We start from the raw sequence: 56,852 nt of genomic DNA, 5'->3' as shown, positions 1-56,852 counted from the left end.
TTGTTATCCCGCCACCGACATATGTCTTCGATTTGGCTTCCACGATGAAGTCTTTGAGCTGCTCGATGCTGGCCATGAGAACACCTTGTTTGTTCCCTGGCAGCATGCCGCGACATTCCGTCGATGTAAAGAACAAAAAGGGAACAAATAGCTCGATTAGATGCCGCAGGCGTGCTGGCCGCGGTCGTCGTTCCAGTCATCGAGAAGCACAAGCTCGCCTTTGGCGCTGACGGGCTTGTCGTTCGATTTGCCCTTGCCCGTCAGCACATTCAGGTTGCAGTGCGAGGTATTGTCGAGATTGAGCGTGTCATAGGACGAGTAGGTGTAGCCGCCGACGACAAAGTCGAAATTGCGATAGGCGATCGTCAGCTTCTGTTCCCAACGGTCACGCCCGACCGAATCGTTGTGGGTGGTAATCACCAGCGAACCATTCGGAAGCGCCGTGACGGACGGTGCCTGGCCGGCCATGCCGTATTGCCCCCAGACCTTGTTCGGAACGGCCGACTTGAGCGCCAGCGGGCCGTCTTCGCCGGCGAGATAGATATAGACGGCATTGTTCTCGTCTGTCCCGTCATCGGGCTTCACCAGCAGCGCCAGATCGCCAGCACCATTCTTGTCCCAGTCGCCTGTCGCGGCCGGGACAATGCGGCCGGGATCAATCGCCTCGGCGGCAAGGGCGAGGGAAGGAAGCAGAAAAACGAGAGGCAGGGTCAGGCGTGCAGTCATGTCGTTGTGCTCCGTGTGGTTGGTCCAGTCATAGGCGCGATGGACGGAGCGCTCAAGGTTTCGGTTAATTACCTCAAACGCTCTTTGTTGATGCGGTTAACCATGCGCGGTGGAAAGCGGGCGGTGTGCTCAACAGCGATTGACGAGAGAACAAAAAAAGAACAAAGTGGATACATAACGGAAAAGGAGCCATGTTATGACTGATTTTGTTCGTGACCTCGCCGCCTTCACATCGATGGGCCTGTTTGTCGCCAGCGTTGCCTTCATCGCTCTCGGACTTTGATCCCTGGGCATACTCAAGATGCTGCGCGACCCCGATGCGGGGTCGCTCGATATTATCCCGGCACAGCACCCCCGACACCAGCACCGTTGAAAAGAACGCCGGCCCACGATGCAAAACTGGACATGGCGGGTGATAAACGGGATATCCTGACACCCTGACAGGAATCAGGATGTAGAGATGGCGGATCACGGCAGCGGGGAACGGAACGATCAGACGACTGCGGATCCGCAGTTCGTGCATTTGCGTGTTCACTCGGCTTTTTCGCTGCTCGAAGGCGCACTGCCTTTGAAGAAGGTGATCGGCAAGGCTGTGGCCGATGCTCAGCCGGCGATCGGTATCGCCGACACCAACAATCTTTTCGCAGCCCTTGAATTTTCCCAGAAGGCGGCCGAGGACGGCCTGCAGCCGCTGACCGGCTGTCAGTTGTCGATCGACATGGAAGACGACGGTGACGGCGAACGTCGCAGCCATGCCCAGCAGCTCGCCAAGCTGCCGGCCATCGTCCTGATCGCCGCGACGGACGACGGCTACACACGACTGGTCGATCTGGTAAGCCGCGCCTATCTCGGCGGCGAAGGCAGCCAGGTCACGAGGATCACGCGGTCGTGGCTCGTGGAGGCCGGCACCGACGGGCTGATCGCCCTTTCGGGCGCAGGCGGCGGCCCGATCGACATGGCGGTGAAATCCGGCTCGACGGCCTTGGCCGAGGCACGCCTGGAAGCCCTAAAGGATCTCTTCGGCGATCGGCTCTATATCGAGCTGCAACGGCACGGAAACTTTGACCGCCGACATGAAAGCCGGATGATCGATCTGGCGTACAAGTTCGATGTGCCTCTGGTTGCGACCAACGAGGCGTTCTTTCCCTCGCCATCCGACTATGACGCGCACGACGCGCTGATGGCGGTCGCTCACAACGCCATGGTTTCCGACGACAGTCGGTTCCGGTTGACGCCGGATCATTATCTCAAGAGCCGGAAGGAAATGGCGGCACTTTTTGCCGACCTGCCCGAGGCGCTCGAAAATACCATCGAGATCGCGCGGCGCTGCTCGTTCATGCTGAAGACGCGCGGGCCGATCCTGCCACGCTTCACCGGCGCCTCGGACGATCCGGAGGAGGCCGAGCGTGCCGAGTCCAGCGAGTTGCGCCGGCAGGCGGAAGAGGGGCTCGACGATCGGTTGCGCAAGCTCGGCATGGCGCCCGGCTATACAGAGGAAGAGTACCGCGAGCGGTTGGCGTTCGAACTCAGCGTCATCGAGCGCATGAAGTTCCCCGGCTACTTCCTGATCGTTGCCGACTTCATCAAATGGGCCAAGCAGCAGGACATCCCCGTCGGCCCGGGACGCGGTTCGGGCGCGGGCTCGCTCGTCGCCTATGCGCTGACGATCACCGATGTCGACCCGATGCGGTTCTCACTGCTGTTCGAACGCTTCCTCAATCCGGAACGCGTATCGATGCCCGACTTCGACATCGACTTCTGTCAGGACCGGCGCGAAGAAGTCATTCGCTACGTCCAGGCGAAATACGGCCGCGAGCAGGTGGCCCAGATCATCACCTTCGGTTCGCTTCAGGCGCGCGCGGCGCTGCGCGACGTCGGCCGCGTGCTCGAGATGCCCTATGGCCAGGTCGACAAGATCTGCAAGCTCGTGCCCAACAATCCGGCCAACCCGACGCCGCTGTCAAAGGCGATCGAGGAAGAACCGCGCCTGCAGGAAGAGGCGGAAAAGGAACCCGTCGTCGCCCGTCTTCTCGACATCGCGCAGAAGATCGAGGGTCTCTATCGCCATGCCTCGACCCACGCAGCCGGTATCGTGATCGGCGACCGGCCGCTGTCAAAGCTCGTGCCGATGTATCGCGATCCGCGTTCCGATATGCCGGTGACGCAGTTCAACATGAAATGGGTCGAGCAGGCCGGCCTGGTAAAATTCGACTTCCTCGGCCTGAAAACGCTGACCGTGCTGAAGGTCGCCGTCGACTTCGTCAAGCTGCGCGGCATCGAGGTCGATCTCGCCAGCATTCCGCTCGACGACGAGAAGACCTACGAGATGCTGTCGCGCGGCGAGACGGTCGGCGTGTTCCAGGTGGAAAGTGCCGGCATGCGCAAGGCGCTGATCGGTATGCGGCCAGACTGCATCGAGGACATTATTGCGCTGGTGGCGCTTTATCGTCCGGGCCCGATGGAGAATATCCCGGTCTACAACGCCCGCAAGCACGGCGAAGAAGAGATCGAATCGATCCATCCGAAGATCGACCATCTGCTCAAGGAAACGCAGGGCGTTATCGTCTACCAGGAGCAGGTGATGCAGATCGCCCAGGTCCTGTCGGGCTATTCGCTCGGCGAAGCCGACCTTCTGCGTCGCGCCATGGGCAAGAAGATCAAGGAGGAAATGGACAAGCAGCGCGCCCGTTTCGTCGACGGCGCGGTCAAGAACGAGGTATCGAAGCCGCAGGCCGATCTGATCTTCGATCTTCTCGCCAAGTTCGCCAACTACGGCTTCAACAAGTCGCACGCTGCCGCCTACGCCATCGTCTCCTATCAGACGGCCTATATGAAGGCGCACTATCCGGTCGAGTTCCTGGCGGCGTCGATGACGCTCGATATGGCCAACACGGAGAAGGTCAACGACTTCCGTCAGGATGCCGGGCGCCTCGGCATCCAGGTGATTGCGCCGTCGGTCCAGTCCTCCTTCCGGCATTTCCAGACCGGCGACAAGCGCATCTACTACTCATTGGCCGCCATCAAGGGTGTCGGCGAATCGGCAGTCGAGCATATCGTTGCCGTTCGCGGCGACCGCGAGTTTGCGAGCCTTGAGGATTTCTGCCTGAGGATCGACCCGAAGCTGCTCAACCGGCGTGTGTTCGAAAGCCTGATCGCGGCCGGCGCCTTCGATTGCTTCGGTTACGACCGTGCCGAGCTGGTCGGCGGTCTCGATCGCATCCTCGGCTTTGCCCAGCGCGCGCAGGAAAACAAGACGAGCGGACAGAGCGATATGTTCGGTGCGGGGGCCGCGACCGGACCGGAACGGATCTCGCTTCCCACCTACACGCCGTGGCTCGCCTCAGAAAAGCTGCACCGCGAGTTTCAGGTGCTGGGCTTCTATCTCTCGGCCCATCCGCTCGACACCTACAACCCGCTGCTCGCCAAGATGCGCGTCCAGACCTTCGGCGATTTCGCCGGAGCGGTGAAGAAGGGCGCAACGGCGGGACGTCTCGCCGGCACCGTTACCTCCAGACAGGAGCGCAAGACCCGAACCGGCAACAAGATGGGCATCATCGCTTTCTCGGATTCGTCCGGTCAGTTCGAGGCCGTGCTGTTTTCGGAAATGCTGCACCAGTATCGCGACCTGCTTGAGCCCGGCAAATCGCTGGTGATGACGGTTCAGGCGGAGGAGCGGCCGGAAGGCATCGGCCTTCGCATCCAGACCCTGCGCTCGCTCGAGGAAGAATCGCTGCAGATGCAGAAGGCGCTGCGCGTTTATGTGCGCGATTCAGGACCACTGAAGTCGATCGCCGCCCATTTGAATGCGAGGGGCGAGGGTCTCGTTTCCTTCATCGTCATCAAGGATAACGGCCAGCGCGAGATCGAGGTCGAACTCAACGAGAAGTTCAGGATTTCGCCGGAGATTGCCGCAGCACTTCGCTCGGCTCCGGGTGTGGTCGACGTTGAACTCGTCTGACCGCGCTGCATGATTGCTTGAGCCGGCGGCGTATAAAGATACGGAACGTCAGGCGCGGCTGCAGCGCAGCTTTTGAGTATCGGATCGACTGCGCAGGGCATCAGCCCCGCGGGGATGCGCGGGTGATTGTGATGAAATCGGTCCCGTCGCCGGTTTCGAGCCCGCTCTCCATGTCCGAAATCGACAGCGACGAACCGTCTGCAAGCAGGCCGCCGATCCGTTCGCGGACGTCGTCGGAGACCGTCAGGCGCCCGAGCGTGCGCTGGACGGCATTGAAGGCTGATGCGTCGGCGTCGGCGGCGATCCCGAGGCGCTTCTTCACCGATGACGGCAGATGGTTTTCGAGCGGTACGCCGTACCACTTGCCTTCGCTCTTTCCCTCGTCAATCTCTTGAAATTGCAGGAAATGCGTGCCGAGCGCCTGCTCCGGCTTGTCGATCGTGACGCCTGCCTCGAAAATCGGCTTGAAACCCTGGCGGACAAGGATCACCCCGTTGGGGGGAACGTCGCGGCCCGCTTTCCTGAAGATCGCCTCAGTCAGCTCCGGCGTCAGCTTGCCATCGACGGTCGATCCCTCGGCAGTCTGGAACGCGTTGATGGCGGCGGTCGTGTCCGGGCCGATGTGGCCGTCCGGCACGCCGGCGACATAGCCGAGTTGGTTCAGCGCCGACTGGACTGCACGCTTGATATCGCGCTCGCCGCGTCGGGTGATCAGCATGCGGATCGGCTCGCGGTCTTCTGCTTTGATGACTGAGTTGGCGGTCGATGCCTCGGTCATCGCCACTTCGACCGGCATGGTCTCGGTCTGGCTGATCGCCGGGCGGAGGGGCACATCCGACAGCGGTGCGGGGTTCTCGCCGGGCGCCGGGTTGCGCTGGAAGAGCACGGCGCTCGACACTTCGGTGGGGCTGACCTGCCGATCGGTTATCAGGACATGCACGCCGCGCGACGTCATCTTGAAGAGGCTGGCGGCAAACTTGCTCGGCAGGCGCACGCAACCGTGCGAAGCCGGATAGGCCGGCACGTGATTGGAGCCATGCAGCGCAATGCCTGACCAGGTCAGTCGCTGCATGAAGGGCATCGGCGCATTCGAATAGATGTTGGATTTGTGGTGACGGCGTTTTTCAAGGATCGAGAAGATGCCCGTCGGTGTGGAATGGCCGGCCTTGCCGGTAGAGACTGCCGACGTTGCGATCACCGCGTCGCCGTCATAGACGACGAGGGATTGCTGGTTCTTCGAAACGATGATCTGCAGCGGTGCGTTGCTGCCGGCAAAGCCGACCGCAGGCGAAAACAAGAAGACGACGACGCTGGCCGTGAGAGCGAAACGCAATACCATACACTCATCCCAACACGTAAACTGGCCGACAAGCTTACGCTGAAATCTTTAAAGAATTTGTCCCGATCGACCTACAGCGCCGCGCGTCTTATTAGACGCGCAAAGGTCGCTGTAGCACTTTGAATTGCTGCATGTTTTTATCCTTGCAGGATACGTCAAGCCGCCGCCGATAACGCACTAGTGATCGCGCTTGCGGCTGCCAAAGGTGTAGCCGGTTTCGACGCTGGCCTTGCCGAACTTGTCGCGCAGCTTGTTGATGGCGTCCTCGGCGGCGGCACGACGGGTTGCGGCTGGATCGACCAGATCGGGGGGATCTGCGAGATCGGGGCTGGAAAGATCGCTGACTCCGATGCCGATCAGCCGGTACTTCGTGCCGTCAACTTCCTTCTCCAGAAGCTGCAGCCCGGTGCGGAAGATACGGTCTGCGAGCCGCGTCGGACTGTCGAGGCGGCGGTTGCGAGTCCTGGTCTTGAAGTCGGCAGTCTTCAGCTTCAAAACGACGGTCTGGCCGGCGAGTTCGGATTTACGCAGGCGGTGGGCGACCTGTTCGCTCAGCCGACGCAGATGCGTGACGAGATCGTCGTAGCGGGCGAGATCGTCGTTGAATGTCGTCTCTGACGATACGCTTTTCGCCTCGCCGTCGATCTCGACCGTTCTTTCGTCGAGGCCGCGCGACAGGCGGTAGAGCCTCTGGCCCATGGTGCCGTAGCGGCGCATGAGGTCGGCTTCCTCCATCGTCTGAAGCTGACCGATCGTGCGAATGCCATCGCGCTCCAGCGTGGCGGCGAACGCCTTGCCGACGCCCCAGATCAAGGTCACCGGCCTTTCTCTCAGGAATTCGAGCGCCTCGGCCTGGCCGATTACCGAGAAGCCGCGAGGCTTCTGCAGATCGGAGGCAACCTTGGCGAGGAACTTGCAGTAGGAAAGGCCGACGGAGACGGTAATGCCGATCTCCTGTTCGACACGGCGGGCAAAGCGGGCGAGGGTGCGCGCGGGGGGATCGTGGTGCAGCCGTTGGGTGCCGCTGAGCTCCAGGAAGGCCTCATCGATGGAGAGCGGCTGCACCAGCGGTGTCAGCTCCTGCATCAACGTGCGGACCTCGCGGCCGACGCGAACGTATTTTTCCATCTCGGGCTTGATCACGACCGCCTGCGGGCAGGCCTCAAGCGCCTTAAACATCGGCATTGCCGAGCGCACGCCGTGAATGCGGGCGATGTAACAAGCCGTCGAGACGACGCCGCGCTTGCCGCCGCCGATAATCACTGGCTTGTCGGCAAGCTCCGGATTGTCCCGCTTCTCGACGGAGGCGTAAAACGCATCACAGTCGATATGGGCTAGAGTCAGGTCGTAGAGCTCGGCATGACGCAACAGACGGGGGCTGCCGCAGGCAAGGCAGCGTCGCGCCGTCGCGGTCTGTTCCCTGAGGCAGTCACGGCAGAAGCCTGGAGTTTGAGAACCACTGTCGAGCATATCTGGAACAAATGTTGAACATTGGGACTTTACGCTCTACGCTAACGAGTCTCAAGGGAGGCCGCGTTGGAAATTGCCTTGCATGTCAGGTTGCCGACGCCAAGCCGCTGGTCGGATTTTGCGCGTCGTCTTGCAGGTCTCGATCTGCTGGTCCGGGTGCCGCTATCGCTGGAAATGCGCGCGAATGGCATTCGCAGCGTCGACCCAGTCGCTAGCAATGTGAACGCAGTCCGCCGGTTGAGGCGCGAGCGCCCGAAACTCGGCGTTCGCCATCAGATTGATCAGCAGGCAGGATGGCGCGTGCTCCTGCACCGATTGCAGGTTGCGCGCGATATCGTCGATGAAAACAACGGGAAGCGCCCGTCCGGCATGCAGGCGCTGAACGATCGGCCCTTTGGGTTCCTCGGATGCGAGCAGTGGATAGGGAAGATCGAGCCGGTCGAGCAGAGCACGACGCGCGGCCGCATGGCGCGGTGGCATGGCCGTCAGGAAGACGATGTCAGCCTGCTTGGACAATTCACGGAGAGTCTCGACAACGCCGGCAGTCGGCGTCTGCCAGCGATCCTGCGTGGCGTAGAAGGCATCGAGCATGTCCTTGACGTCAGCCTCGCTCGCTGCCCGCTCCGTTGCGCGATGGATGATGTTGCCGGTCAGCCGGAAGGAGCGCGGCAAGAGGACGTGGTCGCGGCTTTCGAGAAAGGACCGGAATGGATCCAGGAATTCGAGCACGACTTCATCGATGTCGCTGATAACAAGCGGGCGGTTGCTAAGGCGGATTTCATCTTCGAAGACGGTGTTGCTCAAGCTCAGCTGTCCTGCAGATCGGCGGCGCCGGAAAGCTTCTCATGCGCACGCACGACATCCTGCGGGGCTGTCCCTGTTGCATCGCAGAAAGCGATCAACGTTGGTTCGTGGTCCATAAGAAAGGCGATGAGCCCACCCATGCAGCCCGGCTCGCCGATCGCGTTGCGCAGGGAGGACGGGTCCGTGCCGGTCAGCGCCAGAAATCGGGACAGCAGGTCCGGCTCGCCGGCAAGCCAGGAGAGAATGTCGATGGCGATTTCGTCGGCGCTCTTCAATGTCTTGGCCTCCTACTGTTTTTACGCCCGGAATTACCTATTTTTCAACCAAATAGGTTTATCGGTGAACTTGAGGAAATGGGTCGAGTCGTTGGTTCTGCAACTTAGATGTCTTGAGAAGACTTGCAAGAAGACGACGGACAGCAAGGGATCGACATGCCCAAACAGGTAATGATTGTTGAGGATAACGAGCTGAACATGAAGCTCTTCCGAGACCTGATTGAGGCTTCCGGCTACGCGACGATCCAGACGCGCAACGGTATGGAGGCGCTCGAGCTGGCGCGGAAGTATCGCCCCGATCTGATTTTGATGGACATTCAGCTGCCGGAGGTCTCCGGGCTCGAAGTCACGAAGTGGTTGAAGGAAGACGATGAGTTGCACGTCATCCCGGTGATCGCCGTGACTGCCTTCGCCATGAAGGGCGACGAGGAACGTATCCGTCAGGGCGGATGCGAAGCCTATGTTTCAAAACCGATTTCTGTGCCAAAGTTTATTGAGACGATCAAGACCTACCTTGGCGATGCCTAACTGGCGGGAAAATTGATATGACTGCGCGCATTCTTGTTGTCGATGACGTGCCTGCCAACGTTAAGCTTCTCGAAGCGCGTCTGCTCGCTGAGTATTTCGATGTGCTGACGGCGGGTGATGGCCATACGGCGCTGACGCTCTGCGAGACGACACCGGTCGACCTGGTGCTTCTCGACATCATGATGCCCGGCATCGACGGCTTCGAGGTCTGCGAACGTCTGAAGGCCAATGCACGCACAGCACATATTCCCGTCGTCATGGTGACGGCACTCGACCAGCCGTCCGATCGGGTTCGCGGGTTAAAGGCCGGCGCCGACGATTTCTTGACGAAGCCGGTCAACGATCTTCAGTTGATGTCGCGGGTGAAGAGCCTCGTCCGCCTGAAGAACGTCAGCGACGAATTGCGGCTGCGGGCCCAGACGGCGCAGACTATCGGCCTGCAGGAACTGGCCCGTCAGGACCGTCCGGACGAGCCGGGCAATATCCTCCTGGTCGACGGCCGCGGCTCCTCTCAGGAGCGGCTGCAGCGCACGCTCAAGCCGATTGCCGATGTCTCTGTTATCTCCGACCCGCAGGCGGCGCTGTTCGAGGCGGCCGAGAACAATTTCGACCTCGTCATCGTCAACGCCAACTTCGACGATTACGATCCCTTGCGATTGTGCTCGCAGTTGCGATCGCTGGAGCGCACACGTTTCATTCCGATCCTGCTGATCACGGAGCAGGGCAATGACGAGATGATCGTGCGTGCGCTCGATCTCGGTATTACCGACTACATCATCCGGCCGGTTGATCCCAATGAGCTTGTTGCCCGCTCGTTGACCCAGATCAGGCGCAAGCATTGCAACGACATGCTGAGAAAGAGCGTGCAGCAGACGATCGAGCTGGCGGTCACCGATGGCCTGACAGGGCTGCACAACCGCCGCTATCTCGACAATCATCTGAAGCTGCTGCTCGATCGTGCGGGAGCACGCGGTCGCCCGTTGTCGATCTGCATGACCGACATCGATCGGTTCAAGCAGGTCAACGACACCTATGGTCACGATGTTGGTGATGAGGTGTTGCGCGAATTTGCCAACCGCATCCGCTCCACCGTCCGCGGCGCCGATCTGGCCTGCCGCTTTGGCGGCGAAGAGTTCGTCGTGGTCATGCCCGACACACCGCCGGAGATGGCGGCCGCCGTTGCCGAGCGGTTGCGGCATATCATCGAGAGTCAGCCATTCTCGATACCGCATGCGGACGGCGCGCTGGTCATCACCGCGTCCATGGGCATTGCCGGCCTGAAACTGGAAGGCGACACGACAGAAGCTTTGCTGAAGCGCGCAGATATGGCGCTCTACCAGGCGAAGAACGAGGGTCGCAACAGAGTGGTGGCGGCTGCAGCCTGACGGAAAGAACCGAGCCTGTCACCACCTGCTGGTGGCTTGATGAAATTCCGGATCCCTCTTGCGATATGCCTTTAAAGTTGTATTCTCCGCCGCAACGATGCTACCGAGGGGTTTGGTAGCGGCGGCGCGCAAGCATTTACATGTGCCGATGTGATACGGAATTAACCATGCGCCGAGCGACACCGCTTCGCGCATTAAGAATTCATTGATTTTTTTCTATTTTCAGGTGATGCTGATAAATGCGGGGGCATAGCTTCCATCAGCTTCGGTTACCCCATGATGCTCAGGTCCGCCGCATCTCCTGGGTCGTGGGGTCGGTCGGTTGGCTTTTGACACCTGCGGAATCCTCGTGCCGCGGTCAGTAGCCAGCCGACCCCCATTCAAAGCGCTGTTCCGGAAGGGACAGCGCTTTTTGATTCTTGCCTGTGCGCACACGCAGGCGGGACGGCCTCCGAACAGTCGGCGGCCGCTTCTTGGCGCACCAACGGAAAGGGGCGCCAAACCTTGCGGTTGGCGCCCCTTGATCCCACGAAACGTCAGATCTTACTTGATCTTGGTTTCCTTGAACTCGACGTGCTTTCTGGCGACCGGATCATACTTGGTCTTGGTCATCTTGTCCGTCATCGTACGGCTGTTCTTGGTCGTGACGTAGAAGAAACCCGTGTCGGCTGTCGACAGCAACTTGATCTTGATGGTGGTGGCTTTTGCCATGGTCGTCCTGCCTTTATGAAATTGAAAGCCGTGGACAACCGGTTGCGGGCCACGGGCAAGGTTGGCGCGAAACTACAAATCGCGGCCGAAAAGTCAAGACCGTTTTGGATTCAAAACGATCCTTACAACCGAAAGCGCGACGTAAAGGCCGAAAAACCCGGCAATCGCCCAGGCAAAACCGTTGTTGCCAGCCACATCCATCGATGCGCCGATCACCTGCGGCCCGGCCACCGTGCCGACCGCATAGGAGAAAACGAACGCCGCATTGGCCGCGGCAAGGTCGGAGCCCTGCAGGCGCGAGCCGAGATGGCTGAGGCCGACCGTGTAGAGACCAGAGACGCAGCCCCCCCAGAACAACAGAATGATCGCCATCAGGAACCAGCTTTCCACCAGCATCGGCAGACAGAGGGCGCCAATGAGGCCGATAACGGTCATGGCCGTCAGCAATGTGCGCTTATCCTTGATCTGGTCTGACAGCATGCCGAGCGGAATCTGGAAGATGAAATTGCCGATGCCCATCACGGTCAGCAGCAGCGCCGCCTGTGATTCGGTGAACCCCGATCGTGTCCCGTAGACCGTAAAGAGCGACAACCCGCCCGATTCGACCGCGCCGAAGATGAAGACGGCGGCGGTCGCGGTCGGCACCAGGAAGATGTAGCGCATGAAATGGCGGTCGGGCTTTTCGTCGATGACAGGGCTCTCGTCCCGCGCGAGGAAGATTGGCACGGCCGCGAGCAGAATGACACCGGCGCCGACCACGAAGGGCAAGACACCCTCGCTGCCGAGGATCGAGAAGAGCAGCGGCCCGCTCAGGAAGCCGAGGGATAGAACCGTGCCGTAGATGCCGAGGACGAAGCCCCGTTTCGCTGGCGGGGCGGTGGCGTTGATCCAGAATTCGGAGAGGATGAAGAGTACGGTAATGGCGCCATGGAAGACGACCCGCAGCGGAAACCAGAGCCAGAAGTTGGTAATGTAGTAAAAGCCGAAGGCGCTGATTGCGGCGAGCAGGACGGCCCAGAGCATCGTCGGCGCAACACCGTGGCGATGGGCGAATTTGGTCGTGAAGGAAGCCGCGACCATGGAGGCCACGCCGGCCATCGCCGAATTGAGACCAATCAGCGTCGACGAGATGCCGCGGTTCTCCATGATGCTCGAAAGCAGCGGTAGGCCGAGGCCGATGGCGATGCCGACGGCGCTGATGGCGGAGACCGCCGCGATCAGCGACGGCCAGTGAATTTCCTCAACCGGTGCTGGGCACCCGGGCGTCGGCTGTGACATGCGACGGTGGTCCTTAGAGAAGCGTGCGGATGAGCCGCCCACGGCGCGCGAAATAGAAGGGCACGGAGCGCTCATAGGGTAGCGTCGGGTCCGTGTTAAGGCCGCTTCTCAAATCCGAAAGGATGATTGCGGTTATCTCCGGTATCCGGAGCGAGGGGAGGTCGTTGACATCGATCCACTGCAAATCCTGGAGCTCCCGGCTTTCCAGAACCCGTGATGTATCGACTTCGGCTTCGTCCGCGAAGATCGCGAAGAAGCGTGTATCGAACCGCCTCGAGTGTCCCGGAGGAGTAATGGCCCGAGCCATATAGCGCAAGTTTGCGAGATCTGGAAGAAAGGGCAGTGGCGCTTCCGCCTTTGCATGCGGCGTGCCCAAGGGAACACCGGCTTCCTCGTAGAGTTCTCGGAGCGCCGCCAGCGCCAGTGCTCTTGCACGAGAGTCGCTTACGGGTGCCCCCCGGACGCTTTTCAGCGCCTGCAGGACGGCGGGGTTGAGATCACTGGAGAACGCGAGGCGATGGTCGGTCGGGTCTCGGCGCCCGCCGGGAAAGACATAGAGATCGGGCATGAAGACATGCGCACTGCTGCGCCGGCCCATCAGCACGCGTACGCCGTCGCCGGAGCGGTCGAGCAGCATGATCGACGCTGCGTCACGCGGCCTTGCGCGCCGCTCAGGCGTGTCGGGGGCCAAGGTGACGCTTTCGCGTCCTGACGTCATGCGGAGGGATCTCGCACAGGCAGGACGTCCTCGGGCGTGTCCTCCTGTCCACCGAAGCCGTGCATCCTCAGCGCCCATTGCAGGCCGATGACAGCGCCCTTGATCGGCTGCAGCAGCGCAAGCGAACTGATCAGCGTAATCGGCGTCCAGATGGCAAGGTGCTGCCACGTCGTCAGCGGCAGGATCAAGTCGGTCATCATGTAGCCGCCAAGCACCAGATGGCCGACGATGGTGACGACGATATAGGGTGGAAAGTCGTCGGCGCGCTGGTGGTCCATACGCTCGCCGCAGGCCGCGCAGGCATCGACGGCTTTGACATAGCTGCGGAAGAGCTTGCCGCTGCCACAGGCCGGGCACGTGCCGAAAAAGCCGCGACGCATGGATCGACCGACGGGACGTTCATCGGCTGCATGACCACCGAGGTGAAGCGTTTCCTTGTCCGTTGCCATCATCTGCATTCTCTCCTTGTCGAAGCCGCCGGCCACATGTCGTGGCCTAAAGCGCATCGCGATCTTTCAGATCCGCTTGCTGCGCTTTAAGCTCTTGTTTTTGCGCATGCCGTCATCGCAAAAGCGATGAACACTTTTGCGCGACATGCTCTAGCGCTTTCCGCGCGGCGGTCGTGTACCCGGCGTCTTGCGCGGGCTCGAGCGATCACGACGCCCCGATTTGTGGAAGGAGCGCGTGGCGGTCGGCATTTTCCGTCCTTCGCTGATCATCTCGAAGCGAAGCGCGCCGGCAAGCGGTACGGCTTCGACCAATTTGACCTGCACCTGATCGCCGAGACGAAAGCCGAGACCGGTCTTTTCGCCGGAAAGGGCCTGATGCGCTTCATCATAGATGAAGTAGTCTCGTCCGAGCGTAGATATAGGTACGAACCCGTTGGCGCCATAGGCCGGCAGGGTGACAAAAAGTCCCGCCTTGGTGACGCCGGCAACACGGCCTTCGAATTCCTCGCCGATGCGGCCGTTCAGATGATGGGCGATCAGCCGGTCGACAGTATCGCGCTCGGCGGCCATGGCCCGGCGCTCGAAGGTCGAGATCTCAGCGGCGATATCGTCGAGCACCGCCTCTTCCTGCGGCGTGAGACCGCCTTCGCCAAGACCGAGCGAGGCGACCAGCGCTCGGTGCACGATCAGATCGGCGTAGCGCCGGATCGGCGAAGTGAAATGCGCATATTTCAACAGGTTGAGGCCGAAATGGCCGATGTTCTCAGGGCTGTAGATCGCCTGGCTCTGGGAGCGCAGCACCATCTCGTTGACCATGGTTTCGAACGGCTTGCCTTCGGCCTTGGACAGGATGCCGTTGAAGTGGTTCGAGCGCATGTTGCCGCCCTTGACCAGCGCGATGTCGAGCGTGGCCAGGAACTCGCGCAGGCTCTCCTGCTTGGCCAGCGACGGCTGGTCGTGCACCCGGTAGATCAGCACCTGGCGCTTCTGCTCGAGCGTCTCGGCGGCGGCGACGTTCGCCTGGATCATCATTTCTTCGATCAGCTTGTGCGCGTCGAGGCGGTCCGGCACGAAGACGCGATCGACGGTGCCGTCGGGCTTCAAGATGATCTTGCGCTCGGGCATGTTCAACTCGAGCGGCTGGCGGCGGTCACGACCGCGCGTGAGCGTGCGATAGGCCTCCCACAGCGGCTTCAGGATCGTGTCGAGGATCGGGCCGGTCTTGTCGTCGGGATTGCCGTCAATGGCGGCCTGGGCCTGCTGGTAGGAAAGCTTGGCCGCGCTCTTCATCATGATGCGATGGAAGGTGTGGCCCGCCTTGCGGCCCTCCTTGGAAAAGCGCATGCGCACGGCGAGCGCCGGCCGGTCGACGCCTTCCTTGAGCGAGCAGAGGTCGTTGGAGATCCGCTCCGGCAGCATCGGAACGACTCGGTCCGGGAAATAGACCGAGTTGCCGCGCTTCAACGCTTCGAGGTCAAGTGCCGATTTCGGCCGGACGTACCAGGAGACGTCGGCAATCGCGACGGTGACGATGACGCCGCCCGGATTGTCCTCCGACGGGTCCGGCTCCGCGTGAACAGCATCGTCGTGGTCCTTCGCATCGGCCGGGTCGATGGTGATCAGCGGCAGCGAGCGCCAGTCTTCCCGATGCGCCATGGTGGCCGGGCCGGCGTCTTCCGCTTCGTTCAGAGCGCGTTCCGGAAAGACGTGCGGGATGCCGTGGGCATAGATGGCGATCATCGAGATCGCCTTTTCCGAAGCGACCGAACCGACGACGTTTTGAACCTGAGCGCGCGGCAGGCCGTAGCGGCCAAGGCGCGTCAGTTGGACTTCGATGAGATCGCCGTCCTTGGCGTCGCCGACGAAGTCCGGATCAACAAGGATTTCCTCGCCGCGCTTTTCGATCGGCATCAGGCGCCCGCCGCCACCCGGCGTGGCGCGGAAGACGCCGAGGACGGCGTCCCGGCGCTTATCGAGCACCTTGATGATGCGTGCGGTATAGGCTGGGCCGCCACGGTCCTTGGCCGGGAAGATCTTTGCAAGCACGCGGTCGCCGAGGCCGCCGACCGGCGTCTTACCCTTGTCCTTGCCGACAGTCGACTGCTTGATCAGCACTGCCGGTGCGACGCCATCGTCATCCAGCCATTCGGCCGGGCGGCCGATCAGTTCGCCGTCAACGTCGCGCATGGTGATATCGAGCACGGTAACCGGGGGAAGGGCGCCCGGACGCACGAGCGACTTGCGCTTCTTCTCGACCAGCCCGTCTGCTTCCAACGAACGCAGCAGCGCCTTGAGTTCGACGCGCGTGTCGCCCTTGAGACCGAATGCTTTGGCAATTTCTCGCTTGGAGGCGCGTTCCGGATTCTCGGCGATGAAGCGCATCAGCACATCGCGCGGGGGAACCGCACCGTGGATGATCGAGGTTTTCTCCGACGCCGGCGCGGCCTTTGCCGCGCGGCCCTCTTTCCTGCCGGAGCCTTTTCCGGATCTTTCGGTCGGGTCGCGCGGTATTCTGGTCAAGGTCAGTCCTTCTTGGCCTTCGCGGCCGTCTTTGGTTTTGCCTTGGCAGGCGCCTTGGCCTTGGTCGTCTTCTTGGTGGCGCCGTCTGTCGCAGCCTTGGAAGACTTCGTCGTCTTTGCCTTCGTCGCCTTGCCCTTGCCGGTGCCGCTCTTGGCTGCACGCTCGGCAATGAGGGCGAGCGCCTCTTCGACCGTTACCGATTGCGGATCCTTGCCTTGCGGCAAGGTCGCGTTGATCTTGCCCCAGTTGACATAGGGCCCGTAGCGGCCGTCGCGGACGGTGATTGCGCCGCCTTCCGTATGGTCGCCCAGTTCCTTCAGCGCGACCGCGGCGCCACGGCCACGACCGGCACCGGCCTTGGATTGCTTGTCGGCAATCACGGAAACGGCGCGGTTCAGACCGATCGAGAAGACGTCTTCGATCGATTCGAGGTTCGCATAGGTGCCGTCATGCAGCACGAAGGGTCCGTAGCGGCCAAGACCCGACGAGATCATCTTGCCGGTTTCGGGGTGCGCGCCGATATCGCGCGGCAGCGAGAGCAGGGCGACGGCCTTCTCATGGTCGATGGAGGATGGCGTCCAGCCCTTGGGCAGGCTCGAACGCTTGGCTTCCTTGCCGTCGCCGCGCTGGACATAGGGACCGAAACGGCCGCTGCGCAGCGTGATTTCCTCGCCGGTGTGCGGATCCTTGCCGAGCGCCTGCGGCTCGTTCGAGACCGAAGCCTCGGCATCGCTGTTGCCGTCGGACGAAAGCTGGCGGGTGAAGTTGCACTCGGGGTAGTTCGAGCAGCCGACGAAGGCGCCGTACTTGCCGAGTTTCAGCGACAGCTTGCCGGTGCCGCAAACCTGGCAGATGCGCGGATCGCTGCCGTCTTCGCGCTTGGGGAACACCAGCGGTGCCAGTTCCTCGTTCAGCGCGTCGAGCACGTTGGTTACGCGCAGTTCCTTGGTTTCCTCGATCTGCGCGAAGAAATCCTTCCAGAAGTCGCGAAGAACGTCCTTCCAGTTGACCTCGCCAGCCGAGACCTGGTCGAGCTTTTCTTCGAGCGACGCCGTGAAGTCGTACCCGACGTAGCGCGTGAAGAAGCTTTCGAGAAACGCCGTGACGAGCCGTCCCTTGGCCTGGGGCACGAGCTTGCGCTTGTCGTTGGTGATGTAGTCGCGGTCGAGCAGCGTCGTTACCGTCGCGGCATAGGTCGATGGACGGCCGATGCCGAGCTCTTCCATCTTCTTGATCAGCGTTGCTTCCGAGTAGCGCGGCGGCGGCTCGGTGAAATGCTGCGAAGCATTGATCTTCTGCTTTGCCAGGCTTTCGCGCGCGTTGATCTCCGGCAGGCGACCATCTTCGTCGCCGTCATCGGTCTGCTCGCCGTCTTCCTTGGCGTCCGTATAGGCGGCGATGAAGCCGTCGAAACGAATGACCGAACCGGTGGCGCGCAGGCCAGCCTTGTTGCCACCGTTATCGGCGGTAATCTCGGCGGTCGTACGTTCGATCTCGGCAGACGCCATCTGGCTGGCGATGCCGCGCTTCCAGACAAGATCGTAAAGCTTCAGCATATCGCCGTCGAGGAAGCGGCGGACCTGGTCGGGCGTCCGGTTGAAGTCGGTCGGGCGAATGGCCTCGTGCGCTTCCTGGGCGTTTTTCGCCTTGGTAGAGTAGAGGCGTGGCTTTTCCGGCAGGTAGCGGTTGCCGAACTGGCTGCCGATCGCCTCACGTGCGGCCTCGATCGATTCGGGCGCCATCTGCACACCGTCGGTACGCATGTAGGTGATCAGACCGACGGTTTCGCCGCCGATATCAACACCTTCATAGAGCTTCTGCGCAACCTGCATGGTGCGGGAGGCGGAGAAGCCGAGCTTCGATGACGCAGCCTGCTGTAGCGTCGAAGTGGTGAATGGCGGCGAGGGGTTCCGCTTGACCGGCTTTGCCTCGATGCTGTCGACGACATAGGTTGCGCCATCGAGCAGGGTCTTTAGCCGGTTGGCTTCCTCGCCGTTGCCGACCGCACGTGGAGCCAGTCGCTTTCCGTCCGCCGAAACGAGCCGTGCCTCGAACTCGTCACCGCGCGGCGTCTTCAAGAGCGCCGACAGGTTCCAGTATTCTTCGGAGATGAACCGTTCGATTTCCGCTTCGCGATCGCAGACCAGCCGCAGCGTGACGGACTGAACGCGGCCGGCAGAGCGGGCGCCGGGGAGCTTACGCCAAAGTACCGGCGACAGGTTGAAGCCGACGAGATAGTCGAGTGCACGGCGCGCCAGATACGCATCAACAAGCGGAATATCGAGGTCACGCGGATGGGCGATCGCGTCAAGCACGGCCTTCTTGGTGATGGCGTTGAAGGCCACACGCTTGACCGGCTTGTCACCCAACACCTTTTTCTTCCTGAGAAGATCGAGCACATGCCAGGAGATCGCTTCGCCTTCGCGATCCGGGTCGGTCGCGAGGATGAGGCCGTCCGCTGCCTTCACGGCATCGGCAATATCCTTCATGCGTTTGGCCGACGCGGCGTCGACCTCCCAGGACATCTCAAAATCTTCGTCAGGACGAACCGAGCCGTCCTTGGCAGGCAGATCCCGCACATGGCCGAACGAGGCAAGAACCTTGTAGCCTGGGCCGAGGTACTTGTTGATCGTCTTTGCCTTCGAAGGCGATTCCACCACTACAACATTCATCGTCATTTTTCTGAGACAACCGGGTTTGGTCCTGCGTCAGCGCGGTTTGCACTGAGCATCGCCGAATATCGATGCCCCGAAATGGACAGGGATTCGAGCGGGGTCAAGGGGTTTCATTCAAAATAGCGACAGGGCTGCGTTATGCAGCCATTGCGAGAATAGATAATTATATCTCTTTCCGATTGAGTCGCTCGTGTTTTCTTCGTATCTGCGAATGTGCTTTTGTGTTGCCGGTTGCCGACTGGATCGTGCGCAAACAAGAAGTTTTATTGCTCCGCATTGAGCGACACCAGTCCGCCAGCATGGCGGCTGAGGCGTCCGGCAAGGTCAAGCTCGAGCAGCACGAGGTAGACTTCCGCTGCAGGCTGTCCAGTGTGGCGGATGACATCGTCGATTTCGGCCGGTGTCGGGCCGAGCGCGTCGATGATCGTTGCCCGGTCGCCGTCAGCGAGCGGCACCGGCTGTCTCGACGGGGCTGCATGGCCGGGCTCTTCGGCCCCTGCCGCCAAGGGCAGCCTGTATTGGCTGAGAGGCGCAAGGGCGTCGAGAACATCGTCCGACGTCGTCGTGACGATCGCGCCCTGTTTGAGCAGACCATTGGTTCCGTGGCAGCGTGGGTCGAGCGGCGAGCCGGGAACGGCAAATACCAGTCGGCCGAAATCGGCGGCGTAGCGGGCCGTGATCAGTGAGCCCGAGCGGTTGGCTGCCTCGACGATCGCCACGCCGAGACTGATGCCGGCGATCAGACGGTTGCGCCTCGGGAAATCGCGAGCCCGCGGCTCCCAGCCGAACGGCATTTCGCTCACGGCCAGGCCCTGGCCTGACATGATATCGTTGAGCAGCCCGACATTTTCCGGTGGATAGGGTCGGTCGATACCGCCCGCAAGCACCGCGATCGTTCCGCTTTCCAGGCTTGCTCGATGGGCGGCGGTGTCGATGCCGCGCGCCAGCCCTGACGTGATCACATAACCGGCACGACCGGCATCGCGCGCGATCATCGCTGCGAACTTGGCACGCTGACCGAGGCGTTGCGCGAGCCGACGATGCCGAGAGACGATCGTGCCGCGGCGTCGAGGTTGCCTTTGACCGCCAGAAGCGGTGGAGCGCCATCGATCTGGCGAAGGGCGAAAGGATAATTTGGTTCGCCGATACCGACGAAGGTCGCGCCGAAGCGGTGCGCTATTTCGAGCTCCCGTTCCGCTTCGGCGATAGTGGCGACGCGGAACGTCCGCGCCCCGGCGCCGCGCCGCGATAGTTCGGGCAAGGCGTCAAGTGCGGCGTCAGCCGTGCCGAAGTGATTGATGAGATCGCGGAACGATACGGGGCCGACATTATCGCTGCGGATCAGCCGCAGCCAGGAAATCTTCTGTCGTTCGGTCAGTGCAACTCCGGTTCGCTTTGCACTGACGTTCAACATTATCCCTTGTCTCCGATCCTGCTTTCGGTGCCCGCGATGAGCCGCTGGATATTGGCGCGATGTTTCACCCATGTAATCAGGGTCATGACCGCAAACAGCAGGGCGACTTTCTCGTGTCCTGTCAGGTAGAGTACAACCGGAATGACTGCAGTTGCAACCAGCGCCGATAGCGAAGAGTAACGGCTAATTTTCGCCATCGCCAGCCAGATCGCCGCAAAGACGAGAACCATCCAGGGCACGAGGCCCAGCAGCACGCCGATATAGGTAGCGACGCCCTTGCCGCCCTTGAAGCCGAGCCAGACCGGGTAGAGATGGCCGAGGAAGGCGGCAAGACCTGCGGCGATACCGGCTTCGACACCCCAAAGCGATGCGATAGCGGCTGCCGCCGTGCCTTTCAGGGCGTCAAGCAGCAGGGTTGCCGCGGCAAGCTTCTTGTTGCCGGTTCGCAGGACATTGGTGGCGCCGATATTGCCCGAGCCGATCTTGCGAACGTCACCGAGGCCGGCCATGCGGGTCAGGATCAGCCCGAAGGGGATCGAGCCGAGCAGATAGCCGAAGGCAAGGCTCAAGGCTGTCGAAGGCAGTCCAAGCTGCCAGGAAAAAAGATCCACCGATTCCTCCCGCGCGACTGCTGTCGCTTATGCCGAATGCACAAGCTTGCCGGCAACATAGGTTTGCACAACCCGTCCGGTAAAGCGCGCATTTTCGAATGGCGTGTTCTTCGATCGTGAAACGATCGCTTCCTTGTAGAGGACCCAAGGCTCTTCGAGATCGATGACGGTGATGTCGGCCTTGGCACCCGGCTTCAGCGAGCCGGCATCAAGCCCGAAGATCGCCGCCGGACGCGTCGACATCGCGTCGATGAGGCGCATCAGCGGAACCTGGCCGCTGTTATGCAGGCGAAGCGCTGCGGCTAGCATCGTCTCGAGCCCGATCGCGCCATTTTCCGCGTCGGAGAAGGGCAGGCGCTTGGTGTCGACATCCTGCGGATCATGCGAGGAAACGATGATGTCGATGGTGCCGTTGGCAAGAGCTTCCGCCATCGCGACGCGGTCGTCCTCGCGGCGCAGCGGCGGCGAGAGCTTGAAGAAGGTCCGGTATTCACCGATGTCGTTCTCGTTGAGCGTCAGATGGTTGATAGAGATGCCGCAGGTGACGTTGGCGCCGCGGTTGCGGGCGGTCAGAACGGCTTCGGCGGATTCGGGAACCGAGATGTTGGCGGCGTGGTAGGCGGCCTTGGTGAGGCCGGCGATACGCAGGTCGCGCTCGAGCGGGATGATTTCCGCCTCGCGCGGCACACCGGCAAGACCGAGCCAGCTGGCAAGCAGGCCCTCGTTCATCACGCCGTTGGCGCCGAGATACTTGTCGCGCGTTTCGAGCGCGATCACCGCGCCGAACTCGCGGGCATAGGTCATGGCGCGGCGCAGCATCAGCGTATCGTGAATCGCCTTGCGTCCGTTGGTGAAGCAGACCGCACCTGCCTCCCGCAGCAGACCGAACTCGGTCATCTCTTCGCCGGCGAGACCCTTGGTCATCGCGGCCGCCGGATAGACATTGACGAGCGCCTTGTCGCGGGCCGTCTTCTGCATGAATTCGACAAGCGCGATGTCGTCGATGACAGGATCCGTGTCCGGCATCGAAATGAAGGAGGTCACACCGCCGACGGCTGCTGCGCGCGAAGCCGATTCGATCGTTTCGCGGTGCTCGGCGCCCGGCTCGCCGACGAAGACGCGCGCGTCGACGAGGCCCGGAACGGCCGTTAGTCCGTCGCAATCCTTGACGAAGGCGCCAACAGGCGTTCCCTGATTGAGGGCATCCTTGCCTGCGGCCAGGATACGGCCATCATCACCGACGATGATCGTGCCGGTTTCGTCGAGGTTGCGGGACGGATCGACGATGCGAAGGTTCCTAAGAACGAGCGGTCTGGTCATACGCGCGGCCCCTGGTTCTGCGAAAGAAGAAGCGTTTCCATCACCGCCATGCGCACGGCGACACCCATTTCAACCTGCTGCTCGATTACGCTCTGCGGCCCATCGGCGATTTCGGACGCGATCTCGACGCCGCGGTTCATTGGGCCCGGGTGCATGACGAGCGCGTCGTCCTTGGCTGCCTTGAGCTTTTCGGCATCGAGGCCGTAGTAGTGGAAATATTCGCGCACCGAAGGCACGAAGGAGCCGGCCATGCGCTCGCGCTGCAGGCGCAGCATCATCACCACATCTGCATCCTTCAGTCCCTCGGCCATCGAGTGGTAGACCTCAACGCCCATGTCGGCGATCCCAGAGGGAAGCAGCGTTGCCGGTGCGACGACCCGCACCCTCGCGCCCATCTGGTTGAGCAGAAGGATGTTGGAGCGGGCGACACGCGAATGCAGCACGTCGCCGCAGATCGCCACGATGATGCGCGAGAGCTTGCCCTTGATGCGGCGGATCGTCAGTGCATCGAGCAGGGCCTGGGTCGGATGTTCGTGCTGGCCATCGCCGGCATTGACCACGGAGCAGGAAACCTTGTGGGCCAGAAGTGCGGCCGCACCCGCGGACGAATGGCGCACGACCAGCACGTCGGGGTGCATGGCGTTGAGCGTCATCGCCGTATCGATCAGCGTTTCGCCCTTTTTCACCGACGAGTTGCCGACCGACATGTTCATCACGTCGGCGCCGAGCCGTTTGCCCGCTAGCTCGAAGGAGGATTGCGTCCTGGTGGACGCTTCAAAGAAGAGATTGATCTGCGTCATCCCTCGAAGGGTGGACGTCTTCTTCTCTCTCTGACGGGAGATCTTGACGGCTTCATCGGCACGATCGAGCAGGTAGGTGATATCCTGCTCCGTAAGACCTTTGATGCCGAGCAGGTGGCGATGCGGGAAAGTGGTCATGGGCCGCCCTTGCGCTCTGGAATGTGGCTCGCTCTATAAGACGTGACCCCCGGCACGGCAAGCGTTGCGCGGGCCCTTCCGCAGAAAACTTGGGTGCGGCATCCTATCTTTCCCTGGCCCCGTTTCGTGGTCGGCAAAGTTGCGCTAGAACCGGCCCATGAATCAGATGAACCGGACCGAACAGAAACTCGCCGAGCTGAACCAGCCCAAGCCCTGGTCCGGCATCAATGCCTATCGTTCCGATCCGCTGGTCGTGGACATCACGTCGGGCATGCCGAAGGCCCTGCGCGACGAGTTCGGTACGCTCGGGCGCTACGTGACCTCGCCGGAGGCGCAGGAACTCGCGCGCATGGCGAACGAAGGCGTACCGAAGCTGAAGACGCATGGCCCACGCGGCGAGCGCCTCGATGTCGTCGAGTTCCATCCGGCCTGGCATGCGCTGATGCGACGCTCCATGACCTCGGGCCTGCACGCATCCGCCTGGGAGAACCTGCCTGACGAGCGCAATCAGTCGCACAAGACGCGGGCGATCCGTTTCTACCTGACGGCCCAGCTGGAATGCGGCCATCTTTGCCCGCTGACGATGACAAGTGCATCGCTTGCCGCGATCACCGCCTCGCCCGCCGTGCAGAAGGAATGGGCGCCGAAGATCCTGTCGCGCAAATACGATTCGTCCAACAAGCCGTGGATGCAGAAGTCTGCCGTTACCGTCGGCATGGGCATGACGGAAAAGCAGGGCGGCACCGATGTGCGCGCCAACACTTCGACCGCAGAGCGTGTCGGCGAGGGTATCTACCGCCTGAACGGCCACAAGTGGTTCATGTCGGCGCCGATGAGCGACGCCTTCGTCATGCTGGCGCAGACCCGCGACGGGCTCGGCTGCTTCCTTGTACCGAGGCTGCTTGAAGACGGGAGCGCCAACGGCCTGCGCTTCCAACGCCTGAAGGACAAGCTCGGCAACCGCTCCAACGCATCCTCCGAAGTCGAGTTTTCCGACACATTCGGTTTCGTGCTCGGCGCGCCCGATGCCGGTATCCGCACTATTCTCGACATGGTGACGCTGACGCGTCTCGATTGCGCGCTGGCGTCCGCCGGCATCATGCGGGCATCGCTCGCCGAGGCCGTCCACCACACGCGTGGCCGCAAGGTTTTCGGCAAGCCGCTCGTCGGCCAGCCGATGATGACCCGGGTCCTCGCCGATATGGCGCTCGACGTCGCCGCCGCCAGTGCCCTGTCGTTCCGCCTCGCCGATGCCTTCGACAAGGCGCACGGCAGTGCCGAAGAGGCGGCCTATGCGCGCATCATGACGCCGGTCGCAAAATACTGGTGCTGCAAGATCGCCCCGGCGCTGATCTATGAAGCGATGGAATGCCTCGGTGGCAACGGCTACGTCGAAGAGCGGGCGCTGGCGCGGCATTATCGCGAGGCGCCGGTCAACGCGATCTGGGAAGGCTCGGGCAACGTCATGGCGCTGGATGTGCTTCGCGTTCTGCTTAAGCGCAAGGATCTCTTCGAACAGCTGTTTGCCGTGCTGAGCCGCGATCTCGGGCCTGCCGGTCGCAAGACGATCGACGTGCTGCGTGCGGCGATGTCGCTCTGCGAGCGCGACGAAGGGGCCGCCCGCATGCTGGTCGAGCAACTGGCTCTGGCAGCGGCGGCTGCCGAACTCTATCGGCTCGGGGCCGGCCGCATCGCCGACGCCTTCCTCGAATCGCGCCTTGCCGCCGGCTGGCGGTCCACCTACGGCATGCTCGATTCGCGCTTCGATTCGGCCTACATCCTCGACCTGCTCTATCCGGCCGCCACATAGGCGGTCACCGACAGCACCAGCGGGATCGTGAAGAAGGAGACGACGGTCTGAACCGTCGCCACCGCCGCGTAGAGCTCTGCGTCGCCGCCCATCTGTTTGGCGAGCAGATAGCCGTTCATCGCGGTCGGAACGGCAGCGCCGAGCGCAATGACGCACAACGCATCGCCGCGGATGCCGAGCAGGAAGCTGGCACCCACCATGAACACCGGCATCATGATCAGCTTCAGGAAGACTGCCAACATCGCCGATCCACTCGGCTTCAGTGCGTCCGACACCCGCAATCCGGCACCGACCATAACGAGCCCGAGGCTGAGCGAGGCGCTTGCCAGCATGTCGATGGTCGTCATCACCGGCCCGTAGACAGTTATGCCCATCCGGTTGAACACGATGCCCAGCACCGATGCGACGATTAACGGATTGGTAGCGATCTTGGCAAAGAAACGCCGGAAATCCCGGTTGCCGCCCCCGAACCAAACCAGCACGCCGACGTTGTAGAGATTGATCGGGATGATCACGAGGGTCATCACCAGCGCCGTCAGCGTCAGCCCGATCGGTCCATAGAGTTTCTGTGCGATCGCCAGTGCCATGAAGCCGTTCCACCGCGTCGCCGTCTGGAAGACCGAGGTGAAGGAGGCGCCCGAAACCTCTCTGTTTCGAAACAGCGGCCAGAGGAAGAGGACAAAGATCGACATCAGGCTGACACTGCCGATCGTGGCGATCGCCGTGGCGTCCGCCTTCATGCCGGAAAAATCGGCCTGGGCCAGCGTGGAGAACAAGAGGGCGGGGAAGAGAATGTAATAGCCGAACTGTTCGAGGCCCAGCCAAAGGTTCTGATCGACCAGCGTCGTGCGTTTCAGCCATGCGCCGAGCAGCACCAGAAGGAAGATGGGAAGGATACTTTCAAAGACGATGATCATGACGGGGCCTGAGCGGGAGAGGAGCCCACCGTTACTGCATAATCCCTCGAGCCGGAATCAATTTAAGACGAAATCGCGCCGTGCGTTTCAAGCTTTGCAGCGCCTTGGCGGGTCGGGCTGGCTGCAGTCGGACAGGAGCCTGTGAAAATTAACCTTAACAAGTGGTTTACATTGCGTGACCGCCGGCGAGCGTGGACAGTGGTTGGGTAACGCAAAGAGATCCGGAAGGGAGCGGTTCCGTGAGAACTGGTCTTTTGATCATCATGATGATGTTTTTCGCCGGACTGGCGCTCGATATCGTGGTTCCCGCAATGGTTCTGCTTGCCTTGGTACTGGCAGACCGCGCGATCTATCCATTGTTCTATCGACGCATATCGGAAAGGGGGGCCGCATGAAGTGGTTTCTGATCCTGTGGGCATGCCCCGTCATGTTTTTGGCCGCCTGGTACGGCCTTTCCTACTACGACATGAGCTTCGGATTCTTCATGCTGACGCGCCAGACCCATGACCTGGTCTTCCAGGTCTACGGCAACGTGCTCGGCATTCCGCCGGAAAGCATTCCGCCGCTCGTCGCCCGCGCCATCATTGTCGACAGCTTCATCGTTTTCGGCATCATCGCCTTCCGCAAGCGTCGTGAGCTTGCAGTCTGGTATCGCCGCTGCTTTGGTGCAGTGGCCGCTCAGTCGGCCGAAGCGCCGTCCCTGGCAAGGGACGCCAGCCTGTCGAGCGCCCCTTGAAGAATGAAGGATGCGGCAGCCGAGTCGATGCGCTCGGCCCGCTTCTTGCGTGATACGTCCATTTCAATCAGCACCCGTTCGGCCGCGACGGTCGAAAGCCGCTCATCCCAGTAGACGAAGGGCAGGGGCGTCTTCTCGACCATGTTTCGCACGAAAGCGCGGGTCGCCTGACACCGGGGCCCTTCGCTGCCGTCCATGTTGACCGGCAGGCCGATGATAAGGGCCGCAACCCGTTCCTTCTCGGCCACTGCCAGAAGCGTCACCGCATCGATGCCGAATTTGACCCGCCGGATCACCTCGCGCGGCGTTGCGATCCGGCGTCCAAGGTCGGACACCGAGATGCCGATCGTCTTGGTGCCGAGATCGAGGCCGGCGATGGCCTGGTTGGGCTGAAGCTGGCTCGCGAGCTCTTCGATGGTCAGAATTGTCATTTGATTTGCCGATTCGATCTTTGCAGGTGTTCGATCCGTTCCATATAGCTGGTCCAAGGCGCAAATCATCTGGGAGAATGTCATGAAGATCAAATGGCTCGGCCATTCCGCTTTCCACATCGAAACGGCAACGTCGAAGATCCTGATCGATCCCTTCTTCACCGGCAACCCGGCCTTCCTCGACAGCGAGCGCAAGGAGGTGACGACCGGGCTCACCCATATTCTGCTGACGCACGGTCATGGCGATCATGTCGGCGACACCGTCGCAATCGCCAAGGAAACGGGAGCCGTGGTCGTTGCGAACTTCGATCTCTGCATGTGGCTTGGGCGCCAGGGCGTTTCGGCGATGGAGCCGGGCAACACCGGCGGCACCATTCATCTCGCCGGCTTTTCCGCCACTTTCGTCAATGCGCTGCATTCTTCGGCACAGATTACCGAAGACGGCGTTTCGCATTCGCTCGGCAGTGCTAACGGCCTCGTTCTGCATTTCGAGGATGAACCGACGCTCTACCATATGGGCGACACGGACATCTTTTCGGACATGGCTCTGGTAGAGGAATTGCACCAGCCGGAGATCGGCCTCGTTCCAATCGGCGACCGGTTCACCATGGGAGGCGCCGTGGCCGCACTTGCCTGCCAGCGCTATTTCAAGTTCTCGACCGCCATTCCCTGCCACTACGGATCCTTCCCGATCATCGATCAGACGCCGGAAAACTTCGTCGTCGGCATGGACAGCGCCTCGACCAAAGTGGCAACACCGGCCGTCGGTGGCGTAGTGACCGTCTGACGGCGAAGGCCGTCAGCACCGCGGCAGGCGAGCGATCGGGCGATTCCCCCGTTGCGCGCCTCGCCGCGCACCATTATAGCGGGGGAAAGTTCCAGATACCGGAGACGACCATGTCCGTAGACCTTGCCACCGTGAAGCGCGTCGCGCGCCTCGCCCGCATCGCCGTCAGTGAAGATGAAGCCACGCGAATGGTGGGCGAAATCAACGGCATCCTTGGTTTCGTCGAGCAACTCTCCGAAGTGAATGTCGATGGCGTAGAACCGATGACGTCGGTGACGCCGATGGACATGAAGAAGCGCCTTGACGTCGTGTCCGATGGCAGCAAGGCCGACGATATCGTTGCCAATGCTCCCAATACCGATCGCAACTTTTTCCTCGTCCCGAAGGTCGTCGAATAATCCGACCACCTGCCGCCCCGGCGTCCCTGATTGCGAAAGTCCGATTTCATCATGACCGAACTCACCAGCCTTACGATCGCCGAAGCCCGCACCAAGCTTGTCGCCAAGGAAATCACCGCCGTTGAACTGACCGACGCCTATATCGCGGCGATCGATTCCGCCAATGAAGCGATCAATGCCTATATCGCCGTCACGCCGGACAAGGCGCGCGAAATGGCCAAGGCATCGGACGCGCGCATCGCGGCCGGCAAGGCCGGCGCGCTCGAAGGCATTCCGCTGGGCATCAAGGATCTGTTCGGTACCGAAGGCGTGCACACGCAGGCCTGCAGCCACATTCTCGATGGTTTCGCCCCGCGCTACGAATCGACCGTGACCCAGAACCTCTGGAACGACGGCGCCGTGATGCTCGGCAAGCTCAACATGGACGAGTTCGCCATGGGCTCCTCCAACGAAACCTCTTACTACGGTGCCGTGAAGAACCCCTGGCGCGCCAAGGGCTCCAACCTCGATCTGGTCCCGGGCGGCTCGTCGGGCGGCTCGGCCGCTGCCGTCGCCGCGCATCTGTGCGCCGGTGCGACCGCAACCGATACCGGTGGCTCCATCCGTCAGCCGGCCGCCTTCACCGGCACCGTCGGCATCAAGCCGACCTATGGCCGCTGCTCGCGCTGGGGCGTCGTCGCCTTTGCGTCGTCGCTCGATCAGGCCGGCCCGATTGCCCGTGACGTGCGCGACGCCGCGATCCTTCTGAAGTCGATGGCAAGCGTCGACGCCAAGGACACGACCTCCGTCGATCTGCCGGTGCCGAACTACGAAGCTTCGATCGGACAGTCGATCAAGGGCATGAAGATCGGTATTCCGCGCGAATACCGGGTAGACGGCATGCCGGAAGAGATCGAAGCCCTGTGGCAGCAGGGTATCGCCTGGCTTAAGGATGCCGGTGCCGAGATCGTCGACATCACGCTTCCGCACACCAAATACGCGCTGCCGGCTTACTACATCGTCGCTCCGGCCGAAGCGTCTTCGAATCTTGCCCGCTACGATGGCGTCCGCTACGGCCTGCGCGTCGACGGCAAGGACATCGTCGACATGTACGAGAAGACCCGCGCAGCCGGCTTCGGCCAGGAGGTCAAGCGCCGCATCATGATCGGCACCTATGTGCTTTCTGCCGGCTATTACGACGCCTACTACCTGCGCGCCCAGAAGGTTCGCACGTTGATCAAGCGCGACTTTGAACTCGCTTTCCATGCGGGCGTCGACGCGATCCTGACGCCGGCGACACCGTCCTCCGCGTTCGGCATCGCCGACGAGGATCTCGCATCGGATCCGGTCAAGATGTACCTCAACGACATCTTTACGGTGACGGTCAACATGGCCGGCCTGCCGGGCATCGCCGTTCCCGGCGGCGTCGATCACAAGGGCCTGCCGCTTGGTCTGCAACTGATCGGCAAGCCGTTCGAGGAAGAGACCCTCTTCAAGACCGCCCATGTGATCGAGCAGGCAGCCGGTCGTTTCGCGCCCACCAAGTGGTGGTAAAACGCTAACGGCGCAGCACCGCAAGCGTGCTGCGCCGCGATCGCCGCGACTGGTGTGTCAGCCAGCGTCCTTGACGCGTCACACATGACGCGCGACGCTTCAGTGACGCGGAGAGGGGGGCCGCGCCATGCCCGTGATCCGTCATGCTCGAGAGGATGAGGTTGGTGCTCTCACGGCCGTAGGCCTTCGCGCCTGGGAAGGGGCGATTGTCGGCCTTGCCGATGTCGGTCGGATGAGGCGCCTGGCGGAGAACGCCTTTGGCGATTTTCTTGCCAATCATTGGCTCTCCGTTTCGCTGATCGAAGTTGATGGCCGGCCGCGTGGCTGGGCCGCTCGCGAGAACTTCGACGAGATGATCTCCGATCTGTGGATCGAGCCGGAAGCCCAGAGGCGGGGGCTCGGCGGTCGTCTGCTCGCCGACATTGAGCTTCGCATCTCAAACGACGGCTTCGACGCAGCGAAAACCAAGACGCACGCCAAGAACACAGCAGCCATCGGCTTCTTCCGCAAACACGGCTACGGGGTCACCTGGCTGTCGACCTCCTATGCGCCCAAGCTTGATCGCGATGTCGAGTACATCGGGCTGGGCAAGCCGCTTGCTGTTACCGATCTCGGCCTTTACGGCCGCTAGGTGATAAGAGATACGATCCCTAATCGCGGCATACCGTAAGGGCTGGAGAAAATGCCGGGCGATACCCGGCATCCTCATGGTTTCGCCGATCAGCGATTGTTGAGTTCCGACCGGACCAGGCGCAAGCCCCGCTCGGTGATGCGATAGGGTTTGCCGGCCGATGACGAGATCGCTTTCTTGCGCTTCAGCTTGCGGAAGAGTTCGAGGTCGAAGCCCGGATAGACCCATCCGTCGCGCGTGAAGCATCTGATGTCGATGATCGTCTTGTCGTCGCGGGTAATTTCGATACGGCCGCCTTGGGCCAAATGATGAAGAATGCGCTGCTCAGCGCGTGAGATATCCATATCTGAATGTTCCGGAATAGCGTTCGTGAGAACGCAGAAAAACGTTCCGCAAATCTTGGGAAAAGCGGGGTTACGTTTCCGGCCCGTGCGCGCAATCTATGAGAAAGCGGGCAGGGGCCCTTACCGGGACTCAGACGATGTGAACATCAAAACTCCATTCGAACGAACGCTTCCTAGAAGAGACCGACGAAAGCGTCAATATATCCGCTCGCAAAGATTGCGCAGGCAACCGCCACAATCATCTGGAACAGGACGATCAGAATGAGATGTGTTCGAAACGGCTCCTTGCGTGTCTTGTGCCTGAAGACCTGGCGACCGGCCATCGCACCGATGCTGCCGCCGAAAAATGCCGATTGCAGCAACGTCCGCTCGCTGATGCGGCGCCAGCCTGATCGCGCCGCGTGCTTGTCGTACCAGAATTGGCAGAAGCTCGTGATGTTGATCGCGACAAGGAAACACAGGAGACTGGCAGCGGTGAGGGCCATGTCCACCTTTTGCCATAGCGACCGCTAAGCGGCGGTTAAACCGTGCGCCACGTCATCGCGGGGCGGCTGATCGCGCCTAACAACTTGCACCATTGCGGCAATTGCTCTACCGAGAAACCAAGAATTCAGGCTTCAAAGAAGAGCATGATATGAGCATTGTCGACGTCCGCACTCCCGATTCCAAACGCTTCATCCCTGGCGCCACTGGCGACTGGGAGGTTATCATCGGCATGGAGGTCCATGCCCAGGTGCTTTCCAATTCGAAGCTGTTCTCGGGTGCATCGACCGAATTCGGCAAGCCGGCCAACGCCAACGTGTCGCTTGTCGATGCGGCCATGCCTGGCATGCTGCCCGTCATCAACGAGGAATGCGTCAGGCAGGCGGTCCGCACCGGCCTCGGTCTCAAGGCCGTGATCAACAACCGCTCGATCTTCGACCGCAAAAACTACTTCTATCCCGACCTGCCGCAGGGCTATCAGATCTCGCAGTTCAAGGATCCGATCGTCGGCGAAGGCAAGATCATCATTTCCGTCGGGCCTGATCGCCAGGGCCAGTTCGAAGACGTCGAGATCGGCATCGAGCGCCTGCATCTCGAGCAGGATGCCGGCAAGTCGATGCACGACCAGCATCCGTCGATGTCCTATGTCGACCTCAACCGCTCCGGCGTGGCGCTGATGGAAATCGTCTCAAAGCCCGACATGCGGTCGTCCGACGAGGCCAAGGCCTACATGACCAAGCTGCGTTCGATCGTGCGATACCTCGGCACCTGTGACGGCAACATGGACGAAGGTTCGATGCGCGCCGACGTCAACGTTTCGGTCCGTCGCCCCGGCGAAGGTTTTGGCACGCGCTGCGAAATCAAGAACGTCAACTCCATCCGCTTCATCGGTCAGGCGATCGAATATGAAGCGCGCCGTCAGATCGGAATTCTGGAAGACGGCGGCTCTATCGACCAGGAAACGCGCCTGTTCGACCCGAACAAGGGCGAGACACGCTCCATGCGGTCCAAGGAAGACGCGCACGACTATCGCTACTTCCCGGACCCGGACCTGCTGCCGCTCGAATTCGACCAGGCCTTCGTCGATGCGCTGAAAGCCGACCTGCCGGAACTGCCTGACGACAAGAAGGAACGCTTTGTCAGCGCCATGGGCCTGTCGGTCTATGACGCCTCGGTGCTCGTTTCCGAAAAGTCGATTGCCGACTATTTCGAGGCTGTGGCCGAAGGCCGTGACGGCAAGATCGCTGCAAACTGGGTCATCAACGACTTGCTCGGCGCCTTGAACAAAGCCGGCAAAGCTATTGAAGAGACTCCGGTTTCCCCTGCCCAGCTCGGCGGCATCATCGATCTCATCAAGGCGGAGACGATTTCCGGCAAGATCGCCAAGGACCTCTTCGAAATCGTCTGGAACGAAGGCGGAAATCCTGCCGAGATCGTTGAAGCGCGTGGCATGAAGCAGGTAACAGACACCGGCGCCATCGAGAAGGCGGTCGACGAGATCATCGCCGCCAACCCGGACCAGGTTGCCAAGGTGCAGGCAAAGCCTTCGCTCGCTGGCTGGTTCGTCGGCCAGGTGATGAAGTCGACCGGCGGCAAGGCTAATCCGCAGGCCGTTCAGGCACTGGTCAAGGCCAAGCTCGGCATCGAGGAATAAACGATGTTCTTCGTCCGCACGGCGAGCGAGCGCGATCTGGAAAAGGTTCGCGCGCTGCTCGTCGAGACGTGGCACGCGACCTATGACACCTTCTATGGCGTCGAGAAGGTCAACGAACTGACGGGCCGCTGGCATTCGCTACCGGCGCTCAAGGTCCGGCTAGAGCGCAAGGACGCGGAATTCCTGGTTGCCGACGATGGTCGCAGCATTGGCGGCATGGGCTATGCGTCCATGTCAGATACGTTGAAGAAGACCGTGGTGCTCCACCAGCTTTACGTCCTGCCGAAACTGCAGAGGCAGGGCATCGGCCGCGACATTTTCGCCGAACTCGAAACCTGCTTCCCGGATGCCGAGCGCATGCGGGTCGAGGTCGAGCCGCAGAACCTTCATGCCCTCGCATTCTACCGGACTCACGGCTTTTCCGAAGTCGGTCAAACCAGCGATTGCGGCGACGACCAGTCGGGGCTTCTGGCACTCATCCTCGAAAAACCGTTGGTCTGACGCCGTCGTTCCTCTGAGGTTAGCGGCCGTCGCCTTCCTCCGGGGAAGATCGCGCGGTTAGGGTTGGCTGTCGCGAAACGCTAGCCTTCTGATGATTGATGCTCGGTGCTGATGGTGACGCCCGGAGGAAAACATGCACGCGCTGACTGACTTGGATATCCGCAAGGCCGAGCGGGCTGATCTACCGGCGATCATCGCGCTCTTTGCCGCCGACGACGTTGGCGGACACGGTGACACGGTCGAGCCGGAGGCTTTCGACGACTATCTCGCGGCCTTCGCGCGCATCGAGGCATCACCGCTTCAAACCCTTTATGTCGCCCGCCTCGGTGAAGAAGTGGTCGGCACTTTCCAGGCAACATTATTGACCTCGCTTCCTGGACGCGGCCGGCCAAGACTGCTGATCGAGGCCGTGCAAACCCGTAAAGACATGCGCGGCCGTGGCATAGGCGCACGCATGATACGTCATGCGATCGAGCGTGCGCGCGAGGAGGGGGCAGCAAAGGTCCAGCTCTCCTCTAATGCGACGCGCACCGACGCGCATCGCTTCTACGAACGTCTCGGTTTTGTACGCAGCCATTTCGGGTTCCACATGCCGCTGAAATGACTGTGTTTGCCTCGGAATCACTGGACAAGCCTGGAGTGGCGGGGCATAAGCGGGGACATAGTTTTGGTATCCGGCCGCCTTCCCAACGGTCGGTTGAGGACGGCATCCATGAAGCTCCTGCTGCAGATTTTCACCTGGTGGAACCAACAGACGATCGGAACGCGGTTTCATACCTGGCGTAACGGTCAACGTGTCGGCGAAGACGAGCTCGGCAACGTCTATTATCAGGGCGGTAAGGACTCCGAAGGCCGGACGCGCCGTTGGGTGATTTACAACGGTTATGCCGAAGCCTCTGCTATTCCGGCCGGCTGGCACGGCTGGATGCATCACCGCACCGACGTTTCGCCGGCTGACGAAAAATACGTCGCTCGCGAGTGGCAGAAGCCACATCGTCCGAACCCGACTGGTACGGCCAACGCTTACCGGCCGCAGGGTTCGATCGCCGGTACCGGTGCGCGTCCGCGCGTAACGGGTGATTATGACGCCTGGACGCCGGGCTCCTGAGACGCTTGTCGTCGGACAAGGCGCGCCGCCCGCGAAATGGTCCGATGACCACGGGGCGGCCACATTTCATGTTTAGCGCCTGATATCCATCAACGGTGAATGCGAAGCGCGCGGGAGACAGGCGGGAATGGCGGGTTCTTATCTGCGGAAAACAATCGGCCAGATGTCGAGCCGGCTCTGTGTCGCTGCGCTTGCCGCGCTGCCGATGATTTCCTCGGCCGGTACGGCCGAGGCCGCGCGGGTAAACAACGCCGTCGCCGTGTTTTCCGGCATCGACAAGATCACCGGCCGCATCACGACCTTTGACGTCTATATCGGTGAGACCGTCCAGTTTGGCGCCCTGCAGGTAACGCCGCGCGTCTGCTATAACAGGGACGACACGGAAGCTCAGAAGATCACCACCTTCGTCGAGGTCGACGAGATTACGCTTGACCGCAAGATCAGGCGGATCTTTACCGGCTGGATGTTTGCCGACAGCCCCGGCCTCAACGCCGTCGAGCACCCCGTCTATGATGTCTGGCTGCAGTCCTGCAAAGCGACGTCGGACCTGCCGCCACCGGATACTGCCTCCAAGAGGTAGCCTTGCCTGGCAGGCGCCCTTGAACGCGGCTGCGATATGCCCTCAACTTTTCTGTGCCAACCCGCTCTTCGGTGCGCCGGAACGAGCGCGCACAACGGGCGGCGGTGGACCATCTCGTGATGGTTTCGCTTCGCGGACGTCCGCACCGGCCATGCCGTGACAAGCCGTCCGTAATGTCTTGGAAGTCCAGTAGAATAGCTCCCGCAAATAAATTTGGCAAAACAAAGCGATAGAGCGGTTGCGCGACTCCTTTTGTGAGCGGGCGATGCTCTGGCGCGGACATCCCTGGGCACTTTGAAGGGTCTGAGACGGGGTGGAAATGGGCGTTTGCACCGGGGGCTCAGGTCGACGATGAGCTCAAAACGATAGATCCGGAGAGTTCATCGCATTGGCGAGCATGATCTCATACTCCGCCTTCGGCACGTCGATCGCACCGAAGGACTTGAGATGCTCGGTCGTGAACTGGGTGTCCAGCAATTCAAAGCCCTTGGCGCGCAGGCGCTCCACCAGATGCACGAGGCAGATCTTGGACGCGTTGGTGCGTCTGGAAAACATGCTTTCGCCGAAAAATGCCGAGCCGAGTGAGACGCCGTAGAGACCGCCGACCAGCGCATCGTCCTCCCAGGCTTCGACGCTGTGCGCGTAGCCCATCGAGTGAAGCGTGGCGTAAAGCGAGCGGATCTTGTTGTTGATCCAGGTGGTCGGGCGATCCGGCGCCGGCGCGGCGCAGCCTTCCATCACGGCCTCGAAGGCGGTGTTGAAGCGGATGTCGAAGTGGCTCTTGCGGATTGTCTTTGCAAGACTGCGCGAGACGTGAAAGCCATCGAGCGGAATGACGCCGCGGATTTCCGGCTCGACCCAGAAAAGCTCTGGATCGTCAGCCGAATCGGCCATCGGAAACAGGCCTATGGAATAGGCGCGCAGCAGCATGTCCGGTGTTACGTCGGGTTGCTTGCTGCGCGTCCCTTTCAATGCACGGTCCTATTCGGACGTCGTGGCCAGATGGTGCTCCAGCCAATGGATGTCGTATTCGCCGTTCGCGATATCCTGATTGTTGATCAGGTCCTGGAACAGCGGCAGCGTCGTCTTGATACCATCGATGACGAATTCGTCGAGCACGCGACGAAGGCGCATCATGCATTCGACACGGGTCCGGCCATGGACGATGAGCTTGCCGATCAAGCTGTCGTAGTAAGGCGGGATACGGTAGCCCTGATAGGCACCAGAATCGACGCGAACGCCGAGACCGCCCGGTGCGTGGAAATGCGTGATTGTGCCCGGCGAGGGGACGAAGGTGCGCGGATCTTCGGCATTGATACGGCACTCGATCGCGTGGCCGGAAAACACGATGTCTTCCTGCTTGACCGAAAGCCCGCCACCCGATGCGACGCGGATCTGTTCGTGCACCAGGTCGATGCCGGTGATCGCTTCGGTGATCGGATGCTCCACCTGGAGGCGGGTGTTCATTTCGATGAAATAGAACTCGCCATTCTCGTAGAGGAACTCGATCGTGCCTGCGCCGCGGTACTTCAGCTTTTTCATCGCATCGGCGCAAACCTGGCCGATCTTCATGCGCTGCTCGACGTTGAGGGCAGGGGAGTTTGCCTCTTCCCACACCTTCTGGTGGCGCCGCTGCAAGGAGCAGTCACGCTCGCCGAGATGGATCGCATTGCCTTCGCCGTCGCCGACGATCTGGATTTCGATGTGGCGCGGCTTGCCGAGATACTTCTCCATGTAAACAGCGTCATTGCCGAAGGCCGCAAGCGCCTCGGAACGAGCGGTTGACACGGCCTCGTCGAGGTCAGCCTCGGTCTTGGCGACTTTCATGCCGCGGCCACCGCCGCCGGCGGTCGCCTTGATCAGAACCGGGAAGCCGATCTTGCGCGCGGCTTCGAGGGCGTTCTCAGGCTTCACTTCGCCGTCGGAGCCCGGAACCACGGGGATGCCAAGTTCCTGCGCCGTCTTCTTGGCGGTGATCTTGTCGCCCATGATGCGGATATGTTCCGCCGTCGGACCGATGAAGGTGATGTCGTGGGCGTCGAGGATTTCGGCGAACTTGGCGTTTTCCGACAGGAAGCCGTAACCCGGGTGCACGGCGTCAGCGCCGGTGATTTCGCAGGCGGCGACGATCTGGTGAATGTTCAGATAGCTATCGCGCGACGGCGGAGGACCGATGCAGACGCTTTCGTCGGCCAGACGCACATGCATGGCGTCGCTGTCAGCCGTGGAATGGACGGCCACCGTCGCGATGCCGAGTTCCTTACAGGCGCGCAGTACGCGAAGGGCGATTTCGCCGCGATTGGCAATGAGAATTTTCGAGATCATCGCAGCGCCGCCTTATTCGATTACGATCAGCGGCTCGCCATACTCGACGGGGGCTGCGTCCTGGACGAAGATTTCGGTCACCTTGCCCGAACGCGGGGCAGGGATCTGGTTCATGGTCTTCATCGCTTCGATGATCAGGACCGTCTGACCTTCCTTGACCACGGTACCGACCTCGATGAACGGGCGGGCGCCTGGGGCCGGCGCGAGGTAGGCCGTACCGACCATCGGAGCCGTTAAGGCGTTTTTGGAATTGCGGCTGGTCTCGGCCGGAGCGACAACTGCAGCGGGCTGCGCAGCGTGGACGGCCGGCTGGGCCTGGTAGGTCGGCATCGACATGGCGACCGGCGTGCCGGCGCGCGATACGCGGATGCGGAGGTCTTCCTGCTCCACTTCGATCTCGGTGAGATCCGTGTCGTTCAGGATATTGGCGAGATCGCGGATCAGCGCCTGGTCGATACCGGGTTTCTTGTCAGCCATGGGATATGAGCCTCGTGTTCTTTTTATTTCGACGTTTCTGTCAGGTTCTTTAGCGCATGCAGCGCCAGAATGTAACTCTGCGCGCCGAAACCGCAGATGACGCCTTTGACCGCCGGGGCGATCATCGACTTGTGGCGGAATTCTTCACGCGCGTGGATGTTGGAAAGATGCAGTTCGACCACCGGGATGCCGATTGCGCGGATGGCATCGTGCAGCGCGATCGACGTATGGCCGTAGGCTGCCGGATTGATAGCGACGCCCGCCGCCTTTTCGCCGGCCTCATGCAGCCAGTCCACAAGCGTGCCTTCGTGGTTGGATTGCCGAAAATCGACCTCCAGTCCCAGCGTCTTGCCTTCCGTGGTGCACATCGCCTCGATGTCGGCGAGTGTCTGGCCGCCATAAATCCCCGGTTCGCGCTTGCCGAGCGCATTGAGGTTGGGGCCGTTCAGCACGAAAATTTTGGTGGGCATGCGGGATTCCGGTCCAGTGATAGAGGGTTACCTATAGACTGATGGTCCCGCGAGGAAAAGCCCTTTGGGTCCTCGCGGGATTTGTCCACAGTTGGGACGGGACGGCCAATGCAGGCGGTCAGCAGGCGGTCTTGCCGCAGCTGCGCATATTGGACACTTTGGTGCTGATTTCCTCGGCACCGACGGCTCCGAACACCGCCTCGTTGCCAATCACGTAGGAGGGCGTGCCGGTGATGCCGAGATCGTTGGCAAGGGTGTAGGCCTCGCGTACCGCGGCATCATGCGGCTCTTTTTCCATCTTGGCGCGCAGCTGCTTTTCGGTGACGCCGAGCTTGCCGGCAACGGCAATCGCCGTTTCCTCGGTTGCGCGGTCCTCGCCGCCGAGCAGGGCCCGATGGAACTCGCCGTACTTCTCCGGCGCGGCGAGACGGAATGCAGCGCTGACCTTGTGGGCAGCCAGCGAATCCGGGCCGAGGATCGGCAATTCCTTCAGCACGAAGCGGATGTTCTTGTCCTTCGACAGGATCTCGTCCATGTCCGTCAGCGCACGTTTGCAATAGCCGCAGTTGTAGTCGTAGAACTCGACGACGGTGACGTCTCCATCAGGATTGCCGAGTACCATGTCGTAGTCTGAGTTGAAGATCGCCTTCTTGTTTTCGGCGATCGCACCTTCAGCTGCTTCCTGCTGCTTGGCGCGCTGCTTTGTAGCCAGCGCCTCCTGGACTTCGAGCATGATTTCCGGATTGGCGAGCAGGTATTCCTTGATGAAGGCGCCAAACTCTTCCTTCTGTTTCTGGTCGAGCGCGAGTGCGCTTTGCGGCAAGCTGACCCCTGCCATGAACGCGGCGAGCGTTCCGGCGGCAATCATTTTCGTGCTGAAATTCATTTCTACCTCGTTGTCTCTGCCTGCCCTGTCTGTCGTCCATGTCGCGATACGGCGTCAATGCGCGCTTGTAAAAGACAACAGGAATCTCCAACACCGCAACACGCGGGCAGCATAGGGTGGGCTCCGGCGAAACGAAACGGCAAAATCGGCGGAAATACGGCGCTCGCGCACTTGTGAAGCTTTAAACGATCGGGCAAGGGGGCGGCATGTAGTACCAATCTGTGCTGATATTGACCCATTGCGTCGGAGCGATCTTGGTTTCTGGCGAGGAGACACCATGTGGTCCGGTGAGGATTGTCGACGCTATCCGGAGGCCAGAAGCGCCCGGCCCTTCGGGCGGGCCTTGTGCCGGCCACGGCAGCTTCACAATCCTCGACCGATGCCAAGGCATCGCTCGGCGGTACGCTCCCGCCCGGATGACCGCACACGGTCCCAAACAATAGGTCAATATCAGCGCAGGTTGGTATAGGCCGCTTCTTGAGGATATTACCTTGGTAGAATTGTCGAACCGCAGTGCTATCGAACCCTTTCATGCCATGGACGTGCTGGCCGAGGCAACGCGCCGACGCGACGCCGGCCATCCGGTGATTTCGATGGCTGTCGGCCAACCGGCGCATCCTGCGCCGAAGGCGGCTTTGGATGCGGCGCGCAAGGCGCTCGAGCATGGCCGGCTCGGCTACACCGACGCACTTGGCACCTTGTCTCTCAGAACCGCGATCGCCCGGCACTATCAAAAGCGCCACGGTATAGCGCTTGACCCGCAGCGCATTGCCGTGACCACCGGGTCGTCAGCCGGGTTCAATCTTGCCTTCCTCGCGCTTTTCGACCCCGGCGATTGCGTCGCAATCGCGCGACCCGGATATCCAGCCTACCGCAACATTCTCGCAGCGCTCGGCCTGACGGTCGTGGAGGTCGAGGCCAATGCCGAGAGCGGCTTCACGCTGACGCCGGAAAACCTGGCGCGTGCTGCCGCGAAGATCGGGCGCCCGCTGAAGGGCGTGCTTCTGGCGAGCCCGGCCAATCCGACAGGAACGGTCACGGGCAAAGCGGGGCTCAAGGCGCTTGCCGACTACTGCCGCGCCGAAAACATCGCCTTCATCTCCGACGAAATCTATCATGGGCTGACCTTCGCCGGTGAAGAGGCAAGTGCACTGGAGGTGACCGACGACGTCTTCGTCATCAACTCCTTCTCCAAATACTACTGCATGACCGGGTGGCGTATCGGCTGGATGGTGCTGCCGGAACTGCAGGTTCGCGGCTTTGAGCGTATCGCCCAGAGCCTCTACATTTCGCCGCCGGAGCTGTCGCAGATCGCGGCGGAGGCGGCGCTCGGTGCGCAGATTGAGCTCGATGGCTACAAGGCGGCCTATGCGGCCAATCGCGATATGCTGTTGAAGCGCCTGCCGGAGATCGGCTTTTCGATCGCGTCACCGATGGATGGCGCTTTCTATGCCTATGCGGATGTCAGTCGCTTCACCAATGACAGCATGGCATTTGCCCGGCGGATGCTGGCGGAAATCAACGTGGCGGCAACGCCCGGCTTCGATTTCGATCCGCTTGAAGGGCATCGTACGATGCGGTTCTCCTATGCCGGATCGATAGCCGACATGACCGAAGCGATGGAGCGGATCGCCCGCTGGATCGCCTGATCCTCTGTGGTTTCATCGAGTTGCGGCCTTTTCCAGACTCTTTTTGCGAAGCCCTTGATTCAAACTCGCAGCGAATACACGCTTTCGATTGTCTCCAAACGGAAACGAAAAAAGCCCGGACCAAGGTCCGGGCTTTTCTGTTCGTCCGAAGTTCAGGCGCGGCTTAGAAGAAGCCGCGGCGCTGCCACCATCCGCCCTTCTTGGGCTTGGACTGGTCTTCTTCGGTGCCTTCGTTCTTGTTCGTGACCGTCGAGGTCAGCACCGGTTCCGATGCGATCGTCGAAAGGTCGCGGTTCGCTCGAGCAGGCTTGCCTTCTTCGAGGTCAGCGGCCGTTTCTTCGATTGCTGCCGGCACCGGCTCAGCCGCTTCCGGCTGTGCTTCGACCGCGGTCTGTGCTGCCTCGTCGGCACTGACGACAGGCTCCTCAGCCTTGACGGCCTTCTTGCGTGTACGCTTCGGCTTGGCGGCCTTCTCGACGACCGGTTCCACCGCTTCCGCGACGGTCTCGGCTTCGGCAACGACGGCTACCGCTTCGACCTCGGCTTCTACGGGTGCTTCCGCGTCGCCTTGCTCGCCCGCTTCGCCGTCGCCGGATGCAGCAGCCTGCTCCTCGCCTTCGACTTCACCTTCGCCGAGTTCTGGTCGGTTGCGACGGCCACCGCGCTTGCCGCGACGGCGACGCTTGCGCTTCTGTTCGCCATCGGCGGTCAGCGCATCCGTATCGTTTTCGTCCTCGTCGGCATCGCTTTCGGATGCGTCATCGGCATCTTCAGTCGCATCGGCGTCCTGTGCGGTCGCACCTTCCGCCTGCTGGCTGCCCTTGCCGCGACGGCGGCGACGACGCTTGCGCTTGCGGCCGTTCTGATCGTCGGCCTGGGCCGCAGCCTTCGGCTGCTCCTGGCGCTGTTCGACGACGACTTCTTCTGCTTCTTCCTCGTCGAGATCCTCTTCGATCACGATGTCATCGTCTTCTTCGGGCTCGGGCTCGAAGTGCAGAATCTGTTCGATCTTGACCGGGTTTTCGACCGGCTCGCCGCGATCGATCGCGAAATGCTGCGCGCCGACATGGGCGTCAGCCTCGATGATGATCGAGACGCCGAAGCGCTGTTCGTAATCCATGATCGTGGCGCGCTTCTGGTTGAGCAGATAGAGCGCGATATCGGGGATCGTGCGAACGGTGATGTTGTGGGTGGTGTTCTTGAGCAGATGCTCTTCGATACCGCGCAGGACATGCAGCGCGACCGAAGACTGCGAGCGGACGTGACCCGTGCCGTTGCAATGCGGGCAGGTCTGCATCGTCGATTCGAGCACCGAAGCGCGAATGCGCTGGCGCGACATTTCGAGCAGACCGAAGTGCGAGATGCGGCCGACCTGGATGCGGGCACGATCGTTCTTCAGGCAATCTTTCAGCCTCTTCTCGACAGAGCGGTTGTTCCGCTTTTCTTCCATGTCGATGAAGTCGATGACGACGAGGCCAGCAAGGTCGCGAAGCCGCAGCTGACGGGCCACTTCTTCGGCGGCTTCCAGGTTGGTCTGAAGCGCCGTGTCCTCGATCGAATGCTCGCGGGTCGACCGACCGGAGTTCACGTCGATCGAAACCAGGGCTTCCGTCTGGTTGATGATGATGTAGCCGCCCGACTTCAGCGTCACCTGCGGCTGCAGCATCCGGTCCAGCTGCGCCTCGATACCGGAGCGCGAGAAGATCGGATGCACGTCGCGGTACGGCTGGACCACCTTGGCGTGGCTCGGCATCAGCATCTTCATGAAGCCCTTGGCTTCCTTGTAGCCTTCCTCGCCGGAAACGACGATCTCGCTGATGTCCTTGTTGTAGAGGTCGCGGATCGAGCGCTTGATCAGGCTGCCTTCCTCGTAGACGAGGCAGGGGGCCGTGGAGTTGAGCGTCAGCGTGCGGACGTTTTCCCAAAGGCGCATCAGATATTCGAAGTCGCGCTTGATCTCGACCTTGGTGCGGTTGGCACCGGCCGTGCGCAGGATGACGCCCATGCCCTGCGGCACTTCGAGGCCACGCGCAATTTCTTTCAGGCGCTTGCGGTCCTGCAGGTTGGTGATCTTGCGGGAAATGCCGCCACCACGGGCCGTGTTCGGCATCAACACCGAGTAGCGACCGGCGAGCGACAGGTAGGTCGTCAGCGCTGCGCCCTTGTTGCCGCGCTCTTCCTTGGCGACCTGAACGAGCAGGATCTGGCGACGCTTGATGACTTCCTGGATGCGATACTGCTTGCGCGGCTTGCGGACGTGACGATCCGGAACCTCTTCCATCGCGTCTTCGGCGCCGACCGACTCGATAATTTCCTTTTCGCCGTCGTGGTTGTCGTCATCATCGTCGTCGTCATCGCGACGGCGGCGGCTGTCGACGTCTTCCGAGACCGAATCGGTGTCGACCATGGCGGCCATCTCGCCACCATTGCTTTCTTCGCCGGCATCGGCCTCTTCGGTCGCTGCAGCTGCAGCGGCCTCTTCGGCGATTCTCGCCTTGGTGCGGCGTGGGCGCTTCGGCTTTGCCTTGGGCTTCTCGGCGGGCGCATCGACCTCGACGACAGCTTCGGCTGCCGTCTCGGTGACGACTTCCGTTTCAGCGGCGATTTCCAGATCGACCGGAACGCTGAGCCCGCTCTGGGTCGGCGTTGCCGTCTCAACGTGCTCGACATCGTCGTCGCGGCGCGCTTCTTCGGCTTCCGCCTTCAACAGCGCCTGACGGTCGGCGAGGGGGATCTGGTAGTAGTCGGGATGGATTTCGGCGAAGGCCAGGAATCCGTGGCGATTGCCGCCGTAGTCGACGAAGGCCGCCTGGAGCGAAGGCTCCACTCGCGTTACCTTTGCCAGGTAGATGTTGCCGCGGATCTGTTTCTTGTGTTCCGATTCGAAGTCGAATTCTTCTATGCGGTTCCCGCGAACGACAACGACGCGCGTCTCTTCAGAGTGAGACGCATCGATAAGCATTTTCTCTGCCATCTAAGTTGTGCTCCTCGGCGCGACAACGGAACGGGCGGCAGACGTTCTTCCATGGGAAGACTGCCACTCGCGTCAGAGGTTGCGCCGGATGTGAAAGGTCCTGTCTGGTGCAGGTGATGGTGCAGCAGCCAGATGGCAGCCGGAACGGTTACGTTCCGGGGCCTCTTTACTTCTGACCGATACCGCTGAGTCAACATCAATGACCAAACAAGAATGCCAATGTCAAAGGTCTCATAAAGACCCGATGAATGCGCCCGCTTGCGGGCTTGCCGGTGAAAAATCACCGCTAAGAACTCCGGCCACCGCCGGAAATTTACGATCCAGTGTACGGGGAGGAAATGCAGCGACGGCGGATGAACACCTTGCGGCCGCGGAAAGATGATACGGTTGCAACCGGCAATTCCGGCTCGATCACTCCCTGGCGCCAAGCTCTGGAAAGCTCCGGCTGCCCGGCCCACGATTCTATCCCGTCAACACTTTCTCCTTGTGATGCTTTTATGTTTTCTATGTCACATTGGCAAGGGAAAAGCCTGTGCCGCCACAATAATGATCGATTCGCTTGCCCCGGTAGAGTAGGTCGGGGAACGGCGAATCATATGCCTTGGCCGCGTTGCGTAAGGAGCGCTGTCAAGCTTTGGTTAACCATAAGGGTTCATTGATCAAGGGATGTCGCGGTATGTGTGGGCGGACGCCCGGCGCTTTGACCGCTCGAATTTCGTGGATTGACGGAGAGACCGGGTGAAGCCTTCGGCTAATCATATGCACGCTTCACTGTTGTCGACACTGCTGCGCGGCGGCGCGCGCGTCGCGGCTTCAGTGTTCGTTGCAGGCGTCTTGATGATGACCGGACCGATAGCATACGCCGCCGAGTCGGCACCGTTTCTGGCATTCGGCGCACGGGTTGCCGGTGACGACGCGCGCACACGTGTCGTGGTCGAGTTCGACCGCAAACCCGACTTTTCCATTCATTATGTGGCAAACCCCGTGCGTGTCGTCGTCGATCTGCCGGAAACCGCCTTTGGCCTGAAGGCCGAGAGCCTCGAGCCGCGGGGATTGTTCGAGGCCATCCGCTATGGCGGCATGGGCGCCGGCAGTTCTCGCCTCGTGTTGTCGGCAAAGGGGCCGGTAGCGGTCACCCATGCCGAAGTCATCGAGCAAGAGGGCGGTAAGAGTTATCGCCTGGTCATCGATGCCGAGAAGGTCGACCAAACCCGGTTCGACGCGCTTCTTGGGGATCAGCAGTGGACGGGCTCGGTGGTCTCGGCAAAAACGGATCGGCCGACAATTGCACCTGCGCAAAAGACCGGTGCATTCGTGATTGCGATCGATGCCGGCCACGGCGGTATCGACACCGGCGCGATCGGCAGCGGCACCAAGACCGAGGAAAAGCATGTCACGCTTGCCTTCGCGCAGGAGCTTGTCGCCACGCTCAACCGCGAAGGCGGCATCGAAGCTTTTCTGACCCGCGACAAGGACGTTTTCCTGTCGCTGCCGCAACGCGTGCAGATCGCCCGCAACAAAGGCGCCAATCTGTTTATTTCGATCCATGCCGACACATTGAGACAGAAGGACATTCGCGGCGCCACCGTCTATACGATTTCCGACAAGGCGTCCGACCATCTGGCGGCCGACCTGGCGCAGCGCGAAAACCTTTCGGACGAGATCGCTGGCGTACCGCTCCAGAGCGAGCCGGCCGAAGTCGCCGATATCCTGATCGACCTGACGCGCCGCGAGACCCAGGCTTTCTCGGTCAACATGGCACGCACTGTCGTGTCGTCCTTCGAGGGGCAGATCAACCTCATCAACAATCCGCACCGTCACGCGGGCTTCCGTGTCTTGCAGGCGCCGGATGTTCCGTCGATCCTGCTCGAGCTCGGATTCATGTCGAACAAGGACGATGAGAAGCTGCTGCTCGATCCGGAATGGCGCAAGAAAGTGTCCGGCCTGCTCGCCGTTGCCGTGAAGCGCTACCGCGAACAGGCTGTCGCAAACGGCGGCTGAGATCCGGTCGCGATGATCTGTTTGACGGCGCAGCATACGATGTGATTTGTGTCGCCTCGGTAACAGCGATATGCTTTTCAACAGGATGCGCACTCGATAATCGGAAACAAGCCCTATTTTACGCACAATCCGGGACCTAACCCGAATTGCGCCCGGATTTGTTGGGAAACAGTGTTGATGCCCGGTGGCCCTCGCCATATGAGGAACTGGGTGGGCGCGTGTAGCCGCAATGCCAGACGATTTCTGATAGAAGCGTTTGGCCAGGCCGACGAAATGCGGACCGTTGGGACGGGAAGCGTCTCGATTGGCTTTTGCGGCCTGGCGATTGGACGATAATAAGGTACCGGTATCTGACTGATGATCAGACTGATTGGATATTTCTTCGGCATTGGTGCGTTCTTGCTGCTCGGTGTCGCCGCGGCCGTTGCCATCTATCTCGGCAGCGTCACCAAAGATTTGCCGGATTACGAGGTATTGGCGAAGTATTCTCCGCCGGTCACCACGCGCTTTCACGCCGGTAACGGCGCGCTGATGGCGGAGTACGCCCGCGAGCGGCGTCTCTATCTGCCGATCCAGGCGATCCCGGACCGTGTCAAGGCGGCATTCATTTCGGCCGAAGACAAGAACTTCTATCAGCACCCGGGCGTCGACATCACCGGTCTCGCGCGTGCCATCACCGTCAATCTCCAGAATTTCGGATCGGGTCGCCGCCCCGTCGGCGCGTCGACGATCACGCAGCAGGTGGCCAAGAACTTCCTGCTTTCGTCGGACCAGACGATCGACCGCAAGGTCAAGGAAGCGATCCTCTCCTTCCGTATCGAGCAGGCCTATAGCAAGGACCGTATTCTCGAACTCTATCTCAACGAGATCTTCTTCGGCCTCAATTCCTATGGCATCGCCGGTGCAGCACTCACCTATTTCGATAAATCGGTGACAGAACTGACCATCGCAGAAACTGCGTACCTTGCGGCTCTGCCGAAGGGTCCGGCCAACTACCATCCTTTCCGCAAGGTGGATGCTGCGATCGAGCGACGCAACTGGGTCATCGACCGTATGGTCGAGAACGGCTACGTCACCAAGACCGACGGCGAAGACGCCAAGAAGCAGCCGCTCGGCGTCAATCCTCGCCGCGGTGGCGCACATCTCTTCGCATCCGATTTCTTTGCCGAGGAAGTGCGTCGGCAGATCATTCAGAAGTACGGCGACAACGCGCTTTATGAAGGTGGCCTTTCGGTCCGTACCTCACTCGATCCGCGCATGCAGATCGCCGCGCGCAAGGCGCTGCAAGACGGGCTGCTCAGCTATGACGAACGCCGCGGTTTCCACGGTCCGGTCAAGTCGATCGAGATCGGCGGCGACTGGGGCGAGCCGCTCGGCAAGGTCGTGTCCTTGGCCGACGTGCCGGAATGGAAGCTCGCTGTCGTGCTTTCGGCCGATGGTCAGGGTGTCGAGATCGGCATCCAGCCGGACAAGGAAGCCTCCGGCAAGATCATCGCAGAACGCGTGACCGGTCATATCTCCGCAAAGAACATGCAGTGGGCCTATCGCTCGGCCGCTGGCGAACGCAAATCCGCCAAGTCGCCTGAAGGTGTGCTGGGCCCGGGCGACGTCGTCTATGTCGAGCCGTTGGCAGAAAAGGGTGAATACCGCCTGCGTCAGCCGCCGAAGGTCCAGGGTGGCCTCGTCGCGATGGATCCGCAGACCGGCCGCGTGCTGGCGATGGTCGGCGGCTTTTCCTACGGTCAGTCGGAATTCAACCGCGCGACCCAGGCGATGCGCCAGCCGGGTTCCTCGTTCAAGCCGTTCGTTTATGCTGCTGCGCTCGACAACGGCTATACGCCCGCATCCGTTATTCTCGATGCGCCGATCGAAATCGTTGCCGGTGGCCAGGTCTGGCGCCCTGAGAACTATGGCGGCGGCTCGGCCGGCCCGTCGACGCTGCGCCTCGGCATCGAGAAATCGCGTAACTTGATGACGGTTCGCCTTGCGAACGACATGGGCATGAACATCGTTGCCGAATATGCCGAACGCTTCGGCATCTACGACAAGATGCCACCGCTGCTGGCGATGTCGTTGGGCTCGGGCGAAACGACGGTGCTGCGCATGGTTTCGGCCTATTCGGTTCTTGCCAATGGCGGCAAGCAGATCAAGCCTTCGCTGATCGACCGGATCCAGGACCGCTACGGCAAGACGATCTTCCGTCATGAAGACCGGACCTGCGACAACTGCAACGCGGCTGATTGGGGCAACCAGGAAGAACCTGTCTTGACCGACAACCGCGAACAGGTTCTCGACCCGATGACCTCCTACCAGATCACCTCGATGATGGAGGGGGTGGTCCTGCGTGGCACCGCCGCCGGCAAGATCACGCTCGATCGCCCTGTTGCCGGCAAGACCGGCACCACCAACGACGAGAAGGACGCCTGGTTCGTCGGCTACACGCCTGATCTCGTCGCCGGCCTCTACCTCGGCTTCGACAATCCGGCCCCGCTCGGTCGCGGCGCGACAGGTGGCAGCCTTGCCGTGCCGATCTTCAACAATTTCATGCAGGAAGCCGTCAAGGGTTCGCGCCCGGGCAAGTTCGTGGTGCCGGAAGGCATGAACATGATCGCCGTCAACCGCAAGACCGGCATGGCGGCCTACGAGGGCGAGCCGGACACGATCATCGAAGCCTTCAAGCCTGGCACCGGCCCGGCCGATACCTTCTCGGTCATCGGCGGCCTCGACCAGTACGTGCCGCCGGAGGAAATTTTGAAGAATTCCCCGCAGGCAAACCAGGCTGTCACATCCGGTTCCAACGGCCTGTTCTAGGCCCTTTCCCAGTCTCCCGATGCCCGCCGCCTTTACATCAGCGGCGGGCATCGCTATTTGACGCTCACGTTAAATCGGGTTCACAAGAAGCAGGATCATGCGCAGCGAAATCGAGAACATTGTCGACGAAATCAAGCAGGCCATAAGCCTGCTGAGGAGGCATCTTTGACTGGGATCAGGCGGTAAGACGACTGGACTGGTTGAATAACAAGGCGGAAGATCCGTCGCTCTGGAATGATGCGGCCGAAGCGCAGAAGCTGATGCGCGAGCGCCAGCAACTCGACGATGGCATCAACGGCCTGCGCCGTTTCGAGCAGCAGCTCAGCGACAACATCGAACTGATCGAGCTCGGTGAAGAAGAGGGCGATGCCGCCATCGTTGCCGACGCCGAACAGGCGTTGCGCGAACTGCGCAATGAAGCGGCCAAGAAGCAGGTCGAGGCGATGCTGTCCGGCGAAGCGGACCAGAACGACACCTATCTCGAAGTGCATTCCGGTGCCGGCGGCACCGAGAGCCAGGATTGGGCCAACATGCTGTTGCGCATGTACACCCGCTGGTCCGAGCGCCAGGGATACAAGGTCGAACTGATGGAAATTCAGGACGGCGAAGAGGCTGGCATCAAATCGGCCACACTGCTCGTCAAGGGCCACAATGCTTATGGTTGGCTGAAGACCGAATCGGGCGTCCACCGCCTGGTTCGCATCTCGCCCTATGACAGCAACGCGCGTCGCCATACGTCGTTCTCTTCGATCTGGGTCTATCCGGTTGTCGACGACTCGATCCAGATCGACATCAACGAGAGCGATTGCCGTATCGACACCTATCGCTCGTCGGGCGCCGGCGGCCAGCACGTCAACACCACCGACTCTGCGGTGCGCATCACGCATATGCCTTCCGGTATCGTCGTACAGTGCCAGCAAGAACGTTCTCAGCACAAGAACCGGGCCAAAGCCTGGGACATGCTGCGCGCCCGCCTTTACGAGTCCGAGTTGAAGAAGCGCGAAGACGCGGCCAACGCCGAAGCAGCATCGAAGACCGATATCGGCTGGGGCCACCAGATCCGCTCCTACGTGCTGCAGCCCTACCAGCTGGTCAAGGACATGCGCACCGGCGTCGAAAGCACGGCGCCGGGTGATGTACTGGACGGCGAGTTGAACGAGTTCATGGAGGCAGCCCTTGCCCACCGCGTCAGCGGTGGTGCTGATGCCGTCGTGGATGATTTGAACTAGTCTGGCACTGCTCGGCGCTCGTGTGCCGGCATGACGTAGGACGTACGGGACGAAGAAGGCCGGGTGTTTTCATCCGGCCTTTGTTTTTGGCTTAGAGCGTGGCACGCAAAGTGCGCGCGGTCATTGGAGATCGCGATGCGCTTCAGTTCGATGCCCGCTCGACCTTGATGTCGCCGAGATCGTCGATCAGGACCGTCCAACTCTCCGGCTCGCGGGCGGCAGGGTCGGTCTTCAGATAAACGGTCGCGAACATGCCGGGCTGCGCGGTCACGCCTGTGGATGTTTCCGGCCGTATGTCCGTGACATAAGCCCTCAGCGACGAGAATTCCTCGAGTTCGGCGGATGAGACGACTTCCGGCCCAGCGGGCGTCGCCTCGATCTGCTGCAGGTGAATATGTGCGGTGCCGTCCTGTTGCCGCAGCGCGATCAGCTTGTAGTAGCCGCGCCGTGCGCCTTCGGCACTCTTCGGCTTAGTGGTTGCTTCCGCCTGCGTGCCGTTCGGGTCCAGGGCCGAAAGCCGATCGCCGCTTTCTTCCCAGTAGCCTGTGCTGGTGACAAAGGTCACTTCGGGCGAAACCACGCTCGCATCCTCGGCATGGGCGTTCGCGCCGGCCATGGCGAGAAGAAGCGCAAGGAGGAGAGGCTTGTGCATTGCTTTTGATTTCCCGTTCGAACTGCGACGCGGCGCTGGCTGCAAAATTGGTCCTTCGCCGATGATCCGGCGATCGCGGAAATCATACCATATCGCGCGTTCAGAACGTCGGCTCAATTGGAAAATTGCTCGGCCAGGATGCGGTCCGACCAGGAATGATCGGGATCCGAGAGAATGCGGGCGGTCATGTTTTCCGATTCGGCGATACGCACCTTCGCCACCGACTTGACCTCCTGGTGGTCGGCAACGGCGTTGACCGGGCGCTTGTCGGCCTCGAGGATTTCGATCTCGACGGTGACATGGTTTGGCAGCAGGGCGCCGCGCCACCGCCGCGGACGGAACGGGCTGACGGGCGTCAGCGCCAGAAGAGGGGCTTCCAGCGGCAGGATCGGACCATGGGCCGAGAGATTATAGGCGGTGGAGCCGGCGGGCGTGGCCAGCAGCAATCCGTCGCAGGTCAATTCCTCGAGCCGGGTCTTGCCGTCGATGACGACGCGCAGCTTGGCTGCCTGGTAGGATTGCCGGAACAGATAGACCTCGTTGATGGCGAGCGCCGTGAATGTCGCGCCTTCACCGTCAGTGGTCTGCATCTCCAGCGGGTGAAAGGCATTCTCGACGGCATTGCAGATGCGCGCCGTCAGATTTTCGGTGCTGTAGCGATTCATCAGGAACCCGACAGACCCCCGGTTCATGCCATAGACGAGCTTGCCCGAATTCATCGTCTGGTGCAGCGTCTGCAACATGAAGCCGTCACCGCCGAGCGCGACGATCACGTCGGCCTTGTCGGCCTCATGATCGCCGTAGATGGCCTTCAGATCAGCCGCCGCCTTTTGCGCCTCTTCCGCTGGAGAGGCAAGGAATGCGAGGGAAGTGAACGTGCGAGCCATGAATTTTCAGTCCGTTCAACATGTTGAGCATCGCCGCGGTGGCCGAGCCTAGGCTTCGTTTCTGGCACGGCCTGACCCTAAACGCATCTGAAAAATTGGGAGAATTCGCAATTTTGCTTTACACGCTGTGAGATTATGATAACTCCCACCGCTGAAAGTGCCCTTATAGCTCAGTTGGTAGAGCACCTGATTTGTAATCAGGGGGTCCCGGGTTCGAGTCCTGGTGGGGGCACCACTTTTTCAATTACTTGCTGGATTTTTGACCGCCTCATGAGGCGGTCGTGTGCTTTTTGGCGAAATCACCGCTATTGCGGCCAGGCACCACGCGACTTGTCGGCCGGTTGGCACAGCGTTTCAGATATCGAACGTCCCAGCGCCCCGGGGCGTGATCTCTCTGCATTTTTGCAGGGCGTTCAGCAAATTGTCGGCGAGGTAGTCTATCAGGGCGCGCGTCGCCGGCAGCATGCCGTGGCGTGAGGGGAAGACGAGGTGGACGACGACGTCGCCCGAGCTCCATTCTGGCAGCACCGGGGCAAGCACGCCGGCGCGGAAGGCGCGTTCGCAGATGTGGTCGGGCAGCAACGCTACGCCCATGCCCTCGATCGCTGCGCGCTCGAGGATGAGGAAATCGCTGCAGCCGATGATCGGCCGGTGCGAAATTTCGGTGGTGTTGCCTTCGCTATCGACGAGGCGCCAGACGTCGGTGGCGTGCTGCTCGTTCATCGACAGTGTCGGCATCTCGTTGAGATTTTCGATGGTGACGTCGTCGAAGCGGGTGAGCAGGGTGGGGCTCGCCGCCAACCTCTGGCGCACTTCTCCGAACCTGCGAATGATCAGCTGATTGTCGGTGTCCAGTTGATCGCGGGCGCGCAACGCCACGTCGATCCTTTCCTCGATCAGATCGATCCGCCGGTTGGTGGCAGTAATCAGCAGGCGAACGCCGGGATAACGGCGATGGAACGCAGGCAGGATGTCGGCGAGCATCGGCGTGAAGCCGAGCGGGCAGGCGAGCCTGACCGTACCGGTCGGCTCGGCCTTGACGGCGGCGATCTCGGCCTCTGCCACGGCAACGCCATCGAGCAGGCTCTGGCAATGTTCGTAGAAGACGCGTCCGATCACGCGAAGCTTGCGCGTCGAACGCTCCAGCAGCCGGACGCCGAGCTGCTCTTCGAGGCGCGCCACGTGTTTGCTGAGCTTGGATTTGGGGATATTCAGATCACGCGCCGCGGCACTGAAGCCGTTGTTGCGCACGACGGCCGCGAAGAGGGCGAGGTCGTTCAGGTCCTGCATCTATTTCCGTCTCCCATCGCCGATCGCGGTCTCACTGTTTCTATCCGGAAACAGTATGTCAAATAACCGCTGACTTATCGCGCGATTGTTTTCCAATCATATGTGATGCACCGCAACGCCAACACAAAGGTGCTTCACATGAACGTCCTTCACATCGACTCCGGTATTCTGGGTGATCACTCCGTTTCCCGTCGCCTGACGGCGGCGATCACCGCTCAGATCAAGGCAGACCGTCCGGATGCCAAAGTTGCCTACCGCGATCTCGCCACCAGCCGGATCCCGCATCTGACCGGCGCACAGATCATGGCGCCTGCCGATCTCGCAGGTGTTGACGCCGACCTGGCTGCCGAAGTCAAGATCGGCCGCGAGATGCTCGAAGAATTCCTGGCTGCCGACACTGTCATCGTCGGCGCGCCGATGTACAACTTCTCCATTCCGAGCCAGCTCAAAGCCTGGATCGACCGTCTCGCCGTGAACGGCAAGACCTTCCGTTACACCGAATCTGGCCCGGAAGGCCTCGCCAAGGGCAAGAAGGTTATCATTGCTTCGACCCGCGGTGGCCACTATTCCGCCGGCCCGGCTTCGGCGATGGATCATCAGGAATCCTACCTGAAGACGGTCTTCGGCTTCTTCGGTATCACAGACGTCGAATTTGTGCGCGCCGAGGGCCTGAACCTCAGCGCCGACTCCAAGCAGTTCGCGATCGCCGAGGCAGAAAAGACCATTGCCGAAGGCACTGTCCTTCGTCTGGCCAGCTAAAACAAGAGTTCATCGGATCACGTCAGTGGTCCGATGAAGGGGCGTTGGCCCCATTGCGGACGGTGCCGGTTGAGCATGCAGCCGGCATTGTCCGTTTTCGTGTCAGCGGATCTGTATTATGATGCGCTCATGAAAGACCGGCGGAGAAGGCCCTTGGCTGTCATCGCTGCGGTGGTCGCGCTGGTGGCCGCCGATGTCGGGTATGCGTCGCCGCCGGACACGCGCTGCACCTGCCGCAATCGCGATGGCTCGAAATACGAGCTCGGGCAGATCGCCTGCCTGCGCGTCGGCGGCATTTCCTATCTTGCGCGCTGCGAGATGAACCTCAACGTCACCACCTGGAAGAAGCTTCGCGACGGATGCCCGACGGCGAGCAATCAGAGCCTATGGCTTCGAGTTGACGAAGATATAGCGACGCGTTTCTGACGACAGCAACGGCGTGCATCGCAGCTGCTACACGGGGATCGGTTCCCCAGCGTCGAGGTAGACACCCGCGGATGCTTCCGGTATCGCCAATCAATGGCTCTATTCGGCGGGCTAGCCTCTCCGGCTTCAAGTAGCCGGAGAGCTTCACAGGTGTTTGGCGATCTTAACGACCGGCCGTCTTATTTGCTCAGGAACTGACGCGCCGCATACATGGCGATCGCTGCCGCATTCGACACATTCAGCGACTTGATTGCGCCGGGCATGTCGAGGCGGGCGAGCGCCTTGACGGTCGACCGTGTCTTCTGCCTGAGACCCTTGCCCTCCGAACCAAGCACCAGCGCGACCTTGTCGCCGGCGAAGGTGCCTTCGAGCGGGGCCGGTCCTTCCGAATCGAGCCCGATCGTGTGGAAGCCGAGGCGGTGCAGTTCGTCGATCGTGTCGGCGAGATTGGTGATCTGGATATAGGGGATCATTTCCAGGGCGCCGGAGGCTGATTTCGCAAGAACGCCTGATTCGGTCGGGCTGTGACGGATGGTGGTGATCAAGGCGCCAGCATCGAACGCAACGGCCGAACGCATGATCGCGCCGACATTGTGCGGATCGGTGACCTGGTCGAGCACGAGAATGAGCCTGGATTCGCTGAGTGCCTCGAGCTTGCGCAGCGGCAGCGGCTTGGTTTCAAGCATCACGCCCTGGTGAATGGCGTCGGGCCCGAGGATCTTGTCGAGGTCCTGCGGCGCCACGGTCTCGACCGGGAAGGGAAGTTCGGAGAACTCGCCGAGCTCCAGACGCGTCGCAGCGTTCTGGGTCACGCACAGGCGAACGATCTTGCGCGCCGGGTTGTCGAGTGCCGCGCGAACGGTATGCAGGCCATAGAGCAGCACCTGTTCGGGTGCGAGCACGGGCGGCTTCCAGTCGCCCGGCTGCTTGCGCCAGCGATCCTGCTTTGGCGTCGGAATTTCTCCGCGCTCGCGCTTGGCGTCGCGGTGGGCGCGTCTGAGAGTGGCGTAATGGGTGTTCTTGGCGCTCTTGTCGCCCGTATCATCTTTGCTCATGCCTGCCTTATAGAGCGCTTCGCTTGGCCTGGGAACGGAATTCGATAGTGGTGGACAAAGCGGACCTGTGGAGAATTTCACAAATTTTCCGTTCTGGCGTGTTGACAGGAGCAAGGCGGGCCGTCATATACCCGGCGCAGATCGAGAGGCGGCAACGACAAATCGCTGGATGTCTCACGATCTCAAATGCTTGGTCGACTTGATCCCGACAGAATAATGGAGGGATGCCCGAGTGGTTAAAGGGGACGGACTGTAAATCCGTTGGCTCAGCCTACGTTGGTTCAAATCCAACTCCCTCCACCATTCTGCTTCTGGATCGAAGGCCCGCGGGTATAGCTCAATGGTAGAGCAGCAGCCTTCCAAGCTGAATACGCGGGTTCGATTCCCGCTACCCGCTCCAGCAGCGCGCTGACGTTTTCTCCTTTTTAATGCGACGCTTCAACTGCTCATCGTAAGCTGTTGTTTGTTCTTTCGTCACGCGACGAAGTGATTCGGGAATCTGCCCGGCTTGCATCTTCGATGCGCCATTCTTACATGAGGTAGGAAAAGGCGGCCGTGGCCGGTCCGGGCGTACGCAATTAAGTCTTGCGCAAATCCCTTGAAACCCTTAAACGGCTCCACAAACCGGCCCCGCCGGCTGATCAATCATACTTGACCACAGGAAACGTACCCATGGCAAAGAGCAAATTTGAGCGCAACAAGCCGCACGTTAACATTGGCACGATTGGCCACGTTGACCATGGCAAGACGTCGCTGACTGCAGCGATCACGNATGGCAAAGAGCAAATTTGAGCGCAACAAGCCGCACGTTAACATTGGCACGATTGGCCACGTTGACCATGGCAAGACGTCGCTGACTGCAGCGATCACGAAGTACTTCGGCGAGTACAAGGCGTACGACCAGATCGACGCTGCTCCGGAAGAAAAGGCCCGTGGTATCACGATTTCGACGGCTCACGTTGAGTATGAGACGGCGAACCGTCACTACGCGCACGTCGACTGCCCCGGCCACGCCGACTACGTCAAGAACATGATCACCGGTGCAGCGCAGATGGACGGCGCGATCCTGGTTTGCTCGGCTGCTGACGGCCCGATGCCGCAGACCCGCGAGCACATCCTGCTTGCTCGCCAGGTTGGCGTTCCGGCGATCGTCGTGTTCCTCAACAAGGTCGACCAGGTTGACGACGCCGAGCTTCTCGAGCTCGTCGAGCTTGAAGTTCGCGAACTGCTGTCGTCCTACGAATTCCCGGGCGACGACATTCCGATCATCAAGGGTTCGGCACTTGCTGCTCTTGAAGATTCGGACAAGAAGATCGGCGAAGACGCGATCCGCGAGCTGATGGCCGCTGTTGACGCCTACATCCCGACGCCTGAGCGTCCGATCGACCTGCCGTTCCTGATGCCGATCGAAGACGTGTTCTCGATCTCGGGCCGTGGTACGGTTGTGACCGGTCGCGTTGAGCGCGGCATTGTCAAGGTTGGCGAAGAAGTTGAAATCGTCGGCATCCGCGACACGTCGAAGACGACGGTTACCGGCGTTGAAATGTTCCGCAAGCTGCTCGACCAGGGCCAGGCCGGCGACAACATCGGCGCGCTGATCCGTGGTGTTAACCGTGACGGCGTTGAGCGTGGCCAGATCCTGTGCAAGCCGGGTTCGGTCAAGCCGCACAAGAAGTTCATGGCCGAAGCCTACATCCTGACGAAGGAAGAAGGCGGCCGTCATACGCCGTTCTTCACGAACTACCGTCCGCAGTTCTACTTCCGCACGACGGACGTGACGGGTATCGTTACGCTTCCGGAAGGCACGGAAATGGTTATGCCTGGCGACAACGTCACGGTTGCCGTTGAGCTGATCGTTCCGATCGCGATGGAAGAAAAGCTGCGCTTCGCTATCCGCGAAGGTGGCCGTACCGTCGGCGCCGGCATCGT

General features: G+C 61.1%; 52 protein-coding genes, 3 tRNA genes and 2 pseudogenes (1 of these 57 running past the window's edge). 26 read left to right on the top strand and 31 right to left on the bottom strand.

Features of this window, described 5'->3' with window-relative positions; genetic code table 11:
• The 3 genes from ASD00_RS34570 to ASD00_RS40830 all read right to left on the bottom strand — a co-directional run.
• A protein-coding gene (locus tag ASD00_RS34570; protein WP_025426603.1) for a DUF5680 domain-containing protein crosses the window boundary here: on the bottom strand, window positions 1-76 show its start. The gene continues 392 nt to the left of window position 1, outside the view; only the first 76 of its 468 coding nucleotides appear in the window; the start codon lies at window positions 74-76; the stop codon falls past the left edge of the window.
• An 80-nt stretch (window positions 77-156) separates the two neighbouring features.
• Window positions 157-726 carry a hypothetical protein gene (locus ASD00_RS34565; protein WP_057211421.1) on the bottom strand — a complete coding sequence of 190 codons (570 nt, stop codon included), beginning with the start codon at window positions 724-726 and terminating at the stop codon, window positions 157-159.
• A gap of 73 nt (window positions 727-799) precedes the next feature.
• Window positions 800-1,261 (bottom strand): hypothetical protein, encoded by a 462-nt coding sequence (locus ASD00_RS40830; protein ID WP_162174733.1) that lies wholly within the window; start codon window positions 1,259-1,261, stop codon window positions 800-802.
• Here ASD00_RS40830 and dnaE point away from each other — a divergent pair.
• Window positions 1,187-4,684: a DNA polymerase III subunit alpha gene (gene dnaE / locus ASD00_RS34560; RefSeq protein WP_057211420.1), complete on the top strand. Its 3,498-nt coding sequence runs from the start codon at window positions 1,187-1,189 to the stop codon at window positions 4,682-4,684. The genes ASD00_RS40830 and dnaE overlap by 75 nt on opposite strands.
• A gap of 100 nt (window positions 4,685-4,784) precedes the next feature.
• On the opposite strand, the gene ASD00_RS34555 is transcribed toward dnaE, so the two are convergent.
• The 4 genes from ASD00_RS34555 to ASD00_RS34540 form a co-directional block, all read right to left on the bottom strand.
• Entirely contained in the window at window positions 4,785-6,017 is a 1,233-nt protein-coding gene (locus ASD00_RS34555; protein WP_057211517.1) for a L,D-transpeptidase family protein, read from the bottom strand.
• 183 nt (window positions 6,018-6,200) lie between these two features.
• Window positions 6,201-7,493 carry a DNA polymerase IV gene (locus ASD00_RS34550; RefSeq protein ID WP_057211418.1) on the bottom strand — a complete coding sequence of 431 codons (1,293 nt, stop codon included), beginning with the start codon at window positions 7,491-7,493 and terminating at the stop codon, window positions 6,201-6,203.
• A 162-nt stretch (window positions 7,494-7,655) separates the two neighbouring features.
• Window positions 7,656-8,297 carry a hypothetical protein gene (locus ASD00_RS34545; RefSeq protein WP_081788849.1) on the bottom strand — a complete coding sequence of 214 codons (642 nt, stop codon included), beginning with the start codon at window positions 8,295-8,297 and terminating at the stop codon, window positions 7,656-7,658.
• Window positions 8,298-8,299: 2 nt separating this feature from the next.
• Complete coding sequence (locus ASD00_RS34540; protein WP_025426609.1) at window positions 8,300-8,572, bottom strand: DUF3572 domain-containing protein; 273 nt, start codon at window positions 8,570-8,572, stop codon at window positions 8,300-8,302.
• Window positions 8,573-8,728: 156 nt separating this feature from the next.
• Between ASD00_RS34540 and ASD00_RS34535 the strand changes: the two genes are divergently transcribed.
• Window positions 8,729-9,100 (top strand): response regulator, encoded by a 372-nt coding sequence (locus ASD00_RS34535; protein ID WP_025426610.1) that lies wholly within the window; start codon window positions 8,729-8,731, stop codon window positions 9,098-9,100.
• Between the two features lie 17 nt (window positions 9,101-9,117).
• Window positions 9,118-10,485 carry a PleD family two-component system response regulator gene (locus tag ASD00_RS34530; protein WP_025426611.1) on the top strand — a complete coding sequence of 456 codons (1,368 nt, stop codon included), beginning with the start codon at window positions 9,118-9,120 and terminating at the stop codon, window positions 10,483-10,485.
• Window positions 10,486-11,028: 543 nt separating this feature from the next.
• Here ASD00_RS34530 and rpmG read toward each other — a convergent pair.
• From rpmG to ASD00_RS34480, 10 genes and pseudogenes are all read right to left on the bottom strand, one after another.
• The gene (rpmG, locus tag ASD00_RS34525) at window positions 11,029-11,196 is read right to left on the bottom strand and encodes a 50S ribosomal protein L33 (protein WP_007626161.1); all 168 of its coding nucleotides are present in this window, start codon (window positions 11,194-11,196) and stop codon (window positions 11,029-11,031) included.
• A gap of 93 nt (window positions 11,197-11,289) precedes the next feature.
• Complete coding sequence (locus ASD00_RS34520; RefSeq protein ID WP_025426612.1) at window positions 11,290-12,474, bottom strand: MFS transporter; 1,185 nt, start codon at window positions 12,472-12,474, stop codon at window positions 11,290-11,292.
• A gap of 13 nt (window positions 12,475-12,487) precedes the next feature.
• A complete protein-coding gene (locus ASD00_RS34515; protein WP_038576881.1) occupies window positions 12,488-13,111 on the bottom strand; it encodes an NUDIX domain-containing protein in 624 nt (207 codons plus the stop codon).
• 77 nt (window positions 13,112-13,188) lie between these two features.
• Complete coding sequence (locus ASD00_RS34510) at window positions 13,189-13,650, bottom strand: DUF983 domain-containing protein (RefSeq protein WP_107027590.1); 462 nt, start codon at window positions 13,648-13,650, stop codon at window positions 13,189-13,191.
• A 141-nt stretch (window positions 13,651-13,791) separates the two neighbouring features.
• A complete protein-coding gene (rnr, locus tag ASD00_RS34505) occupies window positions 13,792-16,161 on the bottom strand; it encodes a ribonuclease R (RefSeq protein WP_025426615.1) in 2,370 nt (789 codons plus the stop codon).
• Window positions 16,162-16,163: 2 nt separating this feature from the next.
• Window positions 16,164-18,833 (bottom strand): type I DNA topoisomerase, encoded by a 2,670-nt coding sequence (gene topA / locus ASD00_RS34500; RefSeq protein ID WP_025426616.1) that lies wholly within the window; start codon window positions 18,831-18,833, stop codon window positions 16,164-16,166.
• A gap of 266 nt (window positions 18,834-19,099) precedes the next feature.
• Window positions 19,100-20,250: pseudogene (gene dprA, locus ASD00_RS34495) on the bottom strand (DNA-processing protein DprA).
• The gene (gene plsY / locus ASD00_RS34490) at window positions 20,250-20,861 is read right to left on the bottom strand and encodes a glycerol-3-phosphate 1-O-acyltransferase PlsY (RefSeq protein WP_025426617.1); all 612 of its coding nucleotides are present in this window, start codon (window positions 20,859-20,861) and stop codon (window positions 20,250-20,252) included. Before plsY ends, dprA begins: the two are co-directional and overlap by 1 nt.
• 27 nt (window positions 20,862-20,888) lie before the next feature.
• A complete protein-coding gene (locus tag ASD00_RS34485) occupies window positions 20,889-22,181 on the bottom strand; it encodes a dihydroorotase (protein ID WP_025426618.1) in 1,293 nt (430 codons plus the stop codon).
• Window positions 22,178-23,119 carry an aspartate carbamoyltransferase catalytic subunit gene (locus ASD00_RS34480; protein WP_025426619.1) on the bottom strand — a complete coding sequence of 314 codons (942 nt, stop codon included), beginning with the start codon at window positions 23,117-23,119 and terminating at the stop codon, window positions 22,178-22,180. Before ASD00_RS34480 ends, ASD00_RS34485 begins: the two co-directional genes overlap by 4 nt.
• 157 nt (window positions 23,120-23,276) lie before the next feature.
• Between ASD00_RS34480 and ASD00_RS34475 the strand changes: the two genes are divergently transcribed.
• Window positions 23,277-24,929 carry an acyl-CoA dehydrogenase family protein gene (locus tag ASD00_RS34475; protein ID WP_025426620.1) on the top strand — a complete coding sequence of 551 codons (1,653 nt, stop codon included), beginning with the start codon at window positions 23,277-23,279 and terminating at the stop codon, window positions 24,927-24,929.
• Here ASD00_RS34475 and ASD00_RS34470 read toward each other — a convergent pair.
• On the bottom strand, window positions 24,911-25,846 hold the full coding sequence (locus tag ASD00_RS34470) for an AEC family transporter (protein WP_025426621.1): 936 nt from the start codon (window positions 25,844-25,846) through the stop codon (window positions 24,911-24,913). The two genes, ASD00_RS34475 and ASD00_RS34470, sit on opposite strands and share 19 nt — an antisense overlap.
• Window positions 25,847-26,085: 239 nt before the next feature.
• Here ASD00_RS34470 and ASD00_RS40605 point away from each other — a divergent pair, with 239 nt between their 5' ends.
• Window positions 26,086-26,241, top strand: a complete 156-nt coding sequence (locus ASD00_RS40605) for a hypothetical protein (protein ID WP_156407888.1) — start codon at window positions 26,086-26,088, stop codon at window positions 26,239-26,241.
• On the top strand, window positions 26,238-26,582 hold the full coding sequence (locus tag ASD00_RS34465; protein WP_025426622.1) for a DUF6105 family protein: 345 nt from the start codon (window positions 26,238-26,240) through the stop codon (window positions 26,580-26,582). Before ASD00_RS40605 ends, ASD00_RS34465 begins: the two co-directional genes overlap by 4 nt.
• On the opposite strand, the gene ruvX is transcribed toward ASD00_RS34465, so the two are convergent.
• Window positions 26,525-27,013 (bottom strand): Holliday junction resolvase RuvX, encoded by a 489-nt coding sequence (ruvX, locus tag ASD00_RS34460; protein ID WP_025426623.1) that lies wholly within the window; start codon window positions 27,011-27,013, stop codon window positions 26,525-26,527. The two genes, ASD00_RS34465 and ruvX, sit on opposite strands and share 58 nt — an antisense overlap.
• 82 nt (window positions 27,014-27,095) lie before the next feature.
• Here ruvX and ASD00_RS34455 point away from each other — a divergent pair, with 82 nt between their 5' ends.
• The 4 genes from ASD00_RS34455 (at window position 27,096) to ASD00_RS34440 (ending at window position 30,362) form a co-directional block, all read left to right on the top strand.
• Window positions 27,096-27,800 (top strand): metal-dependent hydrolase, encoded by a 705-nt coding sequence (locus tag ASD00_RS34455; RefSeq protein WP_025426624.1) that lies wholly within the window; start codon window positions 27,096-27,098, stop codon window positions 27,798-27,800.
• A 110-nt stretch (window positions 27,801-27,910) separates the two neighbouring features.
• Window positions 27,911-28,198 carry an Asp-tRNA(Asn)/Glu-tRNA(Gln) amidotransferase subunit GatC gene (gatC, locus tag ASD00_RS34450; protein WP_025426625.1) on the top strand — a complete coding sequence of 96 codons (288 nt, stop codon included), beginning with the start codon at window positions 27,911-27,913 and terminating at the stop codon, window positions 28,196-28,198.
• A 51-nt stretch (window positions 28,199-28,249) separates the two neighbouring features.
• Window positions 28,250-29,731: an Asp-tRNA(Asn)/Glu-tRNA(Gln) amidotransferase subunit GatA gene (gene gatA, locus ASD00_RS34445; RefSeq protein ID WP_025426626.1), complete on the top strand. Its 1,482-nt coding sequence runs from the start codon at window positions 28,250-28,252 to the stop codon at window positions 29,729-29,731.
• Window positions 29,732-29,858: 127 nt separating this feature from the next.
• A complete protein-coding gene (locus ASD00_RS34440; protein ID WP_025426627.1) occupies window positions 29,859-30,362 on the top strand; it encodes a GNAT family N-acetyltransferase in 504 nt (167 codons plus the stop codon).
• Between the two features lie 89 nt (window positions 30,363-30,451).
• Here ASD00_RS34440 and ASD00_RS34435 read toward each other — a convergent pair whose 3' ends face one another.
• Both ASD00_RS34435 and ASD00_RS34430 read right to left on the bottom strand, forming a co-directional pair.
• A complete protein-coding gene (locus tag ASD00_RS34435) occupies window positions 30,452-30,706 on the bottom strand; it encodes a YjhX family toxin (protein WP_025426628.1) in 255 nt (84 codons plus the stop codon).
• A gap of 173 nt (window positions 30,707-30,879) precedes the next feature.
• Window positions 30,880-31,191, bottom strand: coding sequence for a DUF1294 domain-containing protein (locus ASD00_RS34430; protein ID WP_025426629.1), 312 nt, complete (start codon window positions 31,189-31,191; stop codon window positions 30,880-30,882).
• Window positions 31,192-31,340: 149 nt separating this feature from the next.
• Here ASD00_RS34430 and gatB point away from each other — a divergent pair, with 149 nt between their 5' ends.
• The 5 genes from gatB to ASD00_RS34405 all read left to right on the top strand — a co-directional run bounded on the left by gatB (window position 31,341) and on the right by ASD00_RS34405 (window position 35,032).
• On the top strand, window positions 31,341-32,843 hold the full coding sequence (gatB, locus tag ASD00_RS34425) for an Asp-tRNA(Asn)/Glu-tRNA(Gln) amidotransferase subunit GatB (RefSeq protein WP_025426630.1): 1,503 nt from the start codon (window positions 31,341-31,343) through the stop codon (window positions 32,841-32,843).
• 3 nt (window positions 32,844-32,846) lie between these two features.
• Window positions 32,847-33,344 (top strand): GNAT family N-acetyltransferase, encoded by a 498-nt coding sequence (locus ASD00_RS34420; protein WP_025426631.1) that lies wholly within the window; start codon window positions 32,847-32,849, stop codon window positions 33,342-33,344.
• A 133-nt stretch (window positions 33,345-33,477) separates the two neighbouring features.
• The gene (locus ASD00_RS34415) at window positions 33,478-33,948 is read left to right on the top strand and encodes a GNAT family N-acetyltransferase (protein WP_025426632.1); all 471 of its coding nucleotides are present in this window, start codon (window positions 33,478-33,480) and stop codon (window positions 33,946-33,948) included.
• A gap of 108 nt (window positions 33,949-34,056) precedes the next feature.
• Window positions 34,057-34,452, top strand: a complete 396-nt coding sequence (locus ASD00_RS34410; RefSeq protein ID WP_025426633.1) for an NADH:ubiquinone oxidoreductase subunit NDUFA12 — start codon at window positions 34,057-34,059, stop codon at window positions 34,450-34,452.
• Between the two features lie 127 nt (window positions 34,453-34,579).
• A complete protein-coding gene (locus ASD00_RS34405; protein WP_025426634.1) occupies window positions 34,580-35,032 on the top strand; it encodes a DUF2155 domain-containing protein in 453 nt (150 codons plus the stop codon).
• 357 nt (window positions 35,033-35,389) lie between these two features.
• Here the strand turns inward: ASD00_RS34405 and aat are convergent, their stop codons facing one another.
• The 5 genes from aat to ASD00_RS34380 form a co-directional block, all read right to left on the bottom strand.
• The gene (gene aat, locus ASD00_RS34400; protein WP_025426635.1) at window positions 35,390-36,004 is read right to left on the bottom strand and encodes a leucyl/phenylalanyl-tRNA--protein transferase; all 615 of its coding nucleotides are present in this window, start codon (window positions 36,002-36,004) and stop codon (window positions 35,390-35,392) included.
• A 9-nt stretch (window positions 36,005-36,013) separates the two neighbouring features.
• The gene (gene accC / locus ASD00_RS34395; RefSeq protein WP_025426636.1) at window positions 36,014-37,357 is read right to left on the bottom strand and encodes an acetyl-CoA carboxylase biotin carboxylase subunit; all 1,344 of its coding nucleotides are present in this window, start codon (window positions 37,355-37,357) and stop codon (window positions 36,014-36,016) included.
• 12 nt (window positions 37,358-37,369) lie between these two features.
• Window positions 37,370-37,834 (bottom strand): acetyl-CoA carboxylase biotin carboxyl carrier protein, encoded by a 465-nt coding sequence (gene accB / locus ASD00_RS34390; RefSeq protein ID WP_025426637.1) that lies wholly within the window; start codon window positions 37,832-37,834, stop codon window positions 37,370-37,372.
• Window positions 37,835-37,857: 23 nt separating this feature from the next.
• Entirely contained in the window at window positions 37,858-38,304 is a 447-nt protein-coding gene (aroQ, locus tag ASD00_RS34385; protein WP_025426638.1) for a type II 3-dehydroquinate dehydratase, read from the bottom strand.
• Between the two features lie 118 nt (window positions 38,305-38,422).
• Window positions 38,423-39,190 carry a DsbA family protein gene (locus ASD00_RS34380; RefSeq protein WP_025426639.1) on the bottom strand — a complete coding sequence of 256 codons (768 nt, stop codon included), beginning with the start codon at window positions 39,188-39,190 and terminating at the stop codon, window positions 38,423-38,425.
• Window positions 39,191-39,681: 491 nt separating this feature from the next.
• On the opposite strand from ASD00_RS34380, the gene ASD00_RS34375 reads away from it, so the two are divergent.
• On the top strand, window positions 39,682-40,839 hold the full coding sequence (locus ASD00_RS34375) for an aminotransferase class I/II-fold pyridoxal phosphate-dependent enzyme (protein WP_025426640.1): 1,158 nt from the start codon (window positions 39,682-39,684) through the stop codon (window positions 40,837-40,839).
• A 163-nt stretch (window positions 40,840-41,002) separates the two neighbouring features.
• On the opposite strand, the gene ASD00_RS34370 is transcribed toward ASD00_RS34375, so the two are convergent.
• Window positions 41,003-43,813, bottom strand: coding sequence for a ribonuclease E/G (locus ASD00_RS34370; RefSeq protein WP_057211416.1), 2,811 nt, complete (start codon window positions 43,811-43,813; stop codon window positions 41,003-41,005).
• Window positions 43,814-44,650: 837 nt separating this feature from the next.
• Between ASD00_RS34370 and ASD00_RS34365 the strand changes: the two genes are divergently transcribed.
• The 3 genes from ASD00_RS34365 to prfB all read left to right on the top strand — a co-directional run bounded on the left by ASD00_RS34365 (window position 44,651) and on the right by prfB (window position 49,854).
• Window positions 44,651-45,814, top strand: coding sequence for an N-acetylmuramoyl-L-alanine amidase (locus ASD00_RS34365; protein ID WP_225906184.1), 1,164 nt, complete (start codon window positions 44,651-44,653; stop codon window positions 45,812-45,814).
• 357 nt (window positions 45,815-46,171) lie between these two features.
• Window positions 46,172-48,625: a penicillin-binding protein 1A gene (locus tag ASD00_RS34360; protein WP_025426643.1), complete on the top strand. Its 2,454-nt coding sequence runs from the start codon at window positions 46,172-46,174 to the stop codon at window positions 48,623-48,625.
• A gap of 97 nt (window positions 48,626-48,722) precedes the next feature.
• Window positions 48,723-49,854, top strand: a protein-coding gene (gene prfB / locus ASD00_RS34355) for a peptide chain release factor 2 (protein ID WP_107027587.1) whose coding sequence is annotated in 2 segments (ribosomal slippage) — window positions 48,723-48,791 and window positions 48,793-49,854 — 1,131 coding nt in all. Because the reading frame shifts where the segments join, the coding sequence is not laid out codon by codon here.
• A 142-nt stretch (window positions 49,855-49,996) separates the two neighbouring features.
• Here the strand turns inward: prfB and ASD00_RS34350 are convergent.
• A complete protein-coding gene (locus ASD00_RS34350; RefSeq protein WP_025426645.1) occupies window positions 49,997-50,506 on the bottom strand; it encodes a hypothetical protein in 510 nt (169 codons plus the stop codon).
• Window positions 50,507-50,619: 113 nt separating this feature from the next.
• A complete protein-coding gene (locus ASD00_RS34345) occupies window positions 50,620-51,393 on the bottom strand; it encodes an NAD kinase (protein WP_057211412.1) in 774 nt (257 codons plus the stop codon).
• A 159-nt stretch (window positions 51,394-51,552) separates the two neighbouring features.
• On the opposite strand from ASD00_RS34345, the gene ASD00_RS34340 reads away from it, so the two are divergent.
• Window positions 51,553-51,628 (top strand) — tRNA-Thr (locus ASD00_RS34340).
• A 119-nt stretch (window positions 51,629-51,747) separates the two neighbouring features.
• On the opposite strand, the gene ASD00_RS34335 is transcribed toward ASD00_RS34340, so the two are convergent.
• On the bottom strand, window positions 51,748-52,683 hold the full coding sequence (locus ASD00_RS34335) for a LysR family transcriptional regulator (RefSeq protein ID WP_057211410.1): 936 nt from the start codon (window positions 52,681-52,683) through the stop codon (window positions 51,748-51,750).
• Between the two features lie 138 nt (window positions 52,684-52,821).
• Here ASD00_RS34335 and ASD00_RS34330 point away from each other — a divergent pair, with 138 nt between their 5' ends.
• Both ASD00_RS34330 and ASD00_RS34325 read left to right on the top strand, forming a co-directional pair.
• Window positions 52,822-53,442: an FMN-dependent NADH-azoreductase gene (locus ASD00_RS34330; RefSeq protein ID WP_025426648.1), complete on the top strand. Its 621-nt coding sequence runs from the start codon at window positions 52,822-52,824 to the stop codon at window positions 53,440-53,442.
• 129 nt (window positions 53,443-53,571) lie between these two features.
• A complete protein-coding gene (locus tag ASD00_RS34325) occupies window positions 53,572-53,868 on the top strand; it encodes a hypothetical protein (protein WP_025426649.1) in 297 nt (98 codons plus the stop codon).
• Window positions 53,869-54,047: 179 nt separating this feature from the next.
• Here the strand turns inward: ASD00_RS34325 and ASD00_RS34320 are convergent, their stop codons facing one another.
• The gene (locus ASD00_RS34320) at window positions 54,048-54,923 is read right to left on the bottom strand and encodes an RNA methyltransferase (RefSeq protein WP_025426650.1); all 876 of its coding nucleotides are present in this window, start codon (window positions 54,921-54,923) and stop codon (window positions 54,048-54,050) included.
• Window positions 54,924-55,141: 218 nt separating this feature from the next.
• On the opposite strand from ASD00_RS34320, the gene ASD00_RS34315 reads away from it, so the two are divergent.
• The 4 genes and pseudogenes from ASD00_RS34315 to tuf all read left to right on the top strand — a co-directional run.
• Window positions 55,142-55,226: transfer RNA gene (locus ASD00_RS34315), tRNA-Tyr, on the top strand.
• 23 nt (window positions 55,227-55,249) lie between these two features.
• Window positions 55,250-55,323 (top strand) — tRNA-Gly (locus ASD00_RS34310).
• Between the two features lie 272 nt (window positions 55,324-55,595).
• Window positions 55,596-55,694: pseudogene (locus ASD00_RS42575) on the top strand (GTP-binding protein); the annotation flags it as partial.
• Window position 55,695: 1 nt separating this feature from the next.
• Window positions 55,696-56,852 (top strand): elongation factor Tu (gene tuf, locus ASD00_RS34305; RefSeq protein WP_057211408.1); only part of this gene is annotated, 1,157 nt, incomplete at both ends.

This window comes from Ensifer sp. Root31 (assembly GCF_001424825.1).
GTDB lineage: Bacteria > Pseudomonadota > Alphaproteobacteria > Rhizobiales > Rhizobiaceae > Ensifer > Ensifer canadensis.
Note: the sequence above shows the minus strand (reverse complement) of the source record. Positions and strands in the feature narration are given on the sequence as shown.

Coding starts and splice junctions, on each gene's coding strand:
- ASD00_RS34565 (WP_057211421.1), bottom strand. CDS start 726: ATGACTGCACGCCTGACCCTGCCTCTCGTTTTTCTGCTTCCTTCCCTC.
- dnaE (WP_057211420.1), top strand. CDS start 1,187: ATGGCGGATCACGGCAGCGGGGAACGGAACGATCAGACGACTGCGGAT.
- ASD00_RS34550 (WP_057211418.1), bottom strand. CDS start 7,493: ATGCTCGACAGTGGTTCTCAAACTCCAGGCTTCTGCCGTGACTGCCTC.
- ASD00_RS34535 (WP_025426610.1), top strand. CDS start 8,729: ATGCCCAAACAGGTAATGATTGTTGAGGATAACGAGCTGAACATGAAG.
- ASD00_RS34530 (WP_025426611.1), top strand. CDS start 9,118: ATGACTGCGCGCATTCTTGTTGTCGATGACGTGCCTGCCAACGTTAAG.
- rpmG (WP_007626161.1), bottom strand. CDS start 11,196: ATGGCAAAAGCCACCACCATCAAGATCAAGTTGCTGTCGACAGCCGAC.
- ASD00_RS34520 (WP_025426612.1), bottom strand. CDS start 12,474: ATGTCACAGCCGACGCCCGGGTGCCCAGCACCGGTTGAGGAAATTCAC.
- ASD00_RS34515 (WP_038576881.1), bottom strand. CDS start 13,111: ATGCTGCTCGACCGCTCCGGCGACGGCGTACGCGTGCTGATGGGCCGG.
- ASD00_RS34510 (WP_107027590.1), bottom strand. CDS start 13,650: ATGCAGATGATGGCAACGGACAAGGAAACGCTTCACCTCGGTGGTCAT.
- topA (WP_025426616.1), bottom strand. CDS start 18,833: ATGAATGTTGTAGTGGTGGAATCGCCTTCGAAGGCAAAGACGATCAAC.
- ASD00_RS34485 (WP_025426618.1), bottom strand. CDS start 22,181: ATGACCAGACCGCTCGTTCTTAGGAACCTTCGCATCGTCGATCCGTCC.
- ASD00_RS34480 (WP_025426619.1), bottom strand. CDS start 23,119: ATGACCACTTTCCCGCATCGCCACCTGCTCGGCATCAAAGGTCTTACG.
- ASD00_RS34475 (WP_025426620.1), top strand. CDS start 23,277: ATGAATCAGATGAACCGGACCGAACAGAAACTCGCCGAGCTGAACCAG.
- ASD00_RS34470 (WP_025426621.1), bottom strand. CDS start 25,846: ATGATCATCGTCTTTGAAAGTATCCTTCCCATCTTCCTTCTGGTGCTG.
- ASD00_RS34465 (WP_025426622.1), top strand. CDS start 26,238: ATGAAGTGGTTTCTGATCCTGTGGGCATGCCCCGTCATGTTTTTGGCC.
- ruvX (WP_025426623.1), bottom strand. CDS start 27,013: ATGACAATTCTGACCATCGAAGAGCTCGCGAGCCAGCTTCAGCCCAAC.
- ASD00_RS34455 (WP_025426624.1), top strand. CDS start 27,096: ATGAAGATCAAATGGCTCGGCCATTCCGCTTTCCACATCGAAACGGCA.
- gatC (WP_025426625.1), top strand. CDS start 27,911: ATGTCCGTAGACCTTGCCACCGTGAAGCGCGTCGCGCGCCTCGCCCGC.
- gatA (WP_025426626.1), top strand. CDS start 28,250: ATGACCGAACTCACCAGCCTTACGATCGCCGAAGCCCGCACCAAGCTT.
- ASD00_RS34440 (WP_025426627.1), top strand. CDS start 29,859: ATGCCCGTGATCCGTCATGCTCGAGAGGATGAGGTTGGTGCTCTCACG.
- ASD00_RS34435 (WP_025426628.1), bottom strand. CDS start 30,706: ATGGATATCTCACGCGCTGAGCAGCGCATTCTTCATCATTTGGCCCAA.
- ASD00_RS34430 (WP_025426629.1), bottom strand. CDS start 31,191: ATGGCCCTCACCGCTGCCAGTCTCCTGTGTTTCCTTGTCGCGATCAAC.
- gatB (WP_025426630.1), top strand. CDS start 31,341: ATGAGCATTGTCGACGTCCGCACTCCCGATTCCAAACGCTTCATCCCT.
- ASD00_RS34420 (WP_025426631.1), top strand. CDS start 32,847: ATGTTCTTCGTCCGCACGGCGAGCGAGCGCGATCTGGAAAAGGTTCGC.
- ASD00_RS34415 (WP_025426632.1), top strand. CDS start 33,478: ATGCACGCGCTGACTGACTTGGATATCCGCAAGGCCGAGCGGGCTGAT.
- ASD00_RS34410 (WP_025426633.1), top strand. CDS start 34,057: ATGAAGCTCCTGCTGCAGATTTTCACCTGGTGGAACCAACAGACGATC.
- ASD00_RS34405 (WP_025426634.1), top strand. CDS start 34,580: ATGGCGGGTTCTTATCTGCGGAAAACAATCGGCCAGATGTCGAGCCGG.
- accC (WP_025426636.1), bottom strand. CDS start 37,357: ATGATCTCGAAAATTCTCATTGCCAATCGCGGCGAAATCGCCCTTCGC.
- accB (WP_025426637.1), bottom strand. CDS start 37,834: ATGGCTGACAAGAAACCCGGTATCGACCAGGCGCTGATCCGCGATCTC.
- aroQ (WP_025426638.1), bottom strand. CDS start 38,304: ATGCCCACCAAAATTTTCGTGCTGAACGGCCCCAACCTCAATGCGCTC.
- ASD00_RS34380 (WP_025426639.1), bottom strand. CDS start 39,190: ATGAATTTCAGCACGAAAATGATTGCCGCCGGAACGCTCGCCGCGTTC.
- ASD00_RS34370 (WP_057211416.1), bottom strand. CDS start 43,813: ATGGCAGAGAAAATGCTTATCGATGCGTCTCACTCTGAAGAGACGCGC.
- ASD00_RS34365 (WP_225906184.1), top strand. CDS start 44,651: ATGATGACCGGACCGATAGCATACGCCGCCGAGTCGGCACCGTTTCTG.
- ASD00_RS34360 (WP_025426643.1), top strand. CDS start 46,172: ATGATCAGACTGATTGGATATTTCTTCGGCATTGGTGCGTTCTTGCTG.
- ASD00_RS34350 (WP_025426645.1), bottom strand. CDS start 50,506: ATGCACAAGCCTCTCCTCCTTGCGCTTCTTCTCGCCATGGCCGGCGCG.
- ASD00_RS34345 (WP_057211412.1), bottom strand. CDS start 51,393: ATGGCTCGCACGTTCACTTCCCTCGCATTCCTTGCCTCTCCAGCGGAA.
- ASD00_RS34335 (WP_057211410.1), bottom strand. CDS start 52,683: ATGCAGGACCTGAACGACCTCGCCCTCTTCGCGGCCGTCGTGCGCAAC.
- ASD00_RS34330 (WP_025426648.1), top strand. CDS start 52,822: ATGAACGTCCTTCACATCGACTCCGGTATTCTGGGTGATCACTCCGTT.
- ASD00_RS34325 (WP_025426649.1), top strand. CDS start 53,572: ATGAAAGACCGGCGGAGAAGGCCCTTGGCTGTCATCGCTGCGGTGGTC.
- ASD00_RS34320 (WP_025426650.1), bottom strand. CDS start 54,923: ATGAGCAAAGATGATACGGGCGACAAGAGCGCCAAGAACACCCATTAC.